This window comes from Arthrobacter sp. 10T44, from assembly GCF_056393885.1.
The window spans coordinates 1-55,418 of record NZ_JBFTGT010000010.1 but is presented as its reverse complement, the minus strand read 5'-3'; the positions used below and the strand labels follow the sequence as shown (position 1 = coordinate 55,418).

At 68.8% G+C, this 55,418-nt stretch carries 48 protein-coding genes, 3 tRNA genes and 2 riboswitches (1 of these 53 running past the window's edge); of the genes, 16 read left to right on the top strand and 35 right to left on the bottom strand.

Features of this window, described 5'->3' with window-relative positions; all coding sequences use genetic code 11:
- Positions 1 to 435: the 3' portion of a murein hydrolase activator EnvC family protein gene (locus AC1DBL_RS15045; protein WP_476926403.1), read on the top strand. It extends 81 nt beyond the left edge of the window; 435 of the gene's 516 nt are visible here — the last part of the coding sequence; its start codon lies beyond the left edge, outside the window; the stop codon is at positions 433 to 435.
- A 54-nt stretch (positions 436 to 489) separates the two neighbouring features.
- Here AC1DBL_RS15045 and AC1DBL_RS15040 read toward each other — a convergent pair whose 3' ends face one another.
- The 6 genes from AC1DBL_RS15040 to AC1DBL_RS15015 form a co-directional block, all read right to left on the bottom strand.
- Positions 490 to 1,680, bottom strand: coding sequence for an acyl-CoA dehydrogenase family protein (locus tag AC1DBL_RS15040; RefSeq protein WP_441419316.1), 1,191 nt, complete (start codon positions 1,678 to 1,680; stop codon positions 490 to 492).
- Between the two features lie 371 nt (positions 1,681 to 2,051).
- Positions 2,052 to 2,125 (bottom strand) — tRNA-Ile (locus AC1DBL_RS15035).
- Positions 2,126 to 2,236: 111 nt separating this feature from the next.
- Positions 2,237 to 3,436: a glycosyltransferase gene (locus AC1DBL_RS15030; RefSeq protein WP_476926418.1), complete on the bottom strand. Its 1,200-nt coding sequence runs from the start codon at positions 3,434 to 3,436 to the stop codon at positions 2,237 to 2,239.
- Positions 3,437 to 3,544: 108 nt separating this feature from the next.
- Positions 3,545 to 4,450, bottom strand: a complete 906-nt coding sequence (locus AC1DBL_RS15025; RefSeq protein ID WP_476926402.1) for a DMT family transporter — start codon at positions 4,448 to 4,450, stop codon at positions 3,545 to 3,547.
- Positions 4,450 to 5,112, bottom strand: a complete 663-nt coding sequence (locus AC1DBL_RS15020) for a CDP-alcohol phosphatidyltransferase family protein (RefSeq protein ID WP_441419314.1) — start codon at positions 5,110 to 5,112, stop codon at positions 4,450 to 4,452. The genes AC1DBL_RS15025 and AC1DBL_RS15020 overlap by 1 nt, the downstream gene beginning before the upstream one ends.
- 55 nt (positions 5,113 to 5,167) lie before the next feature.
- A complete protein-coding gene (locus AC1DBL_RS15015; RefSeq protein WP_441419313.1) occupies positions 5,168 to 6,061 on the bottom strand; it encodes a phage holin family protein in 894 nt (297 codons plus the stop codon).
- Between the two features lie 437 nt (positions 6,062 to 6,498).
- On the opposite strand from AC1DBL_RS15015, the gene AC1DBL_RS15010 reads away from it, so the two are divergent.
- Positions 6,499 to 7,659 (top strand): multidrug effflux MFS transporter, encoded by a 1,161-nt coding sequence (locus AC1DBL_RS15010; protein WP_476917545.1) that lies wholly within the window; start codon positions 6,499 to 6,501, stop codon positions 7,657 to 7,659.
- Between the two features lie 487 nt (positions 7,660 to 8,146).
- The gene (locus AC1DBL_RS15005) at positions 8,147 to 8,554 is read left to right on the top strand and encodes a hypothetical protein (protein WP_441419312.1); all 408 of its coding nucleotides are present in this window, start codon (positions 8,147 to 8,149) and stop codon (positions 8,552 to 8,554) included.
- A 75-nt stretch (positions 8,555 to 8,629) separates the two neighbouring features.
- Here AC1DBL_RS15005 and AC1DBL_RS15000 read toward each other — a convergent pair.
- The 6 genes from AC1DBL_RS15000 to AC1DBL_RS14975 all read right to left on the bottom strand — a co-directional run bounded on the left by AC1DBL_RS15000 (position 8,630) and on the right by AC1DBL_RS14975 (position 14,983).
- Positions 8,630 to 8,702: transfer RNA gene (locus AC1DBL_RS15000), tRNA-Asn, on the bottom strand.
- Positions 8,703 to 8,850: 148 nt separating this feature from the next.
- Positions 8,851 to 8,923 (bottom strand) — tRNA-Asn (locus tag AC1DBL_RS14995).
- Positions 8,924 to 8,988: 65 nt separating this feature from the next.
- Positions 8,989 to 10,932, bottom strand: coding sequence for a DNA primase (dnaG, locus tag AC1DBL_RS14990; RefSeq protein WP_441419311.1), 1,944 nt, complete (start codon positions 10,930 to 10,932; stop codon positions 8,989 to 8,991).
- Between the two features lie 64 nt (positions 10,933 to 10,996).
- Positions 10,997 to 12,295, bottom strand: a complete 1,299-nt coding sequence (locus tag AC1DBL_RS14985) for a deoxyguanosinetriphosphate triphosphohydrolase (protein ID WP_476926401.1) — start codon at positions 12,293 to 12,295, stop codon at positions 10,997 to 10,999.
- The gene (gene dusB, locus AC1DBL_RS14980) at positions 12,279 to 13,457 is read right to left on the bottom strand and encodes a tRNA dihydrouridine synthase DusB (RefSeq protein WP_441419309.1); all 1,179 of its coding nucleotides are present in this window, start codon (positions 13,455 to 13,457) and stop codon (positions 12,279 to 12,281) included. The genes AC1DBL_RS14985 and dusB overlap by 17 nt, the downstream gene beginning before the upstream one ends.
- A 92-nt stretch (positions 13,458 to 13,549) precedes the next feature.
- A complete protein-coding gene (locus tag AC1DBL_RS14975; RefSeq protein WP_476926400.1) occupies positions 13,550 to 14,983 on the bottom strand; it encodes a YibE/F family protein in 1,434 nt (477 codons plus the stop codon).
- A 253-nt stretch (positions 14,984 to 15,236) separates the two neighbouring features.
- Here AC1DBL_RS14975 and AC1DBL_RS14970 point away from each other — a divergent pair, with 253 nt between their 5' ends.
- The 4 genes from AC1DBL_RS14970 to AC1DBL_RS14955 all read left to right on the top strand — a co-directional run bounded on the left by AC1DBL_RS14970 (position 15,237) and on the right by AC1DBL_RS14955 (position 19,154).
- Positions 15,237 to 15,977 carry an alpha/beta hydrolase gene (locus tag AC1DBL_RS14970; protein WP_476926399.1) on the top strand — a complete coding sequence of 247 codons (741 nt, stop codon included), beginning with the start codon at positions 15,237 to 15,239 and terminating at the stop codon, positions 15,975 to 15,977.
- Positions 15,977 to 16,786, top strand: coding sequence for a DUF1295 domain-containing protein (locus tag AC1DBL_RS14965; protein WP_476893522.1), 810 nt, complete (start codon positions 15,977 to 15,979; stop codon positions 16,784 to 16,786). The genes AC1DBL_RS14970 and AC1DBL_RS14965 overlap by 1 nt, the downstream gene beginning before the upstream one ends.
- A gap of 15 nt (positions 16,787 to 16,801) precedes the next feature.
- Positions 16,802 to 17,641, top strand: a complete 840-nt coding sequence (locus AC1DBL_RS14960; RefSeq protein ID WP_476909723.1) for a lysophospholipid acyltransferase family protein — start codon at positions 16,802 to 16,804, stop codon at positions 17,639 to 17,641.
- 73 nt (positions 17,642 to 17,714) lie between these two features.
- On the top strand, positions 17,715 to 19,154 hold the full coding sequence (locus AC1DBL_RS14955; protein ID WP_476926398.1) for a short-chain fatty acid transporter: 1,440 nt from the start codon (positions 17,715 to 17,717) through the stop codon (positions 19,152 to 19,154).
- A gap of 80 nt (positions 19,155 to 19,234) precedes the next feature.
- Here the strand turns inward: AC1DBL_RS14955 and AC1DBL_RS14950 are convergent, their stop codons facing one another.
- From AC1DBL_RS14950 to AC1DBL_RS14940, 3 genes are all read right to left on the bottom strand, one after another.
- Positions 19,235 to 20,242, bottom strand: coding sequence for a GNAT family N-acetyltransferase (locus AC1DBL_RS14950; RefSeq protein ID WP_476893519.1), 1,008 nt, complete (start codon positions 20,240 to 20,242; stop codon positions 19,235 to 19,237).
- A gap of 2 nt (positions 20,243 to 20,244) precedes the next feature.
- Positions 20,245 to 21,630: a glycine--tRNA ligase gene (locus tag AC1DBL_RS14945; RefSeq protein ID WP_476926397.1), complete on the bottom strand. Its 1,386-nt coding sequence runs from the start codon at positions 21,628 to 21,630 to the stop codon at positions 20,245 to 20,247.
- Between the two features lie 122 nt (positions 21,631 to 21,752).
- Positions 21,753 to 22,754, bottom strand: a complete 1,002-nt coding sequence (locus tag AC1DBL_RS14940) for a DMT family transporter (protein WP_476893518.1) — start codon at positions 22,752 to 22,754, stop codon at positions 21,753 to 21,755.
- A 33-nt stretch (positions 22,755 to 22,787) separates the two neighbouring features.
- On the opposite strand from AC1DBL_RS14940, the gene AC1DBL_RS14935 reads away from it, so the two are divergent.
- Positions 22,788 to 23,024, top strand: a complete 237-nt coding sequence (locus AC1DBL_RS14935) for an RNA-binding S4 domain-containing protein (protein ID WP_441419521.1) — start codon at positions 22,788 to 22,790, stop codon at positions 23,022 to 23,024.
- Positions 23,025 to 23,038: 14 nt separating this feature from the next.
- Here AC1DBL_RS14935 and AC1DBL_RS14930 read toward each other — a convergent pair whose 3' ends face one another.
- Positions 23,039 to 23,701 carry an alpha/beta hydrolase gene (locus AC1DBL_RS14930; RefSeq protein ID WP_476893517.1) on the bottom strand — a complete coding sequence of 221 codons (663 nt, stop codon included), beginning with the start codon at positions 23,699 to 23,701 and terminating at the stop codon, positions 23,039 to 23,041.
- A gap of 70 nt (positions 23,702 to 23,771) precedes the next feature.
- On the opposite strand from AC1DBL_RS14930, the gene AC1DBL_RS14925 reads away from it, so the two are divergent.
- Complete coding sequence (locus AC1DBL_RS14925; protein WP_441419519.1) at positions 23,772 to 24,647, top strand: SGNH/GDSL hydrolase family protein; 876 nt, start codon at positions 23,772 to 23,774, stop codon at positions 24,645 to 24,647.
- Between the two features lie 91 nt (positions 24,648 to 24,738).
- Complete coding sequence (locus AC1DBL_RS14920) at positions 24,739 to 25,242, top strand: hypothetical protein (protein ID WP_476893516.1); 504 nt, start codon at positions 24,739 to 24,741, stop codon at positions 25,240 to 25,242.
- A 102-nt stretch (positions 25,243 to 25,344) separates the two neighbouring features.
- On the opposite strand, the gene AC1DBL_RS14915 is transcribed toward AC1DBL_RS14920, so the two are convergent.
- Together AC1DBL_RS14915 and mmsB are read right to left on the bottom strand one after the other, a co-directional pair.
- Complete coding sequence (locus tag AC1DBL_RS14915) at positions 25,345 to 26,829, bottom strand: CoA-acylating methylmalonate-semialdehyde dehydrogenase (protein ID WP_476926396.1); 1,485 nt, start codon at positions 26,827 to 26,829, stop codon at positions 25,345 to 25,347.
- A gap of 32 nt (positions 26,830 to 26,861) precedes the next feature.
- Positions 26,862 to 27,764 carry a 3-hydroxyisobutyrate dehydrogenase gene (mmsB, locus tag AC1DBL_RS14910; protein WP_175323116.1) on the bottom strand — a complete coding sequence of 301 codons (903 nt, stop codon included), beginning with the start codon at positions 27,762 to 27,764 and terminating at the stop codon, positions 26,862 to 26,864.
- 102 nt (positions 27,765 to 27,866) lie between these two features.
- Between mmsB and AC1DBL_RS14905 the strand changes: the two genes are divergently transcribed.
- Entirely contained in the window at positions 27,867 to 28,811 is a 945-nt protein-coding gene (locus tag AC1DBL_RS14905; protein ID WP_476926395.1) for a LysR family transcriptional regulator, read from the top strand.
- Between the two features lie 111 nt (positions 28,812 to 28,922).
- On the opposite strand, the gene AC1DBL_RS14900 is transcribed toward AC1DBL_RS14905, so the two are convergent.
- The 3 genes from AC1DBL_RS14900 to AC1DBL_RS14890 all read right to left on the bottom strand — a co-directional run bounded on the left by AC1DBL_RS14900 (position 28,923) and on the right by AC1DBL_RS14890 (position 33,271).
- Positions 28,923 to 30,305: an MFS transporter gene (locus tag AC1DBL_RS14900; protein WP_441419516.1), complete on the bottom strand. Its 1,383-nt coding sequence runs from the start codon at positions 30,303 to 30,305 to the stop codon at positions 28,923 to 28,925.
- Between the two features lie 171 nt (positions 30,306 to 30,476).
- Positions 30,477 to 31,643, bottom strand: coding sequence for a homoserine O-acetyltransferase MetX (gene metX / locus AC1DBL_RS14895; RefSeq protein WP_476893512.1), 1,167 nt, complete (start codon positions 31,641 to 31,643; stop codon positions 30,477 to 30,479).
- An 11-nt stretch (positions 31,644 to 31,654) separates the two neighbouring features.
- Positions 31,655 to 31,770: riboswitch (SAM riboswitch) on the bottom strand.
- A gap of 184 nt (positions 31,771 to 31,954) precedes the next feature.
- A complete protein-coding gene (locus AC1DBL_RS14890) occupies positions 31,955 to 33,271 on the bottom strand; it encodes a bifunctional o-acetylhomoserine/o-acetylserine sulfhydrylase (RefSeq protein ID WP_175323105.1) in 1,317 nt (438 codons plus the stop codon).
- Positions 33,272 to 33,333: 62 nt separating this feature from the next.
- Positions 33,334 to 33,449, bottom strand: a riboswitch (SAM riboswitch).
- Positions 33,450 to 33,661: 212 nt separating this feature from the next.
- Between AC1DBL_RS14890 and AC1DBL_RS14885 the strand changes: the two genes are divergently transcribed.
- Positions 33,662 to 34,300: a VOC family protein gene (locus AC1DBL_RS14885; RefSeq protein WP_441419514.1), complete on the top strand. Its 639-nt coding sequence runs from the start codon at positions 33,662 to 33,664 to the stop codon at positions 34,298 to 34,300.
- A gap of 127 nt (positions 34,301 to 34,427) precedes the next feature.
- Here AC1DBL_RS14885 and AC1DBL_RS14880 read toward each other — a convergent pair whose 3' ends face one another.
- Complete coding sequence (locus AC1DBL_RS14880; RefSeq protein WP_476926394.1) at positions 34,428 to 35,204, bottom strand: CPBP family intramembrane glutamic endopeptidase; 777 nt, start codon at positions 35,202 to 35,204, stop codon at positions 34,428 to 34,430.
- Between the two features lie 80 nt (positions 35,205 to 35,284).
- Between AC1DBL_RS14880 and AC1DBL_RS14875 the strand changes: the two genes are divergently transcribed.
- Positions 35,285 to 35,941 (top strand): histidine phosphatase family protein, encoded by a 657-nt coding sequence (locus tag AC1DBL_RS14875; RefSeq protein ID WP_441419530.1) that lies wholly within the window; start codon positions 35,285 to 35,287, stop codon positions 35,939 to 35,941.
- On the opposite strand, the gene AC1DBL_RS14870 is transcribed toward AC1DBL_RS14875, so the two are convergent.
- From AC1DBL_RS14870 to tdh, 5 genes are read right to left on the bottom strand one after another with little or no spacing between them, the layout of a single operon-like run.
- A complete protein-coding gene (locus tag AC1DBL_RS14870) occupies positions 35,938 to 37,344 on the bottom strand; it encodes a phenylacetate--CoA ligase family protein (protein WP_476926393.1) in 1,407 nt (468 codons plus the stop codon). The two genes, AC1DBL_RS14875 and AC1DBL_RS14870, sit on opposite strands and share 4 nt — an antisense overlap.
- 32 nt (positions 37,345 to 37,376) lie before the next feature.
- On the bottom strand, positions 37,377 to 38,588 hold the full coding sequence (gene hutI, locus AC1DBL_RS14865) for an imidazolonepropionase (protein WP_476926392.1): 1,212 nt from the start codon (positions 38,586 to 38,588) through the stop codon (positions 37,377 to 37,379).
- A gap of 11 nt (positions 38,589 to 38,599) precedes the next feature.
- Complete coding sequence (locus AC1DBL_RS14860) at positions 38,600 to 39,715, bottom strand: NAD(P)/FAD-dependent oxidoreductase (RefSeq protein WP_476926391.1); 1,116 nt, start codon at positions 39,713 to 39,715, stop codon at positions 38,600 to 38,602.
- Between the two features lie 41 nt (positions 39,716 to 39,756).
- The gene (locus AC1DBL_RS14855) at positions 39,757 to 40,962 is read right to left on the bottom strand and encodes a glycine C-acetyltransferase (RefSeq protein WP_476926390.1); all 1,206 of its coding nucleotides are present in this window, start codon (positions 40,960 to 40,962) and stop codon (positions 39,757 to 39,759) included.
- Positions 40,963 to 41,018: 56 nt separating this feature from the next.
- Complete coding sequence (gene tdh / locus AC1DBL_RS14850; protein ID WP_476893508.1) at positions 41,019 to 42,065, bottom strand: L-threonine 3-dehydrogenase; 1,047 nt, start codon at positions 42,063 to 42,065, stop codon at positions 41,019 to 41,021.
- Between the two features lie 145 nt (positions 42,066 to 42,210).
- Between tdh and AC1DBL_RS14845 the strand changes: the two genes are divergently transcribed.
- Positions 42,211 to 43,119: a LysR family transcriptional regulator gene (locus AC1DBL_RS14845; protein WP_441419507.1), complete on the top strand. Its 909-nt coding sequence runs from the start codon at positions 42,211 to 42,213 to the stop codon at positions 43,117 to 43,119.
- Positions 43,120 to 43,122: 3 nt separating this feature from the next.
- Here AC1DBL_RS14845 and gatB read toward each other — a convergent pair whose 3' ends face one another.
- From gatB to AC1DBL_RS14825, 4 genes are all read right to left on the bottom strand, one after another.
- Positions 43,123 to 44,628 carry an Asp-tRNA(Asn)/Glu-tRNA(Gln) amidotransferase subunit GatB gene (gene gatB, locus AC1DBL_RS14840; protein ID WP_476926389.1) on the bottom strand — a complete coding sequence of 502 codons (1,506 nt, stop codon included), beginning with the start codon at positions 44,626 to 44,628 and terminating at the stop codon, positions 43,123 to 43,125.
- A complete protein-coding gene (gene gatA, locus AC1DBL_RS14835; RefSeq protein WP_476909730.1) occupies positions 44,628 to 46,199 on the bottom strand; it encodes an Asp-tRNA(Asn)/Glu-tRNA(Gln) amidotransferase subunit GatA in 1,572 nt (523 codons plus the stop codon). The genes gatB and gatA overlap by 1 nt, the downstream gene beginning before the upstream one ends.
- Before the next feature lie 4 nt (positions 46,200 to 46,203).
- Positions 46,204 to 46,500: an Asp-tRNA(Asn)/Glu-tRNA(Gln) amidotransferase subunit GatC gene (gatC, locus tag AC1DBL_RS14830; protein ID WP_175323093.1), complete on the bottom strand. Its 297-nt coding sequence runs from the start codon at positions 46,498 to 46,500 to the stop codon at positions 46,204 to 46,206.
- 139 nt (positions 46,501 to 46,639) lie between these two features.
- Positions 46,640 to 48,106 (bottom strand): CitMHS family transporter, encoded by a 1,467-nt coding sequence (locus AC1DBL_RS14825; RefSeq protein ID WP_476926388.1) that lies wholly within the window; start codon positions 48,104 to 48,106, stop codon positions 46,640 to 46,642.
- A 179-nt stretch (positions 48,107 to 48,285) separates the two neighbouring features.
- Here AC1DBL_RS14825 and AC1DBL_RS14820 point away from each other — a divergent pair, with 179 nt between their 5' ends.
- Both AC1DBL_RS14820 and AC1DBL_RS14815 read left to right on the top strand, forming a co-directional pair.
- The gene (locus AC1DBL_RS14820) at positions 48,286 to 50,028 is read left to right on the top strand and encodes a sensor histidine kinase (RefSeq protein WP_476926387.1); all 1,743 of its coding nucleotides are present in this window, start codon (positions 48,286 to 48,288) and stop codon (positions 50,026 to 50,028) included.
- The gene (locus AC1DBL_RS14815; protein WP_441419502.1) at positions 50,021 to 50,692 is read left to right on the top strand and encodes a response regulator; all 672 of its coding nucleotides are present in this window, start codon (positions 50,021 to 50,023) and stop codon (positions 50,690 to 50,692) included. Before AC1DBL_RS14820 ends, AC1DBL_RS14815 begins: the two co-directional genes overlap by 8 nt.
- 20 nt (positions 50,693 to 50,712) lie before the next feature.
- Here AC1DBL_RS14815 and AC1DBL_RS14810 read toward each other — a convergent pair whose 3' ends face one another.
- The 4 genes from AC1DBL_RS14810 to ligA all read right to left on the bottom strand — a co-directional run bounded on the left by AC1DBL_RS14810 (position 50,713) and on the right by ligA (position 55,097).
- A complete protein-coding gene (locus tag AC1DBL_RS14810; RefSeq protein WP_441419501.1) occupies positions 50,713 to 51,234 on the bottom strand; it encodes a hypothetical protein in 522 nt (173 codons plus the stop codon).
- Positions 51,235 to 51,333: 99 nt separating this feature from the next.
- On the bottom strand, positions 51,334 to 51,837 hold the full coding sequence (locus tag AC1DBL_RS14805; protein WP_476926386.1) for a GNAT family N-acetyltransferase: 504 nt from the start codon (positions 51,835 to 51,837) through the stop codon (positions 51,334 to 51,336).
- A gap of 102 nt (positions 51,838 to 51,939) precedes the next feature.
- The gene (locus AC1DBL_RS14800; RefSeq protein ID WP_441419499.1) at positions 51,940 to 52,770 is read right to left on the bottom strand and encodes an inositol monophosphatase family protein; all 831 of its coding nucleotides are present in this window, start codon (positions 52,768 to 52,770) and stop codon (positions 51,940 to 51,942) included.
- On the bottom strand, positions 52,767 to 55,097 hold the full coding sequence (ligA, locus tag AC1DBL_RS14795) for an NAD-dependent DNA ligase LigA (RefSeq protein WP_476926385.1): 2,331 nt from the start codon (positions 55,095 to 55,097) through the stop codon (positions 52,767 to 52,769). The genes AC1DBL_RS14800 and ligA overlap by 4 nt, the downstream gene beginning before the upstream one ends.
- Positions 55,098 to 55,418 lie beyond the last annotated feature (321 nt).

Genomic DNA, 55,418 nt, shown 5'->3' with positions numbered 1-55,418 from the left:
TGGAGCTGGCCGCTCTCCCCCAGGCCCGCGGTGCTGCGCGTCTTCGACCCGCCGGACCGGCCCTGGCTCAGCGGCCACCGCGGCGTGGACCTGCAGACTGCGTACGACGGCGCTCCGGTGACCTCGCCGGCGGCGGGCACGGTCGCCTTTGTGGGCTTTGTGGTGGACCGGCCGGTGGTCACCATCGACCACGGCAACGGCCTGCGGAGCAGTTTCGAACCCGTCGAAAGCACGCTGCGGCCCGGCGACGCCGTCGCGGAGGGGTCGGTGCTGGGACGGGCGCCGCCCGGCCACTGCGGCGGGACGCCCTGCATCCACTGGGGCGTGCGGCGCGGCGACGATTACCTCAATCCGCTGGCCTTCGTGATGGACCTGCGGCCCTCCATCCTGCTGCCGCTCGTGAATCCCGGTTCGGGACAGGGCGGCTCCGGATGAAGGGCCGCGGGTGCTGCGCGGGACGGCCGGCGTGCACGGCCGGCCGCGGACCGATTAGACGATGGCCGAGATCCCCGTGATTGCCCGGCCGGTGACGAGAGTGTTGATCTCGTGGGTGCCCTCGTAGGAGTAGATCGCTTCGGCGTCGGAGAAGATCTTGGCCATCTCGTAGTCCGTGACGATGCCGTTGCCGCCGAGGAGGCTGCGGCCGATGGCGACACTTTCGCGCATCCGCGCCGTGGTGAACGCCTTGGCCAGGGCCGACTGCTCGTCCTTGGCCTCGCCGGCGTCCTCAAGCTGGGACAGGCGGACCATCATGCCCATCGAGCTGACGACGTTGCCGAGAATCTGCACGAGCTGGTGCTGGACCAGCTGGAAGGAGGCGATCGGGCGGCCGAACTGGCTGCGCTCGACGGCGTAGCGGCGGGCGACGTCGAACGCGGCGAGCTGCTGGCCGACGGCCTGCCACGCGACGGACAGGCGGGTAACCTTCAGGACCTTGTTGGTGTCCCGGAAGCTGTTGGCGTTGGCCAGCTTGAAGAAGTCCGGCACCACGACATTCTCGAGGGTGATGTCGGCGTTCTGGACGGTGCGCAGCGAGATCTTGTTCTCGATCTTGGTGGCAGTGTATCCCTCGGTCTTAGTGTCCACGAGGAAGCCCTTGACCTGGTTGTCGGCGAGGTCGCGGGCATAGATGACCACCCAGTCGGAGAAGGTGGCGTTGCCGATCCAGCGCTTGGCTCCGTTGAGGATCCAGCTGTCACCCTCGCGCCGGGCGGTGGTGCGCGTGCCACCGGCGACGTCGGAGCCGCCCAGCGGCTCGGTCAGGCCGAAGGCGCCGATTTTCTTCAGGGAGTAGATGTCCGGCAGCCAGGCGTCCTGCTGCTCCTGCGAGGCGAGCGCCTCGATCGAGCCGGTGAAGAGCCCGTCGTGCACGCCCAAGAAGGTGGCGATCGAGGTGTCCGCACGGGTTGCCTCGGCATGCAGGATCCCGGCGAAGAGGTTCGAGTAGCCCTGGCGCTTGACCGGGCTGACCAGGTCAATCTCGGCCAGCTTCGGGATCAGGTCCATCGGGAACTCGCCGCGGTTCCAGCAGTCCACCGCGATCGGCTTCACCTCACGGGCCAGGAACTCGCGCACCTCCGCCAGCCGGTCCTTCTCCTTGCCGCTGAGCAGCTGTTCGAAAGCGAAGAAGTCGCCATCGGCGTAGGGGAGGTTGTTGATGTCGATTGCAGCTTTGGACATGTTGTTCCTTCACTTGTGATCGGCAGCGATCAAAAGGGCGCGGGCTTCGCGCCGCGGATATGTTACTCGTGAGTAACATATCCCAGCTTTCGGCCGGGTGGCAAGTGACGGGGCACACGGCAGGCCATGGATCTTCCCGGCAGGAGGCGAGGGGTGCGCCCGGATACCGGGTCACAGCGGGATGGCTGCCGGATGGCAGGGGGTCGCCGGGACGGTCGCTGCGCGGGGTCGCCGGGCAGGCCGCTGCGCGGGGCCGCTGGGCGCGGTCGCTGGACCGGCCCCTGGGCCCGGAGACAAAAAGGGCCGCAGCTGACGAAGGACGTCCGCTCCGGCCCCGGGGACACGGCGTGTCCAGGGAACTGTTGATGATGTAGGGCTACTCGGACTTGAACCGAGGACCTTAGGATTATGAGTCCCGCGCTCTAACCAGCTGAGCTATAGCCCCGTGGGCCGGAACGGTCACGCCCTGACGGGCCGGACCATTCCGGGCAAAAACACTCTAGCAATAGTAGTCGCCCCGGCTCGGGCAACGACCGCCTACGGCGATCCGGGCCGCCTAGACGACCAGGTCGTCGTAGCTGGCGCCGCGGTAGATGTCCTCGAAGGTTTGCAGGGTGCGTTCGATGCTGTGGCTTTCCACCATGCTTCGGCTCGCCTTGCCCATGGCCGCACGCTCGTCCGCCGGCAACGACAGCACGCGTTCGATCTTGGCCGCCAGGTCGTTGCTGTCATTCGGCGTGAACAGGTAGCCGTTCTCGCCGTCGTGGACCAGGTGAGGCAGGGCCATGGCGTCGGCCAGCACCACCGGGGTGGACGCGGACATCGCCTCCAGGGTGACGAGGGACTGCAGCTCGGCGGTGCCGGGCATGCAGAACAGGTCCGCGCTCAGGTAGGCCCGGCGCAGTTCCTCGTCGCTGGCCAGGCCAAGGAACTTCACACGGTCCTGCAGGCCCAGCCGTTCGACCTGTGCCTCGAGTGCGGGCCGGACCTCGCCGCCGCCGACGACCTCCAGGTGGACGTCGAGCGCCGCCGGCGTCTTGGCTACGGCGTCGATCAGCACGTCGATGTGCTTTTCTTCGGCGAGGCGGCCGACGAACAGCACGGTGGGGCTGGCGTGCGGCGTTGCTTCCTCGCCCGGCTTCAGTTCGTAGGCTGCGGCATCGATGCCGTTGGACAGCGGCAGGACCTTGCGCAGGAAGGCGTGCTGGTGCATGGCCTTGGCGGCGAGCGGCGTCGGCGTCGTGACGACGTCGGCCTGGCCCATGACCTTGCCCATGTCGCGCCACGACACGCGGCCGACGATGTCCTTGAACCACTGCGGGAAGGGCAGGAACGGGTTGAGGTTTTCGGGCATGAAGTGGTTGGTCGCGACGATCCTGATGCCGCGCTTGACCGCCTCGTAGAGGACGTGTTCGCCGATCATGTAATGGCTTTGGATGTGCACGACGTCCGGCTGGATCCGGTCGAACAGCAGGCCTATTTCCTTCTTGATCTCCCACGGGAAGGTGATCCGGAAGTACTCGTGGGTCGGCACCGAGTGCGAGCGGAGCCGGTGCACGGTGGCCTCGTCGCGGAACTCGCTGAAGCTCTTGCCCTTGCTGGGCCGGCACGCCAGGACATGGACCTCATGCCCGCGGCCGGTCATGCCCTTGGCCAAGCGGTAGCCGAACTGTGCGGCACCGTTGACATCCGGCGGGTAGGTGTCAGCGGCAATCAGGATGGTCAGCTTTTTGTCGGCTTGGTCATTCTCGGGCATGGTCACGGGGATAGCTCCTGGTGGTCACGGTGCGGTCAGCGGGGCTGTGGTGGCCGGCTGGCCATCGGCACAGGCGGCGGGCCTGCGCCAGAAGTCTGTGGCGCCGCCCTAGGACAGCCGTCCCGCGGCTTTCCGCGCGTCCTTCTTGCGCTTGGTGACCTCGGGGTGGTGCCTTGAAAGGGCGATCACTCCCACGATAGCAAGGAGTGCGGCCGCGCCCATGGCAATCGCCGTCACGGCGTGGACGTCGGGCCGCAACTCCCCCAGGATCACGATGCCGATCGCGATGCCGATAATCGGGTCGATGACGGTCAGTCCGGCGATCACGAGGTCGGGCGGACCTCCGGAGTAGGCGCTCTGCACAAACCATGAGCCCAGCCCGCCGGCGGCAAGGATGGCGACCAGCGTGTACCACTGGACGTTGAGCAGGAACTGCCCGTTCGGGTCGACCAGGTGCTTGCCGATAATGCGGGTCAGGACCGCCACGAAGCCGAACAGGACGCCGGCGCCGAGGATGTACACGAAGGCGCTCATCCGGTGCTTGAAGAGCAGCGCCAGTGTTCCAAAGAGGCTTACGGCCAGGGCCAGCAGCAGCACGATGGTCAGCTCATCCGAGCCGCTGACGTGGTGGTTTTCCTGGGTGACGTTCACAGCGAGCACCACGAACAGGGCCGAACCGGTGACGCACGAACCGATGGCCACGACGGTGGCCCGGTTCATGCTCAGCCCTTGGTCTTTGGCATTGATGATGGTGGTGATGACGAGGGCGATCGCTCCGATCGGCTGGACCACGGTCAGTGGCGCGGAGACCAGGGCGACGGCATTCATCGCCGTCCCGACGCAGAGCAGCATGAGCCCCAGGACCCAGCGCGGGTTGCGGATCAGGCGGAGCAGTCCGTGGGAACTGAGCGCCAGCCCTCCGGTGTCTGCCTTGACCGCACTCCCCTGCCGCTGGGCGCCGAAGGCCAGGAAGAAGGCGCCAAGTACCGCCAGCACAACCGCAAGCCAGACCATCAGCGGAGGCCGCCGTCGTCGATGTCGCCCTCGCTGGCGTGCTGACCGCGGGCGTTGCCGGCTTTGAGGTCCCGGCCCTTGCGGATGATGGCCCAGAAGTAGTTGTAGGCCGCGATCCAGTGCCCCACGAGGCCCAGCCCCAGGAAGATCCAGGCAGCCACAAAGTAGGCGTCGGTCCCGGGGACGGGCAGCTTGGAGAGCACCAGCAGGGGGGTGCCGACCAGCAGCAGGGCGGTGCGGATCTTGCCGGTCCGGCTCACGGGCAGGTCCGGGTGGCTGTGGAAGTAGAACAGCGAGATGGAGAGCAGCACAAGGTCCGGGACGAGCAGCGCGGTCAGGTACCACCACTCGACGACGCCGGCGATCACGAGGGTGACGGCCACCGCGATGAGCGAGAGCCGGTCCGCGATGGGATCCATGATGCGGCCCAGCTTGGACATCTGGTTGAAACGGCGGGCAATGTAGCCGTCCACCCAGTCGGTGCTGCCCATGACCGCCAGCACCAGGGCGGCGGCGCCGTATTCCTGCTTGGCCAGGACCAGCCAGATGAAGAGCGGGACGCCGAGGAACCGGACCACGGTCAGCAGGTTGGGAACGGTGAAGACCAGGTCGTGATGGATCTGGGGCTGCCCGGGGCGTGTGCCAGCGCCGATGAACTTCATCCGTTCCCCCTTTCCACAGCCGGCAACGATTTAGTGTCGGAGTTCAGGGCGAAGCCTAGCCCTTGAGGAGTCGGCGCAGCAGGAACACGAGCGCCGTTGTGGAAGCTGCAAGGGCGGCCAGCGGTTTCCAGCGCTTGCCGAGTTCGGCCGCGGTTCCAGACCTGTTGGCCGTGGCACCGGGGGTAGCGGCCCTTTCGCCCGAGGCCTTGGCCTGGCTGCGGAACCCGGCGATCTTGTCGTCCACGAGCTCCCTGCCCTCCTCCAGCTTGTGCTGGGTGGCGGTGAGGAGGGCCTGGGCCTGGGTCTTGACGTCGAGTTCCTGGCCGAGCTCGTCGCGCACGCCGGTGAGGTGCCGGCGGCGCGTCTCGAGCCGGCGGCGCAGCTCGTCCTCGGTCGGGGCGGGGCCCAGATCGGGCTGTTCTGCGGCCTTCTTGGCTTCCTTTTCGGCCTTAGCCTTTGCGGCAGCCTCTTCCTTGGCGGCTTTGGCTGCCTTGGCCTGCGGGGAGTTGGGGTCAAGGACGGCGGGGTCGAAGGAAGAGCCTTCCTTCGCAATGCCGAGGTCGTATTTGAGGCCGCGGATGGTCTCCTCGGGGAGCAGCGGCATGGCCTTCTTGAACCGGCCGTAGCCGATCAGGCCCACGATCAGGGCAATTACCAGGAAGGCGGCGCAGACCAGCAGGGCCGCGAGCCAGGCCGGCATGACGGTGGCCAGGCCCATGATGGCCGCCACGATGAGCCCGATCACGAGGAAGGCGACAAAGACGAGGGCGACGCCGAAGAAAGCTGCAGCGACCCCGAGCTGGATGCCCTTGCGCTTGAGTTCGGCCTTCGCGAAGGCAATCTCGTCATTGAGTTGCCGGGGTGCCAGCTTGAAGATCAGTTTCAGGGTCTTGGGCAGCGCGGAAAGGCGCAGCCCCCCGTTTGTCCTGCCGGTGTGCCGTCCGCTCATCGGTTCCGCCTAACTGGTTCCATCTGTGATTCCGCTTCCGCTGGATTGCCGGGTCTGCGCGGCTTCGCGCACTCCCAGGTGTCAAAACTACCATTCAGGGTCCGGCCGGCGTCCCGCGCGCGCCCGTCGGGACGGGCGTGGCGGGCTGGGCCGCCGTGCGGCGGCTTACGACGGCGCCCGGCGAGCACCGCGTCGGCGTCGTCGGGCTGCCTGGTGCGGACGACGTCGGGCTGGGCCGTCCCGGGCAGCGGGCTGCGCCGGGCAGGCGCGACGGGCTGCGCCGGGCGGGCGCCGCGGTCGACGTCGGGCGGGAGCCGCGGTCGACGCCGGGCGGGAGCCGCGGTCGACGTCGGGCGGGCCTAGGATTGACCTCTGTGCATACACACAGCAATCCCGGGGACTCCCTGACCCGCCGTCGGAAGCTCCTCTACATCCTGATGCTCGGCGCCTTGACGGCCCTTGGGCCGTTCACGGTGGACCTCTACCTGCCGGCATTTCCGGCCCTGGAGGCGAGCCTCGGTGTCAGCGAGGCCGCAGTGCAGCTGACCCTGACCGGCACGACGGTAGGTTTCGCCCTGGGCCAGCTGGTGGTGGGGCCGCTGAGCGACAAGTTCGGACGACGTCTTCCCCTGATCCTGGCCACCGCGGTGCACATCGGAGCCTCGCTCGGGGCCGCCCTTTCCACCGACATCGGCACGCTGGGCCTCTTCCGCGTGCTCATGGGCATCGGTGCCGCCGGCGGCGGCGTGGTGGCGATGGCGATGGTGCGGGACCTCTTCAGCGGCTACGCGATGGTCCGGATGTTCTCCCGAATGGCGCTCGTCAACGGCCTGGCCCCGATCCTGGCACCGGTCATCGGATCGCAACTGCTGCTGCTGATGCCGTGGCCGGGCATCTTCTTCTTCCTTGCCGGCTACGGCAGCTGCGTGATCATCGCGGCCGTGTTCGTGGTGCGCGAGACCTTGCCGCGCGAGCTGCGCGGCACCACAGGCCTGACGGTCCGCCAGCGCTACGGCGTCCTTTTCGCCGACCGGATCTTCGTTGGCCTGCTGCTGCTGGGCGGCATGAACTTTGGCGGTCTCTTCACATATCTCTCGGCCTCGCCGTTCCTGTTCCAGGACGTGTACGGCTTCTCCCCGCAGCAGTATGGCCTGCTGTTCGGCATCAACTCGCTGGGGATCGTCGCTGGGGTCCAGACCAGCTCCCGGCTCATCAAGCGCGTCCCGCCGCAGTGGATCCTCGCCTGCTCGACGGCGTGGATGTTCCTCATGGCGGTGCTGATCGTGGTCTTCGACCAGCTGGGCTTCGGCTTGTGGGGCGTCATGGTGCCGCTCTGGTTCTACATCCTGGGCGCCGGATTCACCTTCCCCTGCGTCCAGGTGCTGGCCCTGGCCAAGCACGGCGCCCAGGCCGGAACCGCAGCCTCCCTGCTCGGTGCTGCGACCTTCCTGATGGCCGGCATCATCTCCCCCGTGGTCGGCTGGCTGGGCCTCGGCTCGGCGACGCCGATGGGTGCCGTCCAGGCCGGCTGCATCCTCCTGGCGGCCGCGTCACTCTGGCTCGTGGTCCGGCCGCGGACCGTGCCTTCCATCCACTAGCACCGGCCGCCCTTTGGGGGACATGCCCCACGCACGGCACGCGCAGTGGGCATGCCCCCGGCGGAGACGACAGGGTGGACATGCCCGGTCCCCGCGACCAAGAGTGGACATAACAGGCATATGTCCATGCTTCGAGGCGCAGAAGGGGCATGTCCGGTGGCAGGCACGGGCACCGCACATGCTCCCAGGGTGGACATGCCCAGTCCCCGGGACCAAGAGTGGACATAACAGGCATATGTACATGCTTCGACGCACCGTAGGGGCATGTCCGATGGCAGGCACGGGCACCGCATATGCTCCCAGGGTGGACATGCCCAGTCCCCGGGACCAAGAGTGGACATAACAGGCATATGTCCATGCTTCGAGGCGCACAAGGGGCATGTCCGGCGCCGGACGGCACCTAGGGGCATGTCCAGCAGCGGAGGCTGGGCTGGGCTGGGGCCATGCTGCCCTGTTCGCGGCCTGCGGCTGGCGATAAAGTTGTTGTGTGCCTGACTGGCAGGACCCTCCTCCCCTACCGGCCACGTGGCAGCGGTGCGACGACGGTATTCTGCCTCTGTGGTGGGAGCGGCTGTGCTCGCAGACCAGCCCCCAGTCGGCGGCCCTCTATGCGGCCGGGCTGTTCACTGAGGACCGGCGCCGGCCGATCGCGCAGTGGTACAACCCAGCCTACGACTCAGCCCTGCTGGTGGCCCCCGAGACCTCGCCCGAATGGCCGGTGCAGCGCTTCGGCATCTTCTACGCGCCCCCGCGTGGCGGCTTCACCCGCGTCCATTCGTCGGCCCACGAGTGGCACCCGCGGGAGCCGCGGCAGTCTCCCACGGAGGAGGAAGCCTTCCAGGCCGCCGTGGCCGAGGCGGAGCGCTTCCTGCAGGTAGAGATGTTCTTCGTCTAGGGAGCACCGGAGAGGGTATCGAGCCAAGAAAAAAGGCCCCGCAGCCGGTTATTCACCGGCCGCGGGACCTGTCTGCTCCTCCTGCTGGACTTGAACCAGCAACCCTTCGATTAACAGTCGAATGCTCTGCCAATTGAGCTAAGGAGGAAGGAAGCAGGTATGACATTAGCAAAGGTTTTACCGCTAGGGAAATCGGCGGCGCAGGAGACGGAACCCGCGCACTCCGCCACAATCGAATACCCCCACCGGGTATACAAAAAGTCCCCGTCCCGGTGACCCGGAACGGGGACTGTGCGCTCCTCCTGCTGGACTTGAACCAGCAACCCTTCGATTAACAGTCGAATGCTCTGCCAATTGAGCTAAGGAGGAATGAAGCGGATATAAGCCTAGCAAACACCGTGCCGGGAAGCGAAATTGGCCGCCCAGCGGGGCAATCAGGAGTCCATGCGGAGCGAGCGCCGCTGCATCTCAAGTTCCATGAGTTCCCGGTTCAGCCGCTGGAATGCTTCCGGGTCCGCCGTGGCGTCGAGACGCTGCAGCTGGCCCATCTTGTCGGCCTTGACCCGGGTGATCTGCAGCTCGAACAGCCGCGCCAGAATGTCGCGGCAGTAGCGTTGGACGGCTTCGGCGGTGCTGGCTGGCAGCGGCACGACGGCGAGTTCGGACACGAGCGGCCGGAGCGGTTCAGGGACCTCCTGCAGCAGCTGCTCGACCCACCGCGCAGGGTCACCGATGGAACCCGGACCGGAGGCACGGATCGCTTCGTGGATCGCGAGGTAGGCCGGCGTGGAGAACCGCGCCTCGGAGAAACGCTGCCATGTCGCCCCCTCAAGGGTCGAAGGATGCTGGAGTACCACCTCGAGCGCCTGGCGCTCCATCGCGGCCACCGGATCGCGCGGGTCGGGCCGGTTGAAGGCCGGCAGCGTGGCCGACGGCGGCAGGGGCGCCACGCCCGGGGCGGCACCGGGGGCCGTTCCGGCCGGGCGCGTCGGGTTCTGGCCATGGCCCTGGCCATATCCCTGTCCGGCGCCTCCGGACGTTCCCTGGGCGTTACGTTTGATCGCGGCGCCAACGGCACGGCTGACTTCCTCGACCGGCATGCCCAGCCACCCCGCCAGTTCGCGGGCGTAGGCGGGCCGGATGCCGGCATCACGGATTTGGGCGACCACTGGAGCCGATTCTCGCAGGGCCGCGATCCGTCCCTCGACGGTGTCCAGGTTGTGCCGCCTCAGGCTGGCGCGGATCGCGAATTCGAACAGCGGCCGGCGGGTGCCGATCAGGTCCCGGACGGCGGAGTCGCCCTTGGCCTGTCGCAGCTCGCAGGGGTCGGATCCGCCGGGTTCCACTGCGACGTAGGTCTGCGCCACGAAGCGCTGGTCCTCTTCGAAGGCGCGCAGCGCCGCCTTTTGGCCGGCGGCGTCGCCGTCGAAGGTGAAGATGACTTCTCCCCCGCTGCCGTCGTCGGAGAGCAGCCGGCGGGCAATCTTGATGTGCTCGGTGCCGAACGCCGTGCCGCAGGTGGCCACCGCCGTCGTGATCCCGGCCAGGTGGCAGGCCATCACGTCGGTGTAACCCTCCACCACCACCAGTTGGCGGTCCTTGGCGATGTTCCGTTTGGCGAGGTCGATCCCGTAGAGGACCTGCGACTTCTTGTAGAGCGCGGTCTCGGGGGTGTTGAGGTACTTGGGGCCCTGGTCGTCCTCGTAAAGCTTGCGGGCGCCGAAGCCGATGGTGTCGCCGGCGATGTCGCGGATCGGCCAGATCAGCCTGCCGCGGAAACGGTCGTAGATCCCCCGGCCGCCCTCGGAAAACATGCCGGTGAGTTTGAGTTCCGCGTCGGTGTAGCCGCGGCCGCGGAGGTGCTTGAGCAGCGAGTCCCAGCCCTGCGGGGCGTAGCCGACGCCGAACTGTTCCGCCGCGGCGCGGTCGAAGCCGCGGCCGTAGAGGAAGTTCCGGCCCTCGGTGGCGCCCGGGGTCAGCAGCTGCGCACGGAAGAATTCGTCGGCGATCTTGTGCGCATCGAGGAGACGCTGGCGGCGGCCGATTTCCTCGCGGTTGGGGCCGGACCCGCCGTCCTCGTAGCGCAGTTCATAGCCGATCCGGGCAGCGAGCTTCTCCACGGCCTCATGAAAGGTGGTGTGGTCAAGTTTCTGCACGAAGGAGATGACGTCGCCGTCCTCGCCGCAGCCGAAGCAGTGATAGCGGCCCACCTGGGGGCGCACGGTGAACGAGGGCGAGCGCTCATCATGGAAGGGACACAGGCCCTTGAAGGACCCCAGCCCGGCACCCTTGAGGGTCACATAGCCGTCGACAACTTCCTTGATGTCGGTGCGCTGGCGTACCTCGTCGATGTCTTCACGTTTTATCAGGCCGGCCACGGTGCCATCCTAGTACCCGGGTACGACGCCGGTCGGCGGCGTATGGCGCCCGTCACCCGCGCCGTCACCACAGCGACGGCAGGCTGCCGACGAGCCGTTCGTACATGGCCAGCGCGGAGCCGTCGGTCAGTGAGGCGACCTGGTCGATGACGACGCGCAGCCGGGCGCCGTCGTCCTCCGCGGCGCGCCAGTCGGCGGCGTACATCGGCTCCAGGTGTCGGTCGCCGCTGGCGCTAAGCGCGGTCACGAGCGCGTGCAGGACCTCGCGCTGGCGTTCGTAGATGGGCTGCCGGTGTTCGGTGGTCATCACGAACGTGGTGGCCAGGCCCTTCATCACGGCGATCTCCATCACGGTCTCGTCCGGGACGATGAGTTCGGCGTTGTAGCGGGTGAGATTTTCCGGGCCGTAGACGGTGCGGGTGGTCTCGAGCGCGCTTTGGCAGAACCGGCCGATCAGCTGGCTGGTCATGTCTTTAAGCGCAGCCATGGACTTGCGGCTGCCGTCGGCCTCGCGGACCCAGACACTCGTGGCCTCCAGCCGGGCCAGGGCGGCGTCGATGGCGGCCGGATCGTTGTGCGGCAGGTACCACTGCTTGGCGTAGCCCACCACCCGGGCGCGGTGGTCGGGATTGTCCATCCAGCGAAGCTGGAAGTGCCCGGCGACGATCGCGTCCTCGACGTCGTGCACCGAGTAGGAGATGTCGTCCGCGAGGTCCATGACCTGGGCCTCCAAGCAGGAGCGCCGCTCGGGTGCCCCCTCGCGGATCCAGTCGAAGATCGGCAGGTCGTCCTCGTAGGCGCCGAACTTGCTGGTCCGCTGGCCGTGGATCACCGGCGCGTTCTCGGCCGACCACGGGTATTTCGCGGCGGCGTCGAGGCTGGCGCGGGTCAGGTTAAGGCCGGCGGGGCGGCCGTCCGGGGCCAGCACCTTGGGCTCCAGCCGGGTCAGCAGGCGCAGCGTCTGGGCGTTGCCTTCGAAGCCGCCGATCGCGTGCGCGACCTCGTTCAGGGCCGACTCGCCGTTGTGGCCGAACGGCGGGTGGCCGAGGTCGTGGCTGAGGCAGGCGGTGTCGACGACGTCGGGGTCGCAGCCCAGGGCGCGGCCGAGTTCACGGCCCACCTGCGCCACCTCGAGGCTGTGGGTCAGCCGGGTGCGGACGAAGTCGTCCGTGTCCGGCGCGACCACCTGGGTCTTGGCCCCGAGCCGGCGCAGCGCCGAGGAGTGCAGGACGCGGGCGCGGTCGCGTTCAAAGTCGGAGCGGTAGGTGCTCTTGGGCGGCTCCTCGACCCAGCGGGCGCAGTCGCGGTCCACGTAGCCGTCCAGCACGGGCGCGCTCGTCCTGGTTTCAGCCACCGGAGACATCCAGTTCGGCGAAGGAGATGTCGCGGGTCTGTTCGGAGTCCAGGCTGCGGTTGAGCAGCCAGTCCTTGGGCAGGGCGGGCTTCTTGGGTGAACCGGCGCGGCCGCGCGGGCCCTCGGCGTCGGCGCCCGGGTAGGGCGAATCAAGGTCCAGTTCGTCCAGGGTGCCGCGGAGCACCTCGAGGCTTGTCACGAGCGCCAGCCGGTTCCGCAGCTCGCTGCCCACCACGTACCCCTTGAGGTACCAGGCCATGTGTTTGCGGATCTCGCGCAGCGCCTTGCCCTCGTCGCCGAAGGTCTCAACCATGAGTTCGGCGTGCCGGTAGATGCTTTCCGCCACCTGGCGGAGTGCCGGGGTGTGGCGGACGTCGCTGCCCTCAAAGGCAGCCATGAGGTCGCCGAACAACCACGGCCGGCCCTGGCAGCCGCGGCCGACCACGACGCCGTCCACGCCGGTCTCGCGGACCATCCGCACCGCGTCTTCGGCGGACCAGATGTCGCCGTTGCCGAGGACCGGGATGTCCGGGAGCGCCTCGCGCAGCCGTGCGATGGCGGACCAGTCGGCCTTGCCGGAGTAGAACTGCGCGGCGGTGCGGCCGTGCAGGGCGACGGCGGCGACGCCGGAGTCGCGGGCAATGCGGCCGGCGTCAAGGTACGTGAGGTGGTCATCGTCGATGCCCTTGCGCATCTTGATGGTCAGCGGGATGTTGCCCCTGGACGCTTCCTTCACCGCGGTCTGGACGATCGAGGTGAAGAGGTCCGTCTTCCAGGGCAGCGCCGAGCCGCCGCCGCGCCGGGTCACCTTGGGCACCGGGCAACCGAAGTTGAGGTCGATGTGGTCCGCGCGGTTCTCCTCGACCAGCATCCGGACGGCCTGGCCGACGGTCACAGGGTCCACGCCGTAAAGCTGGACGGAGCGGACTTTCTCGTCCTCGTCGTGCGAAATGATGCGCAGCGATTCGGGCGTGCGCTCCACCAGGGCACGGGAAGTCACCATCTCCGCCACGTACAGGCCGCCGCCGTATTCACGGCAGAGCCTGCGGAAGGCGGAGTTGGTGATGCCCGCCATCGGAGCCAGGATCACGGGAGTGTCCACCGTGAGGGGGCCCAGCTTCAGGGGCGGCAGTTCCAGCTTGGGGGCGGGAGGCGTTGCTACAACAGTCACCCGTCCATTGTCTCAAAGCCGGGCAAATCGACGGGATCCAGGCCGGCTATGTGGAAATCGCGGCGTGTACCGGTGGGCGCGCAGCGGCCCGGTCAGCCGGGCACGGCGGCGCGTCGGCCGCGGCGGCCCGCCGGCGCCGGTTCCGAGCCCCCGTCGTCGGGCGATCCCCCGTCGGACGAGCCCCCATCAGCAGAGCCCCCACCGGACGGGCCGGCCTCGACCGGGCCCCCGGCGGGAGCGGTGGCGGGCCGGCCGCCGTCGTCCGCCGCGCTCCCGCCCTTCAGCCCGGTAGCCTTCACGACGAGCACCGCGATCAGCGTGGTCACGGGGATGGCCAGGACCAGGCCGATGGAGCCGACGAGCGTGCGGATCACTTCCTCGGAGAGTTCGGCGCTGGTGAGGGCGTCGCCCAGCGGGCGCTCGTAAAGCATCACAATGATCAGGATCGGCAGGGCCGCCCCGGCGTAGGCGAAGGCGATGGTGTAGACGGTGGAGGCGATGTGGTCCCGGCCGATCCGCATGGCCGCGGCGAACAGCTTCCGCGCGGACGTCCCGGGAGCGAGTTCCCAGAGCTCCCAGACCGCGGAGGACTGGGTGATTGTCACGTCGTTGAGCACACCGAGTCCGGAAATGATGAGCCCGCACAGGATGATCCCCGAGATCGAGATGTGGTCCGAAACGTTGGCGAGTGTGGCGGCGTCATGGTTGCCCACCCCTGCAAGGTTCGCCGCGTCGGTGGCCCAGGCCGCGAGCGCGGCGGTGATGCCCAGGCCGAACATCGTCCCCAGCAGCGCCGTCGAGGTCCGGGCGGTAAAGCCGTGTGCGAAGTAGAGCACGCCGATCATGATCACCGTGGATCCGACCAGGGCCAGCAGCAGCGGCGGTTTGCCTTCCACCAGGCCGGGAAGCATAAACGAGACCAGCACGGCGTAGGCGCCAACAAGGCCGATGAGGGCGCGCAGCCCGCGCCAGCGCGCCACTGCGATCACGACCACGGCGTAGAGCACGGCGAGCAGGATGATGGGCAGCGTCCGGACAAAGTCGACGAACACGTAGGCGGGCGCGCCTCCCGCGGCGGCGCCCTGGGCCTTGGAGAGGTTGAGGTAGCGGATGTTGTCGCCGACCTTGACGCCGTGGGACTTGGCGACGTCGGGGTTGATCACCACCTTGACCGGGTTGCCGCCCTTGTCCGGGTCCGTGTAGGCGAAGGTGCACTGCGAGCCCTGTCCGGGCCCGGCAGCGGCCGGGGCGCCCGGCTGGGCGGGGCCGTCCATGCAGCCTGCGACGACGACGCGCTGGATTTTTCCGGTGTCGAAGCTGACGCCCGGCGCGGCCGCATAGGGACTTGAAAGCTTAAGGCCTTCCTTGCTGCCCGAGGGCCACAGCAACACCATGGCCACGATGGTCAGCAGGGTCAGCGGAACCAGGACGGCGGCCAGGATCCAGTTGGCTTTCTTCCGCGCGGCGAGCGCCCGGGGAGTCGGGTCGAGGTGCCCCGGGGTCGTGTGTGAATGTCCGGCGCCCATCAGCAGTTCAACCTCATGCCGAAAACTTTACGGGGTCGGAACCGCCGGCCGGTGCCAGTGCCCTGCCGCCGGGCAGGATCCAAAGTGCCCTGCCCCCGCGCAACGCCCATCCCCCGGCAACCCGGCCGCGAATGACCTATGGGAATGAGCGTGCAAACCGGCGCGGAAACGCTCACGGGAACGCCGGCGCGCAACTTATTGTTGGTAATTGCAGGGACCAAACGAGGTGGAGGACACTAGCGTGGCCAGACGCATGACAGACGACCGGGAGCACCAGGCAGCCGGGGCAGGCCCGGCGGCCCGCGCCGAGCTCAGCATCGCGGACGCCGCCGGGCAGACGCGCGGCGTCGCCCTGGTGCTGCACGGCGGCCGCGCGGACAGCTTCGAGGCGGTCCGCGCCCGGCACCTCAGCCCGGCCAGGATGCTGCCCTTCGCCCAGGCGCTCCGGAACGAGGGCGCCCCGCACGGCCTGGCCGTCTGGACGCTCCGGAACCGGTACCGGGGCTGGAACGGGCCGGACATGTCCCCGGTCCAGGATGCCCGCTGGGCCCTTGCCCAGATCAGCCGCGAACATCCCGGCGTGCCCGTATACCTGCTGGGCCACTCGATGGGCGGCCTCACCGCGCTCTGCGTCGCGGACCACCCGCAGGTGGAAGCCGTCGTCGCGCTGGCCCCGTGGCTGGACCGGTCCACGCCGGTGGAACCCGTCGCCGGGCGCCTTGTCCTGATCGTGCACGGCAGCGAGGACCGCTGGACGAGTCCCAAGAACTCGCTGGCCTATGCCCGGCGCGCCGAGGGTGTGGCGGCGTCGATCGACTACGTCTCGCTCAAGGGCGCCGGCCACTTCATGTTCCGCCGGGTCCGGCTCTGGAACTCACTTGCCAACGGCTTCATCCTTGACGCCTTCGGCAACAGCGCCGGCACAGAACTCCCTGGCACGGACGCGCTCCGCCAGGTCCTCCCCGCCGCGGCCAGCCTCCCGGTGGTGCTGTGATGCCGGCCTTCCCGCTGGAAGCGTTCCTGGCCAGTCTGCCCTGGGTGGCGCTGGGACTGTTGGCGCTGCTGGCCGTGACATTTGCCGTCGCCGTGCGCCAGAGCCGCCACTCGGTCATCGACACTGTCTGGGGCCTCGGCTTTGTGGTGGCAGCCGCGGTCTCCTGGGCGCTGTCCGCAGGCCACGGCGACGACGGCCGCCGCCTCTTGCTGCTGGCCCTCGTTGCGGTCTGGGGCATCCGGCTGGCCGTCCACATCGGCATCCGGGCCCGCGGCGGCCATGAGGATCCGCGCTACGTGGACATGCTCTCCTCCGCCCCCGGCTCCCGCAACACCTACGCCCTGCGCCGCGTGTACCTGCCGCAGGGCATCGTGATGTTCTTCGTCTCGCTCACCATCCAGGTGGGCATGTTCAGCACCGGCACCCTGGGTTGGCTGGCGCTGCTGGGCGTCCTTTTGTGGATTGTCGGTTTCGTCTTCGAGACTGTCGGGGACTGGCAGCTGGCTCAGTTCAAGGCGGATCCGGCCAAGCGCGGCACCGTCCTGGACACCGGTCTCTGGCGCTATACCCGGCACCCGAACTACTTCGGCGACGCCGCCGTCTGGGCCGGCCTATTCCTCGTCGCCGCGGACTCCTGGCCCGGCGTGCTGACCATCCTCTCCCCCGCGCTGATGATCTGGACGCTGGCCGGCAAGACCGGGAAGCCCCTGACCGAGAAGGCCATGTCCGCCCGGCCCGGCTACAAGGAATACGTCGAATCGACCTCCGGCTTCCTGCCCTGGCCGCCGCGCCGGCCGGCGGAGCGCTGAGATGCGCGGTTCGACGTGAGCTGGCGGCCGGCGCCCAGCGACCGCTTCTACCGCGTCATCGTCCGGACCGGCCAGGCGCTGCGCTGGCTGTTCCGGATCCGGGTCCTCGTCACCGGACGGGAAAACCTGCCTCCGGTGCTCCCGGACAACGCACGCGACAGCGCCCCGCAAGGCGGCTCGCGGCACCCCACCCCGGGGACGGGCGCGGTCGTCGCGATCACCCATTTCGGCTACCTCGATTTTGCCTTCGCCGAGCTGCTGCTGTGGGGGCACAACAGGGCCCAGATGCGCTTCCTGATCACCCAGGGCGCGGCCGACCACTGGTTCGCCGGGCCGGCCGTCAGCGCCGCCGGGCACGTCGTCGTCGGCTATGACACCGGAGCGCACGCCTACGACGCCGCCGTGCAGAAGCTCCGCGAGGGCGAATACATCGCGATCCTGCCCGAGGCCGGGGTGAGCCGCAGCTTCCAGGTCCGCGAGTGCAAGACCGGCGCGGTGCGGATGGCCGCCGAGGCCGGGGTGCCCATCATCCCGGTCTCAGTCTGGGGCGCGCACCGGATCATGACCCGGCACCACGGCTTCTCCCCTCTCCGCGCCTGGCGGGCACCCGTGCGTGTGCACGTGGGCGAACCCCTCACCCCGGCCCCGGGGCTGGACGTCCCGGCGGCCACCGAGGCGCTGCGCGAAGTCCTCCAGCGCGGGATCGACGCCGGCATCGCGGACTTCCCCCTGAAGCCGGCACCCGGCGCCTGGTGGATGCCGGCCGCGCTCGGCGGCGGGGCCCCCACCGAGGAGGAGCGCCAGCGGCTGGACGAGGCTGAGGGGCCGCGGCGCGCGCGCAGCCGGCGCCGATAAGCCCGGTTCACCCCAGCGACTTGACTAAACTCCATCGGGTACAAAAACGCACTCAATGGAGAGGTACCCCTCTGTGGCAAACACAGTCCTGACGAAAAGCCGAATCGGCGAAGAACGCGGTCTCGCCCGAATAGCCCAACGGATGGCCGCGTGGACCGAGAAGTGGTTCCCGGACGCCTACATCTTCGCCCTGGCCGGCGTGATCATCATTGCCCTGGCCGCACTGGCCATTGGCGCCTCACCCCAGTCCATCGCGGAGTCCTTCGGCAACGGTTTCTGGGACCTGACCGCCTTCACCCTGCAGATGGCCATGGTGGTCCTCACCGGCTACGTCGTGGCGACCTCCCCGCCGGTGGCGAAGCTGATCAACCGACTGGCCCTCGTCCCGGCCACTGCCCGCACCGCCGTGAGCTTCGTTGCCCTGATGTCGATGTCCGTCTCCTTCCTCAACTGGGGCCTGAGCCTGATATTCGGCGGTCTGCTGGCCCGGGCCATTGCCCGCCGCAAGGACCTCACCGTGGATTACCGGGCCCTGGGCGCGGCCGCTTTCATGGGCCTCGGCGCCGTCTGGGCGCTCGGCCTGTCTTCGTCCGCCGCGCAGCTGCAGGCCACGGCGGCCTCCTTGCCGCCGGCCCTGCTGAAGATCACCGGCATCCTGGACTTCGGCACCACGATCTTCACCTGGCAGTCGCTGCTGACCCTGGCCATCCTGATGGCGCTCACCACGGTGATCGCGCACTTCTCGGCTCCGCAGGGCGGCGCGATCCGCACCGCCGAAGACCTCGGCGTCGACCTCGACGACGAACCGAGCGAGCCGGCGCCGCGGTCCCGTCCGGGCGAGTGGCTCGAATACAGCAAGACCCTGCCCGTCCTGGCCGGCATCCTGACCCTCGGCTGGCTGGTCTCGCAGTTCCTGACCAAGCCGTTCCTGAGCGTGGTCAGCAGCCTCAACGGCTACCTGCTGGTCTTCCTGATCCTGGGCCTGGTGTTGCACGGCACGCCGCGCAACTTCCTGCAGGCCGTCACCAAGGCCGTCCCGGCGACCGCCGGCATCCTCGTGCAATTCCCGCTCTACGCGGCGATGGCGGCGATCCTGACCAAGGCCACCGGCCACGGCGGGATGTCCATCTCGGCGCACCTCGCCGGGTTCTTCTCGGAGATCGGCAGCGGCGGCGGGTTCGCCGTCGTCATTGCGCTGTACACGGCCGTGCTGGGCCTGCTGGTCCCCTCCGGCGGCGGCAAGTGGCTGGTCGAGGCGCCCTACGTGATGCAGTCCGCCACCGATGTGCAGATGAACCTCGGCTGGACCGTGCAGATCTACAACATCGCCGAGGCGCTGCCAAACCTGGTCAACCCGTTCTTCATGCTGCCTTTGCTCGCGGTGCTGAGGCTGCGCGCCCGGGACCTGGTCGGCTTCACCTTCCTGCAGTTCGTCTTCCACCTGCCGGTGGTGTTGCTGCTGGTCTGGCTGCTCGGGATGACCTTCCAGTTTGTTCCCCCGGTCCTCCCCTAGCCGCCCCCTAAACCGAACTGACCCGCAGTTGTTGTCGCATCAAAACGACAACAACTGCGGGTCAGTTGCGTGTTGAAGGCCTAGGCGGGGTCGGAGACGATCAGGGTGTCCGCGCCGGCCTGCCGGGCCTTGCCGCTGTCCAGCAGCGGCTCGACGACGGCGCGCAGGGCCGTCATCGAATCGTCCAGTTCCAGCAGCACCGGGTACTGGTACGCGATCAGCGCCAGCAGGTCCCGCACCGCGGCGCGGGCATCGTCGTCGGACAGCTCCGGATCATGGCCCAGGAACACGTCGGAGGGTTCGCCGGCCTTCGCCGCGTGACCCTCTTCGGGACCGCCCATTTCCGGGCCGCCCTGTGCGTAGCTGACCGCGAATGCCTGCAGCCGGCCCTTCTTGCTGGCCGGCACGCCCGCGCCGAAGGCACTTGCTTTGGGCGCGCGCAACACAATTGCGCCGTGCGCCCCGCTGAGGTCGTCCAGGAAGAGCCGCTGCACGGTGGCGATGCTGAGCTCGCCGGGGCTGTCCCAGTGGTGCACGGCGGTGTAGTACCGGCCCACGACGTCGCTCAGCTCCACCGAGCCGGTGGCCAGGTCCTCCACCTGCTCGGAGGCCGCGGCCTCCGAGCCGTCGCCGAAGACCGGGAGCTTCAGGGAGCCGGGCTCCACGACCACCAGGCGCGAACGCTGGATCGGGGCGAGACCGGCTGCCTCGGCGAAGGCGGCGCCGGGCGTGCCCGGCTCCACCTTGGTCCGCAGCCGGGAGATGCCCGACGGCGACCGTTCGGCCTCGTGCCGGAGCATGCCCAGCAGCGTGGACCCGATACCGCTCCGGCGGTGGTCCCGGGCTACCTCGACGTACACCCAGAGGCGTTCCGGGTGCAGCGAGGCCTCGTGCACCACGCCGGCCGCGACGGGGATGGCGACGCCGTCGACGACGTCCTCGGCCACAATGCAGCGGCGCCACGGCGCGTTGCCCGAGGGCGCCAGGGTGCCGCGGAACTGCCGGGCCTGGTCCGTCTCGGGCCCGCCCCACACTTCCAGCAGCGCGAGGTCGTCGCCCTCACGCCATTCACGGTATTGGATCGCCATGCTCAGGCGCCGATCAGCCGTGCGGACAGGTAGCCCTCCACCTTGTCCAGGGAGACTCGTTCCTGGCTCATGGTGTCGCGTTCACGGATGGTGACGGCCTGGTCCTCGAGCGTGTCGAAGTCCACCGTGATGCAGAACGGCGTGCCGATCTCATCCTGCCGGCGGTAGCGGCGGCCGATCGCGCCGGCGTCGTCGAACTCGATGTTCCAGTTCTTGCGCAGCTGCGCGGCGAGGTCCTTGGCCTTCGGGGACAGGTCCTCGTTGCGGCTCAGCGGGAGCACCGCCGCCTTCACCGGGGCCAGTCGCGGATCGAGCTTGAGCACGGTCCGGACGTCGACGCCGCCCTTGGCGTTGGGTGCCTCGTCCTCGGTGTACGCGTCGATCATGAACGCCATGAAGGAGCGCGTGAGGCCCGCGGCGGGTTCGATCACGTACGGGGTGTAGCGCTCGTTCGTGGCCTGGTTGAAGTAGCTCAGGTCCTGGCCGGAGGCCTTCGAGTGCGTGGAGAGATCGAAGTCGGTGCGGTTGGCGATGCCCTCGAGCTCGCCCCATTCGGAGCCGTGGAAGCCGAAGCGGTATTCGATGTCCGTGGTGCCCTTGGAGTAGTGGCTGAGCTTCTCCAGGGGGTGCTCGAAGAAGCGCAGGTTCTCCTCGCGGATGCCCAGGCCGGTGTACCAGTCCATGCGCTCCTTCATCCAGTACTGGTGCCACTGCTCGTCGGTGCCGGGCTCGACGAAGAATTCCATCTCCATCTGCTCGAACTCGCGGGTGCGGAAGATGAAGTTGCCCGGCGTGATCTCGTTACGGAAGGACTTGCCGATCTGGCCGATGCCGAACGGCGGCTTCTTGCGCGAGGTGGTGAGCACGTTGTTGAAGTTCACGAAGATGCCCTGCGCGGTCTCGGGGCGCAGGTAGTGCAGGCCCTCTTCGCTGGCCACCGGGCCGAGGTAGGTCTTGAGCAGGCCGGAGAATTCCTGGGGCTCGGTCCATTCGCCGCGGGTGCCGCAGTTGGCGCAGGCGATGTCCTTGAGGCCGTTCTCGGCGGGGCGGCCCTTCTTTTCCTCGTACTCTTCCTCGAGGTGGTCCGCGCGGTAGCGCTTGTGGCAGGAGAGGCACTCCACCAGCGGGTCGGAAAAGACCTCGACGTGGCCGGAGGCTTCCCAGACCTGGCGGGGCAGGATCACCGAGGAGTCCAGGCCGACGACGTCCTCGCGGCCGCGGACCACGGACTGCCACCACTGGCGCTTGATGTTTTCCTTCAGCTCGGCACCGAGGGGACCGTAATCCCAGGCAGAACGGGAGCCACCGTAGATTTCACCGGCCTGGAAGACGAAACCCCGTCGCTTGGCGAGGGAAATGATCTGGTCGAGTACGGATTTTGCTGCCATGGGAACTCCAATTTCTACAGGGCCGCTGGGTGCGGTCCGTGCTGTCAGCCCCGGGTCACCGGCTGGTTGCCGGGCGGGGTGTTGCGAACGGTGTGATGCAAACTCCTAGCCTACCCGCGCTGCTACCTCTTGAGGGCGCCGCGGGACCAGGGCAGGCTGGCCAGGATAATGGCGGCCAGCGTCAGCAGCGTGCCGAGCACGGTGGGCAGCGCGACGACGGTGCCGGGCGCGGGCAGCACCAGGTCGAGGCCGAGCGAGCCCAGCAACTGTCCCGCGATCATGCCCAGCCCGGTGACCAGGACGCCAAGGCCGCGGACCAGGAAGGCGGCGACGCCAATGAAAATGCAGCCCATCGGCCCGCCGAGGTAGTACCACCATTCGCCGGGGAGGGCGTTGCCGGGCCCGGCGACCGCCAGTTTGATCAGCCAGGCAAGCCACAGCACGATGCTGCCGGCGACGAAGTTCACCAGGGTGGCGGTGATGGGCGTGCGGTAGTGCACGGTGGCCGTGCCGTTCATGGCCTGCTGGAAACTCATCAGGAACCCGGCCAGCACCGGCAGCAGCACCGGAACCAGCAGCTGCAGCGGGCCGGCCTCCGTCCCCGAGGGAGCGCCTGCGCCGCCCGCCGCGCTGCCGTCGAAGCGCGGCGAGACGGCCCAGGCGACAGCGGCGACGGTGAGTATGCTGCCGAGCACGCGGATGCCGGTGACGGGTTTCTTGCCCGCCGGGCCGATCCCTATCCGGTCCACCAGCAGGCCGCTCAGGGTCTGCCCGGTGACGGCGGCGACCGTAAACAGGGCGACGCCGAGCAGCCCGACCGTGAAGGACTGGGCGAAGACGAAAAACGCGCCGATGCCGCCGGCGAGCGCGTAGTAGCGCGGAAAACGGCGTTCCCGCAGCGCCGGCAGGACGTTGGCCAATCCGGCGCGTCCCTTCGGCAGGGCCAGGGAGACGACGATCATCAGCGCCAGGCCGACACTGAAACTGACCACCGCGGCGGCGAGTCCGTCGGCCAGGACGGTGCCCAGGGCGCCGTTGATCCGGCCCTGGACGGGGACGAAAAGGCCGGCCGAAACGGCGAGGAGCAATCCGACGGGCAGTGGAAGCCGCGGTGCGTGGGTCATTGGTGCCACCTTTGGTCAGGCATTATTGCTTGTATGAGCAACCCGGAAATTGAAGACATTCCCATCCGCGACGACATGATCCGGCTGGGCCAGCTGCTGAAGCTGGCCAACCTGGTCGAGGACGGGGTGGAGGCTGCCGAGCTGATCAAGAACGGCCTGGTCAAGGTCAACGGCGAGATCGACGACCGCCGCGGACGCCAGCTCCACCACGGCGACACCGTCACCGTGAACGGGCAGACCGTCCGGATCGTCACACCTAACGGAGTTTAACCCGCCGTCGGGGACTACTTGTTGAGGACCTCGTGGGTGAGGAACTCGCCGACGTGGCCGATCTCCTGCTGGTTGATGCCGTGCCACATGCCGGTGTAGAGCACCTTGGTGAGCTTCACGTGCTTGCGCACCCAGCCCATGGTGAACTCAATCTTGTCCGGGGTGATCACGGGGTCCTGCTGGTCGCGGCCCCAGAACATCGGCAAGGTTCCGTCCAGTTCCGCGTCGCGGAAGCTGGGGTCCCCGGCGGCGTCGACGGCAAAGCCGGAGAGCCCGACGACGGCGGCATAGCCGTCCGGGCGCTGCCGCAGCAGGGTCGTGGCCATGGCCATGCCCATCGAGAACCCGAGCAGGGTCACCGAAGGGTGGCTGTCCCTCACCGAGTCGATCCAGTCCTGCGCGTAGGCGGCGGCGTGCTTGACGGCGTCGAGCGAATAGTCGATGGACGCCGTGAGCGGGAACCAGGTGAAGCCGGGACCGGAGACCAGCGGGGCGCGGAGCGAGGCCACCACGAATTCCTCCGGCAGCAGGTCCGCCAGGCTGAGCAGGTCCTGCTCGTTGGCGCCGTAGCCGTGCAACAGCACCAGCAGGGGCCTGCCGGCGCGGTCCTCCTCGGGCCGGGACCACAGAACAACGGGGGCAGGAAAGGCAGCGGGATAGGCAGCGGCTTCAGTCATGGCTCCATTCTTACAGTTACCTATGAGTAACAAGCTACGCTGGCGCCGCTTTGTGGGAAGGGGGCAGGATATGAAGGTGAGTGAAACAGAAGCAACGGAGAACTTCCCGGACCGGACCGTCAACCACCCTTGGACCCGCTACGTGGCGATGGGCGACTCCTTCACCGAAGGGATCGGAGATCCCGAACCGGCGAGCCCGGGCGGGCACCGCGGCTGGGCGGACCGGGTGGCCGAGGAATTGAGCCGCGGCCACGAGGATTTTGCCTATGCCAACCTCGCCGTGCGGGGCCGGCTCCTGCAGCAGATCGTGGACCAGCAGCTGGCCCATTGCCTGTCGCTGAAGCCGGACCTGGTGACCCTGTCCGCGGGCGGGAACGACCTGATCCGGCCCGGCGGGGACCCGGATGTCCTCGCCGAACGGCTTGACTCCGTGGTGCAGATCCTGAGCTTGGGCGGCGCCACCGTGGTCCTGTTCAACGGCCCGGACACGGGCTCGTCGGTGCTGGGCCGGATCCGCAGCAAGGTGGCGATCTACAACGAGAACCTGCGCACCGTGGCGGCCCGGCACGACGCCGTCATTGCCGACATGTGGTCGCTGCGTCAGCTCAACGACCCGCAGATGTGGGACGCGGACCGGCTGCACTTCTCGCCGCTGGGCCACCACACGATCGCGGCCATGGTGCTGGATTCGCTGAACGTCCAGCACACGCTGGAGCCGCTTTCCCCGAAGCCGCTGCCGCAACGCAGCTGGCGAGAGGCCCGCACCGGGGACCTGATCTGGGCCCGCGAGCACTTCGTCCCGTGGGTGGTCCGCCGGCTCCGGCACCGCTCCTCCGGCGACGGCATCACGGCCAAGCGCCCGCTGGCCGGACCGGTGTTCGGCCCCGGGGTCCCGCTCGGCTCGGGCGAGGGGCCGCCCGGCGCCGAGGATGCCCTGCGGTCCTGAACTCCGGGTGCCCGGGGTGCCGGGCGGCCCGGCACCCCGGGCACGGGGTGCGCGTTAAGCTGGAAAGACACCTTTTGAGAGGCGCGGTACCGTGAGTATTTTCTTTTGGATCATCATCTTGACCTTCGTGGTCCCGGCGGCCATTCGTATGTACCGCAAATCGGTCCGCGGACGCGGCCAGGACCAGGGCATGCCCGGCGGCTTCCCGGGCCAGTTCCCAGGTCAGTTCCCTGGCCAATATCCGGGCCAGCAGAGCAACCAGCCGCGGGACGGCTTCACCCAGCGCGACTACTACGGCGGATTCGGCCAGCTGGGTGCGCCGCAGCCCCCGGCCAACCAGCCGCCGGCGAACCAGCAGTACCCGGTCCCCTACGAGGACAGCCCGGAGTACCTGAACAACCCGCCGCAGCCCGCGTCGCCGCAGCAGTGGCAGCCCCAGGCGCCGGCGCCTGGCGCCCCGGAGGTGCCGCCGGTGCCGTCGGGGCCGCAGGGCTACCGCGCGCGCAAGCTCGCCGAGCTGGACCAGAAATACAGCAACGGCGAGCTCGCCATGGAGGACTACATGGCCCAGCGCGCGGAGATCATGAAAGGCTGACCCCCGGAACCTACAAGCAACGCGGGGTCACTTACGGCCCATAATCCACTCGTGGATAGGCCGTAAGTGACCCCGCGTTGCTGTTGTCCGGGAGGGCTGCGCCTAGTCGACCTGCGGGAAACCGAGGTCGATCACCGAGGTGGACGGATCCGGCCAGCGCGTCGTGACGACCTTGCCTCGGGTGTAGAAGCGGATGCTCTCCGGGCCGTACATGTGCGTGTCGCCGAAGAGCGAGTTCTTCCAGCCGCCGAAGGAGAAGGTCCCTACCGGCACCGGGATCGGCACGTTGACGCCCACCATGCCGGCCTCGACGTCGAACTCAAACTGCCGGGCGGCGCCGCCGTCGCGGGTGAAGATCGCCACGCCGTTGCCGAATTCATTGTCATTGACGAGTTTGACGGCGTCGGCGTAGCTCTCGACGCGCACCACCGAGAGGACGGGGCCGAAGATCTCGTCGTCGTAGACCTTCATGCCGGGCTTGACGTGGTCGATCAGGCTCACGCCGATGAAGAAGCCGTTCGAGTCGAATTCCTGCTCCCGGCCGTCGACCACCACGGCGGCGCCCTCGTCTGCGGCGCCGGCCACGTAGGAGGCCACCTTGTCGCGGTGCTCGGCGGTGATCAGCGGACCCATCTGGGAGGCCGGATCCGTGCCGGGGCCGATCTTGAGCGTTGCCATCCGGGTCTTGATCGCGTCCACGAGTTCGTCCGCGATGTTCCCGACGGCGACCAGGACGCTGACGGCCATGCAGCGCTCCCCCGCGGAGCCATAGGCTGCGGAGACGGCGGCGTCGGCGGCCATGTCCAGGTCCGCATCCGGAAGCACCACCATGTGGTTCTTGGCCCCGCCGAGGGCCTGGACGCGCTTGCCGTGGTCCGCGGCGCGCTTGTAGATGGACTGGGCGATCGGCGTCGAACCCACAAAACTGACAGCCTTGACGTCCGGGTGCTCGAGCAGCACGTCGACGGCTTCCTTGTCACCCTGCACGACGTTCAGGACGCCCGCCGGCAGGCCGGCCTCGGCGAAGACCTGGGCGATGAAGAGGGCGGAGGACGGGTCCTTTTCGCTCGGCTTGAGCAGCACGGTGTTGCCGCAGGCCAGGGCGCTGCCGATCATCCAGAGCGGCACCATGGCCGGGAAGTTGAACGGCGTAATGCAGGCGACGACGCCGACCGGCTGCCGGACGGAGTGGACGTCGACGCCGCCGGACACCTGCTCGGAGCGTTCGCCCTTGAGCGCGTGGGACAGGCCGGTGGCGAACTCGATGTTCTCCAGGCCGCGGGTGATCTCGCCCTCCGCGTCGGAGAGGACCTTGCCGTGTTCGCTGGTCAGCAGGGCGGCCAGTTCGGGGCGGCGCTGCATAAGCAGCTCGCGGACCTTGAAGAAGATGGTGGTGCGCTTGGCCAGGCTCGTGGCCCGCCAGCCGGGCAGGGCGGCACGGGCGGCGGCGATGGCTTCCTCGACCCGCGCGGCGGAGGCGAGCGCCACTTCCTTTTCCTGTTCGCCGGTGGCGGGGTTGAAGACGGGGCCGTAGCGCTCGGCGTCGGACACCAGGGCGCCGTTGATGAAGTGCGGAATGCGTTCCATGGGGAGGATCTCTTTCTAAAAGGTTTGGGGGGCTACTTGGCGGACTCGAACGAGCCGTCGACCAGTTTGACGATGGCGGAGCAGTCCGTGCCGGACTGGCCGCCGTCGATGAGCCGCTGGAAGAGCTGCTGGACGTGCTCGCCGATCTCCAGCGGCGTGCCGGTGTCGCGGGCGGCGCTGATGGCCAGGCCGATGTCCTTGTTGGCGAGCTCGGCAGTGAACGTCGGCGCGAAGTCGTTGTTCGAGGCGGCGGTGGGCACGACGCCGGCCACCGGGTACCAGGTGCGCAGCGCCCAGCTGTCGCCGGAGGAAACGGAGGCGATGTCCCAGAAGACCTGCTTGTCCAGGCCCAGGCGGTCCGCAAGCACCGCACCTTCTGCCGTGGAGGCGAGGTTGATGAAGAGCATCAGGTTGTTGCAGATTTTGGCGGCCTGGCCGGTGGTGGCGCCGCCGGTGGGGATGATGTTGGCGGCCATCGGGCGGATGTATTCGGTGGCGTCGGCGACGGCGCCGGCTTCGCCGCCGATCATGAAGGTCAGCGTGGCGGCCTTGGCGCCGCTCATCCCGCCGGAAACGGGCGCGTCGACGAAGCGGAAGCCTGCCTCCGCGGCGGCGTCGTGCAGGGCCTGGGCCGAGGCGATGTCAATCGTGGAGGAGTCCACCAGCAGGGTCCTGGTGTCGGCGTGGGCCAGGACGCCGTCCTCGCCCAGGTAGACGGCCCGGGCGTGCTCGCCCTTGGGGAGCATCGTGAAGACGACGTCGGCGCCTTCCACGGCCTCGGCGATGCTGCCGGCAGGCTTGACTCCCCCGGCCTCGGCAGCCGCGAGGGCCTCCGGGTTGAGGTCGAATCCGCGGACCTCGTTTCCGGCCTTGGCCAGGTTCACCGACATGAACCCGCCCATGTTTCCCAGTCCGATCCAGGCGACAACTGCCATGGCATAAGCTCCTTTGCTTTGCATTGTGTCCGGCGCATTTGCCGGTTGTTCCGTGTCCACCATCACACCCTGCTACAGTGCAATCAAGGGGAAAAAGTGAAGATGCCATGTGCATCAATGCACATCGACGAAAGGCCAATGGTGGACTTGAAGCGGCTCCCCAGCCCGGACGACCTGCTGATCCTGCTGACCGTGGCCCGGCTGGGCCGGTTCAACGCCGTCGCGGAGACCCTGGGCACCACGCACACCACCATCTCGCGCCGGATCCTCGCCCTGGACAAACAGCTCGGCGGCCGGACACTCGAGCGCAGCCCGCACGGCTGGGAACTCACCGAACTTGGATCACTGGCCGTGGCAGCGGCGGAAGCCATTGAGGGAACACTCGGAGCACTGTCCGGCCGGATCGCCCGGACAGAGGACGTGCTCTCCGGCCTGGTCCGGATCAGCACCCCGGACGGATTCGGCGCGGAATTCGTCGCCCCGGCCCTGGTCCGTTTGCAGCAGGAACATCCGTTGCTGAACGTGGAGATGCTCAGCGCCACCCGCAAGGTAAGCCAGAACCGCTCCGGGGTGGACCTGGAAGTGGTGGTCGGCAACCTGGAGGTCAGCAACGCGCAGACCATCTTCCTGTCCAACTACTTCCTGCGGCTGTACGCCAGCCCGGAGTACGCCCGCGAGCACGGGCTCCCGGTGACGCTCGACGACGTCCGGCAGCACGGATTCGTCTCCTACGTCGAGTCGGCCCTGCAGGTCGCCGAGCTCGGCCACCGCTCCACCCAGCTGCCGATGCCGCGCTCCAGCTTCCAGGCCACCAGCATCTTCGCCCAGCTGGAGGCCGTCCGCCGCGCCGCCGGGATCGGGCTGCTGCCGAATTTCCTCGTCGTCGGCAAACCGGGGCTCGTACCGGTCCTGCCGGACGACTTCCAGCGGCAGCTGCCGATCTGGGCAGTTGCGAGATCGGAATCGCTGCGTTCGGCGCCGGTGCAGGCCGTCGTGGCGGCCGTCCGGGCCGAGATCGCCGAACGCCAGGATGTGCTTGCCGGCTGAGCCCGGCGCGCTGCGGAGGCCGCCACAAGATCCCCGGATGACAGCAGCCCCCGTCCCCGCAGCGCGGGAACGGGGGCTGCCTGTTCGTTGGGTTGTGCAGCTGCGTGCTGGTTACCGCTTACCGGCGGCCAGCAGATCGGCGGTGCCCTGGGCGTCGGCGGCGTCGACGTCGTGCAGGGAGATGCCACGGGTTTCCTTGAGGAAGAACACAGCGACGGCCGTGACGGCGCAGGCGATGAGCAGGTAGATGGCCACCGGGACGGAGGACTTGTACTGGCTCAGCAGCGCGACGGCGATGATCGGGGCGAGCGAACCGGCCACGATCGAGGTCACCTGGTAGCCGAGCGAGACGCCGGAGTAGCGCATCCGGGTCGGGAACATCTCGGCCATGATGGCCGGCTGGCCGGCGTACATCAGGGCGTGGAACAGCAGTCCGATGATGACAGCGGCAAGGATCATGAAATCGTTGCCGGTATCCATCATCGGGAAGGCGAAGAAGCCCCAGGTGGCGCCCAGGACGGCACCGGCCATGTAGACGGGCTTGCGGCCGAAGCGGTCCGAGAGACGGCCGACCACCGGCACCGCGGAGAAGTGGATGAAGTGCGCCACGAGCAGGAGCAGCAGGATCCGGGCGGTGTCGGCGTGGACAACGGTCTTGAGGTAGGTGATCGAGAAGGTGACCACCAGGTAGTAGAGGATGTTCTCCGCGAAGCGCAGGCCCATGGCGGTGAAGACGCCGCGGGGGTAGCGGCGGAAGACCTCGGCGACGCCGTAGCCCTTGTTCTCCGTGACAACTTCCTTTTGTGCCTCGAGGAAGATCGGGGCGTCGCTGACCTTGGTGCGGATGTAGTAGCCGACGACGACGATCACGGCGGAGAGCCAGAACGCGACGCGCCAGCCCCAGCCAAGGAAGTCCGCGGAAGACAGCACGGAGGACAGGATGAACAGCACGGCAGTGGCGAGCAGGTTGCCCAGCGGGACGGCGGACTGCGGCCAGCTGGCCCAGAAGCCGCGGGACTTGCTGGGGCTGTGCTCGGCGACGAGGAGGACGGCGCCGCCCCATTCACCGCCGACGGCGAAGCCCTGGGCGAAGCGCAGGAAGACCAGCAGGGCCGGGGCCCAGTAGCCGATCTGCGCGAAGCCCGGGAGGCAGCCCATCAGGAAGGTCGATACGCCGACCAGGATGATGCTCAGCTGCAGCAGCTTCTTGCGGCCGAACTTGTCGCCGAAGTGGCCAAAGACGATGCCGCCGATCGGGCGGGCCACGAAGCCAACCGCATAGGTCAGGAACGCGGCGAGGATGCCGTCCAGTTCCGTTCCGGAATTGGGGAAAAACATCTTGCCAAAAACCAGGGTGGCGGCGGAGGCGTAGAGGAAGAACTCGTACCACTCCACTACCGTGCCGGCCATGGAGGCCGTTACTACCTTCTTCAGGCCGGACGTCTTGACGTCGGGCTCCTCTGCGCGCCTTGCGGCGGCGTTTTCCGTGCTCATGCGAACTCCTTCGGTGTCGTCGTCGACACCCTGTGGACCATTAGGTTGACTACGTGTGTGTGAGTTGGAACACACGGCGTCATTCTCCACGAGTATGGACTTCGATCGAGGCAAGCTCAACGACTAATCGCGCAGAGTGCGTCTGCAAAAATGCACACACGGCGGTGCCGGCTAGGCGAAGAAGTTGCCCCGGAGCTGCTCGCTGAGCTGGCCGATTTCGGTCAGGAAGCCGTCGTGGCCGATCGGGGCCTCGATGACGTGCACGGGGACCTCCCCCGGCAGGGCGTCGGCGAGCTCTCGGGATTGGGCGGGAAAGTACAGCCGGTCCGAGTCCACGGCCGCCACGAAGAACTCCGCGGTGGCCAGGGAGACGGCCTGCTCCAGGCTTCCCCGGCCGCGGCTCACGTCGTGGCTCATGAGCGCCTCGGTGATGGCGATGTAGCTGTTGGCGTCGAAGCGTCGCACCAGCTTGTTGCCCTGGTGGTCCAGGTAGCTCTCCACCTGGTAGCGCCCACGGCCGGCCAGCGACCCGGCCTCCAGCGGGGCCTCGGCCGCCTGGGCGTTGCGTCCGAAGCGCCCGTCCAGCTCGGCTGCGGAACGGTAGGTGATGTGCGCGATCCGGCGCGCGAGGGCCAGTCCGGCGTGCGGTTCCGGGCCGCCGTAGTAGTCGCCGCCGTTGAAGTTGGGGTCCTGGCGGATTGCCAGGGTCTGGGCCTGGGCGAAGGCGATCTGTTCGGCGGTGCTGCTGGCGCCGACCGAAATCACGGCGCAGCGCTGCACCCGCGCCGGGTAGGTCACCGCCCACTCCAGCGCGCGCGCTCCCCCGAGCGAGCCGCCGAGCACGGCATACCAGCTGCTGATCCCCAGCGCGTCGGCGAGCCGGGCTTCCGCCGCGGTGCTGTCCCGGAGGGTGACCAGCGGGAAGCGCGAGCCCCAGGGCCGGCCGTCCGGGGCCGGCGTGGAGGGCCCGGTGGAGCCGTAGCAGCCGCCGAGGATGTTGATGGAGACCACGAAGTACTTGTCCGTGTCCACCGGGGCGCCGGGGCCTGCCAGTTCCTCCCACCAGCCCGGTTCCTCGCCGGCGCCGCGGGTCACGTGGGTGTCGCCGGTCAGGGCGTGCTCGATCAGCACCGCATTGGAGGCATCGGCGTTCAGCGTCCCCCAGGTCTCGTAGGCGAGGGTGACCTCAGGCAGGGTGGCACCGGATTCAAGGGCCAGGGAACCGATCGGGAGGTACTGCACCGTCCCGTCGGAACCAGCGCCGTCGGAACCAGCGCCGTCGGGAACAGTGGAGGGTTTGCTTTCGGGTACACCCGTGCGGGTGACGGCAATCGTCATGTGAGGACCTAACTTCGCGCTTGCCCGCCGTCAGCTGACCGGCAGGCCAGGTCTTCACCCGGGGCACCCCGCCGCAAATGGAGGGTTGCCGGCCAGCAAGCCGGGGCTGTCACTGGCACTCATGACCTGCGTCGATTCTACGAAACACGGCCGCGCAAGCGCGAAGATTGTGACGGCTGTGTGACAGCCGGACCCGTCAACACCGCAGTTTCCCCACCTTTGACAGACGCGCCCGGCGGGTCGCCCCGAAGTGTCGGCGATTCCCGGGGCCATCCCCGCAAAGGTGGGGAAAGTCGGCGTGCTGCGTGACCTCAGGCGTTCTTGGCCGCCCGGAAGCCGGCATCGAGGTCCGCGATGATGTCGTCGATGTGCTCGAGGCCCACCGAGAGCCGGACCAGGCCGGGATTGACGCCGGCGACCGCCTGCTGCTCCGGCGAGAGCTGGCTGTGCGTGGTCGACGCCGGGTGGATGACCAGCGAGCGCACGTCACCGATGTTCGCCACATGGGAGTGCAGTTCGAGGGCGTCGACGAAGCGTTTGCCGGCCTCCGCTCCCCCTGCGAGGTTGAACGCGACGACGGCGCCGGTCCCCTTCGGGCCGTACTTCCGGCCGCGCTCGTACCAGGGGCTGGACGGCAGCCCGGCGTAGGCGACGGATTCGACGTCGTCCCTGGCTTCCAGCCATTCGGCCACCCGCAGGGCGTTGGCGACGTGCCGTTCCACCCGCAGGCTCAGCGTCTCGATCCCCTGGGCGATGAGGAAGGCGTTGAACGGCGAGACGGCCGAACCGAGGTCGCGCAGCAGCTGGACCCGGGCCTTGAGGATGAAGGACAGGTTCGCTCCCAGCGCCCCGTCCGCCCCGAGGTCGCGGGCATAGACCAGGCCGTTGTACGTGGGATCCGGGGTGTTGAAGCCGGGGAAGCGCTCCGGGTCCTTGCCGAAGTCAAAGTTGCCGGAGTCGACGATCACGCCGGCAATCGCGGCACCGTGTCCGCCGAGATACTTGGTGGCCGAATGCACCACGATGTCGGCGCCCCACTCGATCGGGCGGATCAGGTAGGGGGTGGAGAGGGTGTTGTCCACGATCAGCGGCACCCCGGCCCGGTGGGCGACGTCCGCGACGCCTTCGATGTCCAGCACGTCCTGGCGGGGGTTGGAGACCACCTCGCCGAAGAACAGCTTGGTGTTCGGCTGCACGGCATCGCGCCACTGCTCAAGGTTGTCCGGGTCCTCCACGAACGTCACGGAGATACCGAACTTCTTCAGCGTGTGGGCCAGCAGGTTGTAGGTCCCGCCATAGAGGCTGGGGCTGGCGACGACGTGGTCTCCTGCCTCGGCGATGTTGAGGATCGCGAAGGTTTCGGCGGCCTGGCCGGAACTGAGCAGGAGCGCCCCAAGGCCGCCCTCCAGGCTCGCGACCCGCTGTTCCACCGCGTCCTGGGTGGGGTTGCCGATCCGGGTGTAGATGGGGGCGAGCTCGGCGAGCGCGAACCGGTTGGCGGCGCTCTCTGCACTGGGGAAGACGAACGACGTCGTCTGGTAGATCGGCAGCGACCGCGCGCCGGTGGCGGAGTCCGGCTCCTGGCCGGCGTGGATCTGGCGGGTTTCAAAGGACCAGGCGTTGGACATCGGAGAGCTCCCTAATGACTGGGCACAGGCCGCCCCTGGCCTCTGGGGCCGGAACGGCTCTGGCGCCGCGCTTGCCTGCCGGCGGACGCCGGCGGGCCAGGTCTTCACCCGGGGCACCCCACCGCGCAAGGAGGGTTGCCGGCCAGCAAGCCGGGGCTCGATGCTGGCGCTCATGACCTGGCTTCAGTCTACGAACGCGCCATTACGCCTGGATAGCTTTGTGACGAAAATGAAGAACGGCCCCACCGCCGCCCGGCGCACGCCCGGGAGCCGGAAAGTGCCGTGGTTCTGGCCGGGCAAATCCGCGCGGTGAGCTCCGGAAAATGACATCCCATCACGGTAAGGGCATCCTAAGCTGAGAGCTCCATCACAAAGTGCCAAGATGAGGGCATGCGCATGGATCACGTCTCTTACGCCTGTGAACAAGATGGCCTGGCTGCCACCACCGAACGTATTGCGACCGCCCTCGGGGTCGAAGCCGTCAAGGGCGGAATACACCCCCGGTTCGGGACCCGCAACATGATTATCCCGCTTGCCGGGCACAAGTACCTCGAGGTCGTGGAGGTCCTGGACCACCCGGCCTCCGACAAGGCGCCGTTCGGGCAGGCAGTCCGCGCCCGCTCGGCCGCCGGCGGTGGCTGGATGGGCTGGTGCGTCGAGGTTGACGACCTGGCACCGTTCGAGGAGCGGCTGGGCCGCTCCGCCGTCAACGGCAACCGCAAGTTCCCCGACGGCCGCGAACTGGTCTGGAAGCAGATCGGCATCCTGGGCCTGATCGCGGATCCGCAGGTCCCCTACATGCTCAAGTGGGAAGGCGACCCCGCCCTGCACCCGTCCAACGCCTATGAGAGCAACGTGAAGATGTCTGCCCTCACGATCGCGGGCTCGGCCGAGCGGGTCACCGAGTGGCTGGGTGAACCGGTCGAGAAGCCGCTGGAGGACGTGGACGTGAACTGGCTGGCCCCGCACGGGACGCCGGGAATCCTGTCCGTCACCTTCGAAACCGATTCCGGAGCCGTCACGATCTGACGCTTCCTGCCCGAAAAACTTCGGCCGCCAGCAGCGGGTGCCAATGATGCCACCCACCGCTGGCGGCCGAAACACTTTAACCCGTCGCCGGCGGCGGGCCACTGGGGGCAACGCGGGTTATGCCTGCTCAGCCCAGGCCGATCGCCTTGCCGAAGAGGCTGAATCCGACGAAGGCCACGATGTCCAGCAGCGCATGCGCAATCACCAGCGGCATCACCCGGCGCGTCTTCGTGTAGATCAGCGCGAAGATGACGCCCATGACGGCGTTGCCGATGAACGGCCCGAAGCCCTGGTAGAGGTGGTAGCTGCCGCGCAGCATCGAACTGGCGAAGATCGCCAGCGGCATGCCCCAGCCGAACTTGCCGAGCCGGTCCAGCAGGTAGCCCACCACGATCACCTCCTCCACGATCCCGTGCCGGATCGCGGAGAGGATCAGGACCGGCACCGTCCACCAGTAGGAGTCCAGTGCGCTGGGGATGATCGCCGTCGTGATCCCCAGCGCCCGCCCGGCCGCGTAGAGCCCGAGCGACGGTATGCCGATCAGGGCAGCGAGGCCGAGGCCCTGGAGCAGGTCCTTGCCGGGCCGGGCGAAGTTGAAGCCCAGCTTCCGGAACGCCGAGCTGCCCGTGCCGGCGGCCATGCCGGCGGGCCGGAGTTCGGTCAGGAAATGGATCACCAGCACCACCGGGACCAGGGCGAAGATGATGTCCAGCAACTGGTACGTGAGGTCGAAATACTCCCGGCTGCTTTGCGAGCGGTTCAGCGTCGAGGTGCCCTGCGCCAGCGGCGCCCTGGTCATCTTGTCCAGCAGCTGCACTACCGAGTACACCGCCGACTGCCCCAGGGACAGGCCCAGGACAATCCAGACTTCTAGCCGCAGCCGACGGCGGGAGGGAACCAACATGGTTCTATCTTGCCTGCCGTTGCCGGGAGTTGACTGCAAGTGCCTATGCTTGGGCTGTGAGTGCGCCCGGGAAAATCATCATGATCCGGCATGGCCAGTCCGCCGCCAACGCCGACACCTCGATCTACAACCGGGTGCCCGATTACCGGATCCCGCTGACCCCGCTCGGCGTCGAGCAGGCCACGGCCGCGGGCGAGCAGCTGCGGCGGGAGCTGGACGGGCAAAGGGTGTGCGTCTACGTCTCTCCCTACCTGCGGGCCTACCAGACCCTCGAGGCGCTCCAGCTGGGCTCCCTGATCGAACGCGTGATCGAAGAGCCGCGGCTGCGCGAACAGGACTGGGCGAATTTCCAGATCGCCGGGGACATCGAGGACCAGAAGGAGCTCCGCAACGCCTACGGCCACTTCTTCTACCGGTTCCGGGAAGGCGAATCGGGCTCCGACGTCTACGACCGGATCTCCTCGTTCATGGAGACCCTCTACCGGCACTGGTCCAAGCCGAACTATGCGCCGAACGCCTTGTTCGTGACGCACGGGCTGACCATGCGGCTGTTCTGCATGCGCTGGTTCCACTGGTCGGTGGAGTACTTCGAGTCGCTGAACAACCCGGACAATGCCGAAATCCGGACCCTGCTGCGCACCCGGCAGGGCAAGTACGAGCTGGACAAGCCGTTCAGCCAGTGGGAGGACCGGCGGGTGGACGAGACCGTGCTGGACGCCCCGCCTATGTTCTTCTAAGGGATGTTCTTCCAGACGCTGTCCGGGGCGGGCCTCAGGGCGATGACCTGGTGGAACTTCCCGCTCGCGCCGGTCTGATCCGGTGCTTCCTCCGCCCGGACCAGTTCCACGTTCGCCAGGCCCTGGGCGGCCAGGAACCCGGACAGCTTCGCCGCCACGTCCTGCCACACCGCGTCCGCCGCGGCGCCCGGCTCCAGCTGGAGCCGCACCCGCAGCGCCGCCGGACCGGACTGGACCAGCTGGCAGCGGTGGACGCCCGGCGCGTCGTCGATGGGGGCTGTGATAGCGAGGGGCAGGACACTCACCGTGCCGCCGCGGCCGTTGTCCAGGTGCAGGACGTCATCGTGCCGGCCGGCCACCCGGATGGCGGGCAGCGGGTTGCCGCACTCACAAGGGCCGGGCTTGGCGACGACGGAGTCACCGAGGTCGTAGCGGATCAGCGGCTGGACCCGGTTGGCGAGATTGGTCAGCAGCACCGTGTGGGACGGCTCCCCCGCGGGCGTGGGACCGTAGTCCTCCTCGACCGGCTCGAGGATGACCCAGTCACTGTTGACGTGCAGCCAGCCGCGGGGGCAGTCCAGGGCGATCGGGGTGAACTCGGAGGCAGCGTAGACATTGTGCACCGCGCCGCCCAGCGCCGCGGCCAGGCGCTCCCGGTCCCCGACGGATTCGCCGCTGGACTCCACAATCACGGGCCGGATGTGCAGCCGGCCCGCGTCCTGTTCCTCGGCCAGCAGTTCGAGGGCGCTGGGGTAGGCCACCAGCAGGGCCGGGTCGAAAGCGTTAAGCGCCTGCACCAGCGTCTCCAGCGGTTGCTGCACGGAGAACATGCGGTAGGCCCGTCGGCGGCCCCGGCTGCGGCGCCGTTCGGACTCGAGCCAGACGGCCCCGGCGAAGTGGCCGCCGGTGCCCAGCACCGCGGCGGCGCGGATTCCCCGCCGCAGCATCGCGATCAGCCGGCGGGCGTCGAGGGCGGTCCCGACGATCCGAACGCCCTGGGCCCGGTAGCAGGCGACGGCGGCCTGGTCGTGCACGAATAATCCGGGGTGGCCCGTGGTTCCGGAGCTGGTGCAGGCGAAATAGCGGCCGCGGTAGCGAGTGCCGACCAGGGACGGGTCGGCGACGAAGCCCTCGAGGTCCGCCCGGGTGATGGCCGGATCGGTCACCCAGTCGTCGAAGCGTGCCATCAGCTGCGGCTTCGTGACCGGCGGCAGGTCCCGGAGCGGGATGTCCTCGGCCGGGAGTCCGCGGTAGAGCTCCCGGTAGAACGGGGAGCTCGTGCGGGCATGGGCCACGAGGGCGGCCAGCCGGGCGTCCCGGCGCCGGGCCAGGGCCGGCACTCCGCCGCGCTTGGCCCGCACCAGGTCGATCATGGTGGCGAGTTCCCTGGCGAAGCCGGTCATGGCGTTCCTCCTTGGCCTCCGGTGCGCGCCGGTCAGCGGGCGCGGACCCCGGCGCGCCAGACGGCGTGGGTGAGCGGCATGCCTGGCCGGTATGCCAGATGGGTGGCGGACGGGGCGTTGAGCAGGTGCAGATCCGCCCGGTTGCCCACGGCGATGGAGCCGACCGCCCGCTCGCCGTCGACGTCGTTCCCGGACTCCCGGCCCAGCGCCAGCGCACCGCCGTACGTCGCCGCCCGGACGGCCTCGTGCACGCTGAGCCGCATCTGCAGCACGGCGGTGGTGACGCAGAACGCCATCGAGCTCGTATAGGAGGTGCCGGGGTTGCAGTTGGAGGCGAGCGCCAGCTGGACGCCGGCGTCAAGCAGTTCCCGGGCCGGAGCCAGCGGCTGCCGGGTGGACAGGTCGCAGGCCGGCAGGCAGGTCGCGACGGTGCCGCGCTCGCCCGCGCCGGCCGCTGCCTCCCAGCCGGACCAGCTGTCGGCGAGGGCGTGGACGTCCTCGCGGGAGAGGTAGTTGACGTGGTCCACGCTCGCGGCGCCGAACTCCACCGCCAGCCGCACCCCGGGACCCTCGCCCAGCTGGTTGCCGTGCACGCGCAGGCCCAGTCCGGCGTCCCGGCAGGCCTGGAGCACCCGGCGGGACTGGTCCTCGGTAAACGCGCCGCGTTCGCAAAACACGTCGGCCCAGCGGACGTAGGGCCGGACCGCGGCGAGCATTGGTCCGCAGACCAGCTTCGTGTACTCCTCCGCGTCCAGGCCTTCGGGTACCAGGTGCGCGCCGAGGTAGGTGACCTCGTCCGCGACGGTGGAGGCGATCCTCGCGCTGCGGGCCTCGTTCTCCACGTCCAGGCCGTAGCCGGTCTTGGTCTCCAGGTAGGTGGTCCCCTGGGCGACGGCTTCCGCCACCCGGCCCAGCGCGAGCCGGGTGAGGTCGAAGTCGCCCGTGGCCCGGGTGGCTCCGGTGGTGACGGCGATGCCTCCGGCGCTGTAGCTCTCCCCCGCCATCCGTGCCTCGAATTCCGCGGTCCGGTCGCCGGCGAAGATCAGGTGCGTGTGTGAATCCACCCAGCCCGGCAGGAGCGCGCGGCCGGCGGCGTCAACGGCGTCGTCCGCCGCCGGGGCGTCCGCGGCGGCACCCAGCCAGGCGATGCGTTCGCCCTCGATCACGATGGCCGCATCCTTCAGGACCCGGTGGTCCGCGTCCTGGGTCATCAGTTCGGCGATGTTGGTGATGAGGGTGCTCATGGGTCCATTCTTCAGCCCCGGATAGACATCCGGGTCGCTGCCAGTGCCGCGGCTGTCCGGGATGCCGGACTGTCGGCTGGGAGCGGCTGTGCCGACCCCTGGCCGGCGAGGATCAGCTCCGCGGCCAGCTCCGCGATGCCGGAGGAGGTCTGGAAGCCGTAGCCGCCCTGCCCGGCGAGCCAGAAGAAGCCGGTGGCCTCGGCGTCGAATCCCACCACGGGGATACCGTCGGAGGCCTCGGTCCGCAGCCCGGTCCACGCCCGGCTGACGCTACCGATCCCCATCGTGGTCACCGTGTTGAGCCGCGCGATCAGCGCCTCGATGTCGCCCGGATACGGCTGGGCGTCCTCGGGGCCGCTGGGCACAGTTTCCGACGGCGAGATCAGCACCTGCCGCCGTCCGTCCGGGCGGAAGTAGAAACTGCCGGCCGACGCCACCATCGGGCAGCCCTGCGGGAGGGGGTGCTCGACGTCGACAATCGCCGCGGTGCGGCGGTAGGGCTGGAGTCCGAGCTTTTCGACGCCGCTGAGCACCGCGAATTCGTCCGCCCAGGCGCCGGCGGCGTTGACCACGACCGCGGCTTCGAAACCTTCCTGCCCGGCGCCGAGCTCCCAGCCGGAACCGAGGCGCTGCGCCGAGTGGACCCGCGCGCCGGTGATGATGTCCACGCCGCCCTCGACGGCCCGCTCGCGGTGGTCCTCCAGCAGCAGGGACGCGTTGCAGGCAAACGAACCGGAGTCCAGGCCGGCGGCCGCGAAGGAGTCCGGTTTGAGCGCGGGGCAGATTTCCAGGGCCTCGGCGTGGCTGATCCGGTGCATAAAGCCGCTTGCCTGCTGCCGGACGGCGTCCTCGTCACCGATCAGCATGAAGCGGCGCGGTGAGAGCACGGGTTCGGGCCGGGTACCCTCCTTGGTGCCGATGAGCTCCAGCGTGCGCATGGTGAGCTCTTGGACCACGGACGGCCCGTAGCTGGGGATCAGCTGCCGGGCCGAGCGCGCGGAGGTGTGGTAGCCCAGCGATTGCTCGGCTTCGACCAGGGCCACGCTGCATTTGCCGGCGAGGGCGGAGGCCAGGGACAGGCCGGCAATGCCGCCGCCCACGATCACGACATCGTATTTAGCTGACATGCCTCCATCCTTGCACCCGGCGGGAGGTCGCGTCAGTACTTTCAGGCCACCGTCTCGCGGCTGCGGACGAACGCCTGGACGCAGCTCTCGACGTCGTCCGCGCTGTGCGCGGCGGAGAGCTGGACCCTGATGCGGGCGGCGCCCTTCGGCACGACCGGGTAGCTGAAGGCGGTGACGAAGACGCCGTTGGCGAGCATTGCGTCCGCGACCTTCGCCGCCATCACTGCGTCGCCGAACATGACCGGGACGATCGCGTGTTCGCCGTCGAGCAGCTCGAAGCCTTCCTCGCCCATCCGGCGGCGGAAGAGTTCCGCGTTGGCGAAGAGCTTGCTGCGCAGTTCGCCGGAGTTCTCCACCAGGTCCAGGGCCTTCAGCGTGGCGGCGACGATGGCCGGTGCCAGCGAGTTGGAGAACAGGTAGGGGCGCGCCTTCTGGCGGAGCATGGCGATGACTTCGCGCCGGCCCGAGACGTAGCCGCCGGAGGCTCCGCCAAGGGCCTTGCCGAAGGTGCCGGTGTAGATGTCCACCCGGTCCGAGACCCCGGCGTGCTCCGGGGTGCCGGCGCCGGTGGCGCCCATGAAGCCGACGGCGTGCGAGTCGTCCACCATGACCATGGCGTCATACTTTTCGGCGAGGTCGCAGATCGCCTCGAGCGGGGCGAGGAAGCCGTCCATCGAGAAGACGCCGTCGGTGACGATGATCTTGCGGCGGGCCGGGTTCTCCTGAGTGGTGGCCTCGATCAGCCGGGACTCGAGGTCCGCCATGTCCTGGTTGGCGTAGCGGAAGCGCTGGGCCTTGCACAGCCGGATCCCGTCGATGATCGAGGCGTGGTTCAGCGCGTCGGAGATGACGGCGTCTTCCGGGCCGAAGAGCGACTCGAAGACGCCGCCGTTGGCGTCGAAGCAGCTGGAGAACAGGATGGTGTCCTCGGTGCCGAGGAACTTCGACACCCGTGCCTCGAGGGCCAGGTGCAGGTCCTGGGTGCCGCAGATGAAGCGCACGCTGGCCATGCCGAAGCCGCGTTCGTCCATGGCCTCCTTGGCGGTTGCGATGATCTCGGGGTGGTCCGCGAGGCCGAGGTAGTTGTTGGCGCAGAAGTTCAGCACCTCCGAGCTGCCCTGGCCGAGCTGGCCCGCCTTGATGTGGCCGGCCTGCGGGGAATCGATGTGCCGTTCGGTCTTGAACAGGCCGGCACCGCGGATCTCGTCGAGTTCGTGCTGCAGCTGGTCCTTGATGGCTGAATACATGGGGTGCGCTCCTGTGCAGGGGTGAATTTTTGTACGGTACCGGAAACGGGCGGGGGCTAGAAGACGGTCCAGTCGAGGACGACTTTGCCGCCGACGCCGGCGCGGGCGATCTCGAAGCCCTTCTCCCAGTCCGAGGCGGGCAGCGTATCGGTGACCACGGCGGAAATGTTCGCGTGCAGCACCGGGTTGGAGGACAGCATGGCGCTCATGGCATACCAGGTCTCGAACATCTCTCGGCCGTAGATGCCTTTCATGGTCAGCATGTGCGTGACCACTTTGCCCCAGTCGATGTCGATGGACTGGCTGGGCAGCCCCAGCATCGCGATCCGGCCGCCGTGGTTCATGTTGTCGATCATCTCAGGCAGCGCCGTGGGGTGCCCGGACATTTCCATGCCGATGTCGAAGCCTTCCCGCATGCCCAGTTCGCGCTGGCCGTCCTTGACCCGCATCCGGGAGACGTCGATCGCGAGGTCGACGCCGAGCCGGCGGGCCAGTTCCAGGCGCGGGGCGGAGACGTCGGTGATGGCGATCTTGCGTGCCCCGGCGTGGCGGGCGACGGCGATCGCCATCAGGCCGATGGGTCCGGCGCCGGTGATGAGCACGTCCTCGCCCACCAGCGGGAAGCTGAGCGCGGTGTGCACGGCGTTGCCGAACGGGTCGAAGATGGCGCCGAGCTCCGGGGTCACGGACGGATCGTGGTGGACCCAGACGTTGGTTTCCGGGATGACGACGTACTCTGCGAACGCTCCGTCGCGCTGGACGCCGACGCTGACGGTGTTGATGCACATCTGCTTGCGGCCGGCGCGGCAGTTGCGGCAGATGCCGCAGACGATGTGGCCCTCGCCGGAAACCCGGTCGCCGACCTTGACGTCCATGACGTCCTCGCCGATCTCCACGACTTCACCGTAGAACTCGTGGCCGGCGATCAGGGGCGCGTTGATGATGCCCTGCGCCCAGGCGTCCCACGACTGGATGTGCAGGTCGGTGCCGCAGATTCCGGTGGTCATGACGCGGATCTTGACGTCCCCGGCCCCGGTCTCCGGCTCCGGGCGGTCGACCAGTTCGAATCCCGCGTGGGCGCCGGACTTGTAGAGAGCCTTCATGGGCCTGCCTAACTGTGCTGGCCGCTCCGGGACGGGAGCGGTGGTGTGGGACAACTCACCTCATTAGACCCGGCGGAAAGCATTAGCACAACCGGATTTTTCTCAATCGACGATTTAGCACTGGCTTAGCTCTAGGATGGTGGCCATGGAAATCCACCAGCTCGAAATGCTCCGCGAACTCGGCGCCCTGGGCAGCGTCAAGGCCGTCGCGGAAACGCTTCTGGTCACGCCCTCGGCGGTGTCCCAGCAGTTGGCCGCCCTGCAGAAGTCCGTGGACGTGCCGCTGACCCGGAAGGAGGGCCGGAACCTGGTCCTCACCGAGGCCGGCCAGGTGCTCGCAGACGCCGGGGCCGCCGTCGTGAGCGCGATGGCGGACGCCAGGACGGCGATCGGCGCGTACCACGGCTCGCCGGTGGCGCCGGTGTCCCTGAGCGGGTTCCACAGCGCCGGCCAGGCCTTGTTCGCGCCGCTGGCCCGGCTGCTGGCCGGACCCGGGCAGCCGAGGATCCAGCTCTCCGACGAGGACGTGGCCCAGCAGGACTTCCCGGCGCTGACCGCCCGGTATGACCTGGTCCTCGCGCACCGGATGGACCACAGCCCTCGGTGGCCCCAGGAGCGGGTGGCGGTGATCCCGCTCGCGCACGAGCCGCTGGACGTGGCGCTGCCGGCCGGGCACCGGCTCGCCGGGCAGCGGGCGGTGACGGCCGACGACGTCGTTGGCGAACCCTGGGTGACGAGCCACACCGGCTACTCCCCCGCCGACGTGCTCTCCGCCGTCGCGGCCGTATCCAGCCGCGAGCTGAACATCGTGCACCGGATCAATGACTACTCCACGGTGGCGGCGCTGGTGGCGACCGGGAGCGTGATCGGGCTGCTGCCCCGGCACACCGCGCGCCCTGTGCTCAACCCGGAGATCGTGCTCAGGCCGCTGGAGGGGATCAGCACCCGGCGCCGGATCGACATCCTGGCCCGGCCGGAGAACCTTAAACGCAAATCGGTCATGATGGTCTGCGAAGCGCTGCAGACCATCATGACCGATCTAGTGGGCGGCTAGGGCCTAGCCTTCGACGCCGAGGCGCTGCAGGATCAGCTCCTTGACGCGGCCGGCGTCGGCCTGCCCGCGGGTGGCTTTCATGACGCCGCCGACGATCGCGCCGATCGCCTGGAGCTTGCCGGCGCGGATCTTGTCCGCGACTCCGGGCTGCGCGGCGAGGACCGCGTCGATGGCTTCGAGCAGCGGGCCGTCGTCGGAGACCACGGCGAGGCCGCGCTTCTCGACGATTTCCGCCGGGGTGCCCTCGCCGGCGAGGACGCCGTCCAGGACCTCGGAGGCCATCTTGTTGTTGATCTTGCCGTCCTCGACCATCTGGTTCAGTTCCACGATGGTGGCCGGGGCGACGCCGAGCTGGCCGGGGTCGACGTCGGCGTTCTTGGCGCGTCCGACGATCTCGCCCATCCACCACTTGCGGGCCACGGTGGCGGAGGCGCCGGCGGCGATGGTTTCCTCGATCTCGTCCATCACGCCGGCGTTGACGACGTCGCGGAACTCCAGGTCGGAGTAGCCCCAGTCGGCCTGCAGGCGCTTGCGGCGGGCGGCCGGCGGCTCCGGCAGCGTGGCCCGGAGCTCCTCGACCCACTCGCGCGACGCGACGATCGGCACCAGGTCCGGTTCCGGGAAATAGCGGTAGTCGTCGGCGTCGGACTTGGGCCGGCCCGAGGTGGTGGAGCGGGTGTCCTCGTGCCAGTGCCGGGTCTCCTGGATGACCGGCTGGCCGGACTCCAGCACGGCGGCGTGCCGCTGGATCTCGTACCGGACGGCGTGTTCGACGGCGCGCAGGGAGTTGACGTTCTTGGTCTCGGAACGGATGCCGAAGCGTTCGCGGCCGTGCGGGCGGAGTGAGACGTTCGCGTCGCAGCGGACGTTGCCGCGTTCCATCTTGGCGTCCGAGACGCCGAGGTTCTTGACGATTTCGCGGACCGCGGCGACGTAGGCCTTGGCCAGCTCGGGCGCGCGGCTGCCGGCGCCCTCGATCGGCTTGGTGACGATCTCGACCAGCGGCACGCCGGAGCGGTTGTAGTCCACGAGCGAGTAGTCCGCGCCCTGGATGCGGCCGGCGGCGCCGCCCATGTGGGTGAGCTTGCCGGCGTCCTCCTCCATGTGGGCGCGTTCGATCTCGACCCGGAACACGGTGCCGTCGGAGAGTTCGATGTCCAGGTAGCCGTCGTACGCGATCGGCTCGTCGTACTGGGAGGTCTGGAAGTTCTTCGGGGTGTCCGGGTAGAAGTAGTTTTTCCGGGCGAAGCGGCAGGTCTCGGCGATCTTGCAGTTCAGCGCCAGGCCGATCTTGATCGAGGATTCGATCGCGGTCTTGTTCACCACGGGCAGCACGCCGGGCATGCCAAGGTCCACCTCGTTGACGTTGGTGTTCGGTTCGTCGCCGAAGACGTTCGGGGCGGAGGAGAACATCTTGGTCTTGGTGTTGAGCTCGACGTGGACCTCGAAGCCCAGGACGGGGTCGTACTTCTCCATCGCCTCTTCGAAGCTGAGGGTTGCGTCAGTCATTAGTGTGAACCTCCGTGGCTCGAAGCGGCAGCGTCAGAAAGGGCGGAGCCCGTCAGGGAAGGGGCCTTGTCCAGCAGCGGTCCGCCCCACTGCGCCTCAAGCAGCGACTCGAGCACGGCGCCGACGCGGTAGAGCCGGGCATCCTGGCGCGCCGGGGCGAGCAGCTGGACGCCCACCGGCAGTCCGTCCTCGTCGGCGAGGCCGCCGGGCAGGGAAAGCCCTGGGACGCCGGCCATGTTGGCCGGGATCGTGGCGACGTCGTTGAGGTACATCGCGAGCGGGTCGTTGAGCTTCTCGCCGAGCTTGAAGGCCGTGGTCGGCGCCGTCGGGGAGATCAGCACGTCGGCCTGGGCAAACGCGGCGTCGAAGTCGCGCTGGATCAGGGTGCGCACCTTCTGGGCCGAGCCGTAGTAGGCGTCGTAGTAGCCGGCGCTGAGGGCGTAGGTGCCCAGGATGATGCGGCGCTTGACCTCGTCGCCGAAGCCGGCAGCGCGGGTGGCTCCCATGACGCGTTCGATCGTCAGCGGGCCCTCTGCGGGCAGCGCCCGCAGGCCGAACCGGACGCCGTCGAACTTGGCCAGGTTGGAGGAGGCCTCGGAGGGCATGATCAGGTAGTAGGCGCCCAGCGCGTACTTGAAGTTGGGGCAGGAGACCTCGACGATCTCGGCGCCGGCGCCCTTGAGCAGCTCCAGCGCCTCGTTGAAGCGGTTTTCGACGCCGGCCTGGTAACCCTCGCCGTGGAGTTCCTTGATGATGCCGATCTTCATGCCCTCGACGTTGCCGGTCCGGGCCGCGGCCACGAGGTCCTCGAGCGGGTCCGGCAGTGAGGTGGAGTCGCGCGGGTCGTGGCCGCCGATCACCTGGTGCAGCAGGGCCGAGTCCAGCACGGTGCGGGAGACCGGGCCGATCTGGTCCAGCGAGGAGGCCATCGCGATGGCGCCGTAGCGGGAGACGCCGCCGTAGGTGGGCTTCACGCCGACGGTGCCGGTGACGGCGCCGGGCTGGCGGATGGACCCGCCGGTGTCCGTGCCGAGCGCGAGCGGGGCTTCGAAGGCCGCGACGGCGGCAGCGGAACCGCCGCCGGAGCCGCCCGGGATGCGCTCCAGGTCCCAGGGGTTGTGGGTGGGGCCGAACGCGGAGTGCTCGGTGGAGGAGCCCATGGCGAACTCGTCCAGGTTGGTCTTGCCCAGGATCGGCATCTTGGCGGCGCGAAGGCGCTCCACCACGGTGGCGTCGTAGGGACTGTGCCAGCCTTCGAGGATCCTGGAGCCGGCGGTGGTGGGCTGGCCGATGGTGACGATCAGGTCCTTGACCGCGATCGGGACGCCGGCGAGCACGTGCAGCTCTTCGGCAGCGGCGCCGCCGGCGGCGCGGATCGCGTCCACCTCCGCGGCGACGGCGAGGGCTTCCTCGGCGTTGACGTGCAGGAAGGCGTGGACCTGGCCGTCGACGGCGGCGATCCGGTCCAGGTGCGCCTGGGTGACCTCGACGGCGGTGACCTCGCGCGCAGCGAGCTTCTCGGCGAGCGCGGCCGCGGAGAGGCGGAACAGCTCGGGGGTGGTTTCAGTCATGGTCTTAGTCCTCATCCAGGATTGCCGGGACCTTGAAGCGGCCCTCATACGCGTCGGGGGCTCCGGAAAGTGCCTGCTCGGCCGTGAAGGTGTGGCCCACAACGTCCTCGCGGAACACGTTGGTCAGCGGGATCGGGTGGGATGTGGCCGGGACGTCATCACCGGCGGCTTCACTGACGGACTTAACCGAATCGACGATGACGGCGAGTTCGCCGGCCATCCTGTCCAGCTCTTCAGCACTCATCTCGATGTGCGCGAGACGCGCGAGATGCGCGACGTCGTCGCGGTTGATCGCAGCCATGGATCTCCCCTGCAAGTTCGGATTATTTTCCGTCCCAGTCTACGTGGGTTGAACTGCTGTTACCGTCGGACGCCGAGATGACAGTTCACGGCAATGTTTTGTGCAAACACTGCCGCGAACTGTCATCTCGTGCGGTTTGTCAGCCGATGCCGATGGCTCCGGTGAGTACCCCTACTCCCAGCATGACCAGGGAGATCACGGCGGTGCGCCAGAGGACCTTCTTGTGGTGGTCGCCCAGGTCCACCTTGGCCAGGGAGACCAGGAGCAGGATGGCCGGCACCAGCGGGCTCTGCAGGTGGAAGGGCTGGCCGGTGATCGAGGCGCGGGCCATGTCCGCGGCGCCGACGCCGTAGTGGGCGGCCGTTTCGCTCAAGACCGGCAGGACGCCGAAGTAGAAGGCGTCGTTGCTCATGAAGAACGTCATCGGGATGCTCAGGACGCCGGTGATGACGGCCATGAACGGGCCCATGTCGGCCGGGATGATCGCGACGAGCCATTCGGACATGGCTTTGACCATGCCGGTGCCGTTGAGGACACCGGTGAGGACCGCGGCGGCCATGACCATGCTGACGACGGCGACGATCGAGGGTGCGTGCGCGATCAGCTGGGCGCTCTGGTCCTTGACCTTGGGGAAGTTGACCAGCAGGGCGACGGCGGCGCCCACCATGAAGACGAACGGCAGCGGAATGATGTTGGCGACGAGTGTCACCATCACGGCGACCGTCAGACCCAGGTTGAACCAGAAGAGCTGGGGACGCAGGGTCTTGCGGTTGGGATCCAGCGCGGTGTCCGCCATGGCGGTGTCGCGCTCGTCGACGAGGTCTTCGGTGCGCTCCAGCACGGCGACGGCGGACCCGCCGCCGGCGGCGGGGGCTCCCCCGGCGGGGCCGGTGACCTTGCGTCCGGAGCCGAAGCGGCCGGTGCCGCCGGCTGCACCGGCGCCGGCTCCGCCGTCGAACTGACCGCCCTCGGCCCAGATCTCCGGGGCCACGGTACGCAGCCGGTTGCGTTCCTGCAGGCCCAGCAGCCAGGCGAAGACAAACACGATGACGAGGCCCGCGACCAGCGAGGGGATCATCGGGACGAAGACGTCGGAGACGCTGATCTTCAGCGCGGAGGCGGCGCGGGCGGTCGGTCCGCCCCAGGGCAGGATGTTCATGGTGCCGTTGGCCAGGCCGGCCACGCAGGTGAGGACCACGGGGCTCATCTTCAGCCGCAGGTAGACCGGGAGCATGGCGGCGGTGGTGAGGATGAAGGTGGTGGAGCCGTCGCCGTCGAGCGAGACCGCCGCGGCGAGGATCGCGGTGCCCAGGACCACCTTGGCCGGGTCGTTGCCGAGCTTGCGCAGGATGAACCGGACCAGCGGGTCAAAGAGCCCGACGTCGATCATCAGGCCGAAGTAGATGATGGCGAACATCAGCAGCGCGGCCGTGGACGTCATCGACTTCATTGAGTCGAGCACCATGGGGCCGATGCCCAGGCCGGCGCCGGCGAACAGTCCAAAAACGGTGGGGACGATGATGAGCGCCAGTACCGGCGTCAGCTTCTTCGTCATGATCAGCACCATGAAGACCGCAATCATGGCGAATCCAAGTAATACCAGCACGGCCGGCTCCTTCTTCTGTGTTCCGCACCACTCCGCTGTGATGCGCACTACAGACGTTAGGGTGGCGTGCGTCACGGGAGTGCCTTTGCCTCAATTGATTGGCATACTGCTTGTTGGACGCATTTTGCGCATTTTGCTCACAGCTGTTGAAGTCACCGGATCATCGAAGGAGGGCCGCCGTGGGAGCCCTCAAAGGCCGCACTCCCTTGCGGTTCACGACCCAGACCCTGCTGCTCCAGCTCGGGGTGGTGGCCCTCGTGGTGCTGCTCAGCAGCGCCGTGCACGCCTGGCTGACGTACGAGCGGCTGGGCCGCGAGGCGGAGAACCAGGCACTGACCCTGGCCCGCACGGTGGCGTCGGACCCGGCGGTCCGGGCCGAGGTGCAGCAGATCAGCGCACGGCCCGGCACTCCCCCGCCCGCGGAGCTCCTCGCCGGCCCGCTGATGGCCGCCGCGGAGGGCGCCCGGGCGCGCACCGGCGCGCTGTTCGTCGTCGTCACCGACGAGACCGGACTGCGGCTGGCGCATCCCGACGCCGACCGGCTGGGCCAACGGGTCAGTACCGATCCCTCCGAGGCGCTCTCCGGCAAGGAGGTCACCACCCGGAACACCGGCACCCTGGGCCCCTCGGCCGGCGCCAAGGTCCCGGTCTTCGCGCCGGGCTCGTCCGCCGTGGTGGGCGAGGTCAGCGTGGGCTACTCCACCGAGACCATCGGCCAGAGCCTCGCCCGCGACATCGTCCCGATCGCACTGACGGCGGCCGGCGCGCTGCTGGCCGGCATCCTCGTCTCGTTCCTGCTGCGGCACCGGCTCCGCCGGCTGACCCTGGGGCTGGAACCGGAGGAAATCAGCACCCTGGTCCACGACCAGGTGGCGGTCCTGCAGGGCGTGGACGACGGCGTGATCGGCGTGTCCGCCGACGGCCGGATCAGCGTCTTCAACGCCGCGGCCCGGCGGATGCTGGCCCAGCCGGACCTGGCCGGAACCAGCTGGGCGGCGGCGCCGGTGCCCGTACCGCTCAAGGCCCTGACCAGGCCGGACGCCGCCGAGGGCGACGCCGTGGAGTTCCTGGCCGGCGGCCGCGTGCTGGTGGCGAGCGCCCGCAAGGCCCTGCACGGCCGGGAGGACCTGGGCTGGGTGGTCATGCTCCGGGACCGGACCGAGCTCCAGCAGCTCACCCGCCAGCTCGATGCCGTTGGGACCATGTCCACCGCCCTGCGCGCCCAACGCCACGAGTTCGCCAACCAGCTGCACACGATCGCCGGCTTCATGAGCATCGGGCAGCACCAGCAAGCGCGCGACTACCTGGCCCGGCTGGCGGCCACCGGGCCGTTGAAGTTCCCGGTGGAACAGGCCGAGCTGCTGCAGGACCCCTACCTGCAGGCGTTCCTGGGCGCCAAGGGTGTGGAAGCCGACGAGCGCGGCGTCAGCCTGCGGCTCGGCCCCGAAACCCTGGTCCGCGGCCACGTCATCGAGCCGCAGGAGGTCACCACCGTGCTGGGCAACCTGATCGACAACGCCGTGAACGCCGCGGTCGCCGGCGCCGCGGCCGACCGCTGGGTGGAAGTCGAGGTGCTGGACGCACCCGGCGACGGCGGGGCCGCCGGCACCCTGCACATCATCGTGGGCGACTCCGGCGACGGCCTGCCCGGCGGCGGCGACGGTTTCACGGCTGCCGGCGGCGGCGGTGCCGACGGCGGTGCGGAAGACGTTTTTGCCGAGGGTTTCACCACCTCGGGGCAACCCGCCCGGGCCGGTGCCGGGCAGGGCCTGGGGCTGGCCCTGGCCCGGCAGCTGGCCCGGCGCCGCGGCGGTGACGTGACGGTGCTGGAGCGGGGTGCGCCCGGCGGCCCGGGAGCCGTGTTCATGGCGACCCTCCCCGGGACCATCGCCGACTCGACCGAAGGAGACAACGATGTCTGAAGATTTCCGGGTGCTGATTGTGGACGACGACTTCCACGTCGCCAAGCTCCACGCGGCCTATGTGGATTCCGTGGCGGGCTTCCTGGCGCTGGCGCCCGCCGGGTCGGCGTCGCAGGCCCTGCAGTCCATCCACAGCCTCCGCCCGGACCTGGTGCTGCTGGACGTGTACCTGCCGGACGCCTCCGGGCTGGACCTGCTGCACCAGCTGGATGTGGACACCATGATCCTCAGCGCCGCCTCGGATGCGGCGTCAATCCGGGTCGCCTTCCGGCGCGGTGCCCTGGGCTACCTGCTCAAGCCGTTCACGGCCGAGTCGCTCTCCCAGCAATTGCGCTCCTACGCGCGCTACCGCCGCATCCTGGCCCAGCCGGGGAACCTCACGCAGGAGACGGTGGAACGGGCCAAGCGCGCCCTCATCCCGGGCGACGTCACGGCCTCCGCGCGGCCGCGGTCCGCCACGGAGGCGGCGGTGCTGGAATCGCTGGAACCCGGGGAACAGTATTCGGCGGCGGAAGTGGCCGCCCGCGTGGGCGTCTCCCGGGCCACCGCGCAGCGTTACCTCTCCTCGCTGGCGGACGACGGAGCCGTCGACATCCAGCTGCGCTACGGCACGACGGGCCGCCCGGAGCACCGCTACGGGGTGCCCGCGCTCCCCGGCCGCTAGGAACTCCCTCGACCGGCCGCTCAGCCGGTGATGCTGCGTCCCCTGCGGAAGGCGTTGCGGCGGGCGTGTTCGTGCACGCGGCCCAGGGCTTCGATCTGCGCCTGCCCCTCGGCGGTGAGATCGGCAAATCTGGACGGATCGAGACCCAGTTCCGGCGCCAGTTCCTCCAGCGTCTGCCAGCCGCCGATCTTGGCCAGGACGGCGGCGCGCATCAGTTCGGATTCCAGCACCAGGGTCATGGGCGAACGGCTCAGCAGCCGGCCGTTGAGCTTGAGCCGGCCCGCATGTTCCGCGAGCCATGCCGCAGCCTGGCGGTGCGGGCGGGTGCGGACGCTCAGCTCGCGGAGCAGGCTGCGGAGCAGCTCGCGCTCGCGGCGGATCTCCGCGGCCACGGTGGCGAGCTCGGTGTGGACCGGGGTATCCGTGAAGTCCTTGACCATCCGTTCGATCCGGCCCAGTCCGGCGGTGGCGCCGGTCAGGTGGTCGGACAGATAGAGGCCGAGCAACTTCTCGTCGATGGTGTCGGGGATGTGCGGTGCCATGGATCCTCCAGCCGTACTCGTGCTGTTTTTCCAGCGTGGGTTTGGGGTGGTGTGCTGGCTGCAACCCTACCCTGAGCGGTCCGAAGCTAGGGGCTGGTTCTAGAGGTCGAGGCGGTAGACGAGCAGTTTGATGTCCGTGCCCGGGACGAACCAGTCGCGCTCGGGGACACGCTGGAAGCCGGTCTTCAGGTACAGGCCGTGGGCGCTTTCCCAGGTCAGGCCGGTGGTGAGGGCGACGCCGGTGATGCCCGGCAGGGACCTGGCGTGCTCGATGATGGCCTGCACCATGGCTTTGCCGGCGCCGCTGCGCTGCACCGCGGGGTCCACCACGAGCATCCGGAACTCCAGCTCGTCCGTCCGGGCGATGTCTGCGTAGGGCTCCCCCGCGACGGCGAGGGTCACCGAACCGACAATCCGGCCGGCGCGCTCCGCCACCCAGATGGTCGCGTTCCCGTGCCGCTGGGCAACCCGCTGGATTTCCTGCATGTACGGGTGGTCCGCGTCCTCAAAGTGGCCCGCGGCCAGGTAGGCGTCCCGGGTGATGCGGGCGACGGCGTCGTAATCGGCCGGGACGGCGGGGCGAATGAGGATCTGCGAATGCACCTGTCTATGGTACGGGCGCCCGCGCCGGGCCAGGGACCAACGGGCGGTTTCCGTGACTGAACTATCAGGCGCCGGGCCGGCTGCGCCAGCCCGGACGTGCCGTCAGAGCGGGAACTTGCCGGAGAGCTCGAGGGGCCCCGCGCAGGTCCATGCCGCGAGCCGCTCGTCGTCGGAGGGCCCGCCGTCGAGCACGCTGGTCAGCCGGGGACGGCGCACCCAGCAGCCGGCCTCCTCGGCGATCAGGGCGCCGGCGGCGAAGTCGTGTTCGTTGAGTCCGCGTTCGCCGTAGGCATCGTGCGTGCCGTCCGCCACCAGGCAGAGATCCAGCGCCGCGGATCCCAGCCGGCGGACGTCCGCGAAGCCGTCCATAAGGCCGCCCAGCGCGGAAGCCTGTTCGGCCCGGACGCCCCTGTCGTAGCTGAAGCCCGTCGCCAGGATCTGGCCGGTCCGGCCCGGCACCGGTCCGTAGAGCTGCGAGCGCTGCCCGCTCTCCTCGAGCCAGGCGCCGTGGCCGCGGGAGGCATAGTAGACGCGCCCCAGCGCGGGCGCGTGGACGACGCCGGCCAGCCAGGCGCCGTCCGGGCCGGCCACTGCCACCGAGGTTCCGTAGTAGACGATGTTGCGGATGAAGTTGGTGGTGCCGTCGAGCGGGTCGATCGACCAGCGGAAACCGCTGGAGTTCGCGGGCAGCACGGTGCCGCCCTCCTCGCCGGTGATCGCGTCCTCCGGCCGGGCCCGGGTGATGACCTCGCGGACGGCGGCCTCGGACGCGAGGTCGAAGGAGGTCACCCAGTCCCCCGAATCACCCTTGTTGCTCACGCCCAGCGCGGCGGCACTCCGGCCGGCCAGCACCGCGGCGCCCGCGGCAGCCGCCTCCAGCGCCAGTTCCAGGAACGCGGCCGGCGCGGGAAATTCTTCCGGGCCGGAGCTCACTCGCCCGCCTCCTGGTGGTCTTCGCCGTCACTCCCGGCGCCGCCGTCGCCGTCGTCGCCCGAGCCGGCGTCGCCGTCGTCGCCCGAGCCGGCGTCGCCGCCCGAGCCGGCGTCGTCGCCGAGCCCGGCCGGGCCGTTGGCGAGCAGCGCGCGGAAGCCGTCCTCATCCAGGACCGGCAGGCCCAGCTGTTCCGCCTTGTCCAGCTTGGTGCCCGCGTTCTCACCGGCCACCACGTAGCTGGTGTTCTTGGAGACCGATCCGGCCGCCTTGCCGCCGCGGACCAAAATCGCTTCCTTGGCCTCGTCCCGGCTGAAGCCCTCCAGGCTGCCGGTGACCACAACGGTCAGGCCCTCCAGGGTGCGCGGGGTCGACTCGTCGCGCTCGTCCTCCATCCGGACTCCGTCGGCGGCCCAGGTGTCCACGATTTCACGGTGCCAGTCTTCGGCGAACCATTCCTTGAGCGCGACGGCGATCACCGGCCCCACGCCGTCGACATTGGCCAGTTCCTCCTCGGAGGCCTGGCGGATGGCATCCATGGTTCCGAAGGCGGTGGCCAGTGCACGCGACGCCCGCGGTCCCACGTGGCGGATGGACAGCGCCACCAGGACGCGCCAGAGCGGCTGGGTCTTGGCCTTTTCGAGTTCGTTGAAGAGCTTCTCGGTGGTGGCGGTCGGCTTGGACGGTACCTTGGCCGTGCCCTTGGTGTAGAAGTACGGCACCAGCTCGAACTCGCCGGTCGCCACGCCCTTGGAGCGCTTTTCGCGGCGGATCCGGACCCCGGCAAGGTCCTCGGGCGTGAGCCGGAACAGGTTCGCCTCCGTGGTGAGCGGTGCGACGTCGGGCTCGGCCGGCTGGGTCAGGGCGATCGCCGCTTCCCAACCGAGGGCCTCGATGTCGAAGGCGCCGCGGCCGGCCAGGTGGAAGACGCGTTCGCGCAGCTGCGCCGGGCAGGACCGGGCATTGGGGCAGCGGATGTCGACGTCGCCTTCCTTGGCCGGTGCGAGCGGTGTGCCGCAGGCGGGGCATTCGGTGGGCATGACGAAGTCGCGCACCGGCGGGTCCTGGGCGTCGCGGAGGGCCAGCACGGGCCCGACGATTTCCGGGATGACGTCCCCGGCCTTGCGCAGCACCACGATGTCGCCGATCTTGACGCCCTTGGCCTTGACGACCTCTTGGTTGTGCAGGGTGGCCATTTCCACCGTGGAGCCGGCCACCTTGACCGGCACCATCACGCCGTAGGGGGTGACGCGGCCGGTGCGGCCCACGTTGACGGCGATATCGAGCAGCTTGGTGTTGACCTCTTCCGGCGGGTACTTGTAGGCCACGGCCCAGCGCGGGACCCGGGAGGTGTAGCCGAGGGCGCGCTGGGTGGCGAAGTCGTCCACCTTGACCACGATGCCGTCGATCTCATGGCTGAGGCTGTGCCGTTTGTCTCCGTAGCGCCGGATGAAGTCCAGCACTTCCGTCAGGCCGGGCAGCACCTCGAAGTACGGGCTGGTGGGCAGCCCCCAGTCGGCGAGTTGGCGGTAGGTGTCCGACTGGCTGACGGTTTCCAGGCCCTCGCGGGCGCCGATGCCGTGCACGTACATCTTGAGCGGCCGCTTGGCGGTCTCCGCCGGGTCCTTCTGCCGCAGCGAGCCGGCGGCGGCGTTGCGCGGGTTGGCCAGCGGCGCCTTGCCGGCCTCGATCAGCGCCTCGTTGAATTCCGCGAACGCCTTGGACGGGATGAAGACCTCGCCGCGGATCTCCATCTCGACCGGGAAGTTCCCGCCCTTGAGCTGCTGCGGGATTTCCTTGATGGTCAGGACGTTGTGGGTGATGTCTTCCCCGGTGAAGCCGTCGCCGCGGGTGGCCGCGCGGACGAGCACGCCGTCGCGGTAGAGCAGGTTCACGGCCAGGCCGTCGATCTTGAGTTCGGTGAGCCACGACGGCGGGTTGCCGCCGTTACCGAGCTTGGCGACGCTGGCCTCGGCCTTGGCGATCCAGGCCTCCAGCTCGTCGAGCGAGAACACGTCCTCGAGGCTGTACATCCGGGTCAGGTGTTCGACGGCGGCGAAGGCGGCGGAGACTTCGCCGCCCACCTCCTGGGTGGGCGAATCGTTGGCGACCAGTTCGGGGTGCATGGCCTCGATGGTCTCCAGCCGCCGGAAGAGCTCGTCGAACTCGGCGTCGGAGATGATCGGGGCGTCCTCCTGGTAGTACGCAAAGCGGTGCTTGCGGACCTCCTCGACCAGTTCTTCATACTCGGCGCGGATGGCCTCCGAGGGGACCAGTTCCCCGGCCGGGCTGAGGGTTTCGGTATCTGCTGCTGTCTTCCCTGTGCTCACAGACCTATCCTGCCCTAGATCCCGGACATTGTCCGGTCAGGAGCGGGTCCGGGCGGCGCAGCCTGCCGGTGCCCGGCCGCTTTGGGCGGGCCGCTTTAAACGATCAGCCCGGACGCGGTTGCGTCCGGGCTGATCTGGAGAGGGTTCCGGCTAGCGCGAGGAGGCGCTTTCCTGCTCGGTGGCGTTGCGGTTGGCCTGCTGGCTGGCCTGCTGCAGCGCCTGGGACACCCGGGTGAGGGCCGCAACGTGCTCGCCGTTCCACTCGTTGCGGAACTTCTCCGCGTCCGGTCCCAGCCACTGGGTACCGGCCAGGACCTTGGT

What these genes read in the sequence shown, in the direction of transcription:
- mmsB (WP_175323116.1), bottom strand. Translation starts at nt 27,764, where the DNA reads ATGGCAGTTGTCGCCTGGATCGGACTGGGAAACATGGGCGGGTTCATG.
- gatA (WP_476909730.1), bottom strand. Translation starts at nt 46,199, where the DNA reads ATGACTGAAACCACCCCCGAGCTGTTCCGCCTCTCCGCGGCCGCGCTC.
- AC1DBL_RS15040 (WP_441419316.1), bottom strand. Translation starts at nt 1,680, where the DNA reads ATGTCCAAAGCTGCAATCGACATCAACAACCTCCCCTACGCCGATGGC.
- AC1DBL_RS14815 (WP_441419502.1), top strand. Translation starts at nt 50,021, where the DNA reads ATGTCTGAAGATTTCCGGGTGCTGATTGTGGACGACGACTTCCACGTC.
- AC1DBL_RS15025 (WP_476926402.1), bottom strand. Translation starts at nt 4,450, where the DNA reads ATGGTCTGGCTTGCGGTTGTGCTGGCGGTACTTGGCGCCTTCTTCCTG.
- AC1DBL_RS15030 (WP_476926418.1), bottom strand. Translation starts at nt 3,436, where the DNA reads ATGCCCGAGAATGACCAAGCCGACAAAAAGCTGACCATCCTGATTGCC.
- AC1DBL_RS14945 (WP_476926397.1), bottom strand. Translation starts at nt 21,630, where the DNA reads ATGGCAGCAAAATCCGTACTCGACCAGATCATTTCCCTCGCCAAGCGA.
- AC1DBL_RS14935 (WP_441419521.1), top strand. Translation starts at nt 22,788, where the DNA reads ATGAGCAACCCGGAAATTGAAGACATTCCCATCCGCGACGACATGATC.
- AC1DBL_RS15015 (WP_441419313.1), bottom strand. Translation starts at nt 6,061, where the DNA reads ATGAGCGGACGGCACACCGGCAGGACAAACGGGGGGCTGCGCCTTTCC.
- AC1DBL_RS14855 (WP_476926390.1), bottom strand. Translation starts at nt 40,962, where the DNA reads ATGTATTCAGCCATCAAGGACCAGCTGCAGCACGAACTCGACGAGATC.
- AC1DBL_RS15010 (WP_476917545.1), top strand. Translation starts at nt 6,499, where the DNA reads ATGCTCGGCGCCTTGACGGCCCTTGGGCCGTTCACGGTGGACCTCTAC.
- AC1DBL_RS14915 (WP_476926396.1), bottom strand. Translation starts at nt 26,829, where the DNA reads ATGGAACGCATTCCGCACTTCATCAACGGCGCCCTGGTGTCCGACGCC.
- AC1DBL_RS14985 (WP_476926401.1), bottom strand. Translation starts at nt 12,295, where the DNA reads ATGTCTCCGGTGGCTGAAACCAGGACGAGCGCGCCCGTGCTGGACGGC.
- gatB (WP_476926389.1), bottom strand. Translation starts at nt 44,628, where the DNA reads ATGACTGACGCAACCCTCAGCTTCGAAGAGGCGATGGAGAAGTACGAC.
- AC1DBL_RS14965 (WP_476893522.1), top strand. Translation starts at nt 15,977, where the DNA reads ATGCCGGCCTTCCCGCTGGAAGCGTTCCTGGCCAGTCTGCCCTGGGTG.
- AC1DBL_RS14860 (WP_476926391.1), bottom strand. Translation starts at nt 39,715, where the DNA reads ATGTCAGCTAAATACGATGTCGTGATCGTGGGCGGCGGCATTGCCGGC.
- tdh (WP_476893508.1), bottom strand. Translation starts at nt 42,065, where the DNA reads ATGAAGGCTCTCTACAAGTCCGGCGCCCACGCGGGATTCGAACTGGTC.
- AC1DBL_RS14870 (WP_476926393.1), bottom strand. Translation starts at nt 37,344, where the DNA reads ATGACCGGCTTCGCCAGGGAACTCGCCACCATGATCGACCTGGTGCGG.
- AC1DBL_RS14810 (WP_441419501.1), bottom strand. Translation starts at nt 51,234, where the DNA reads ATGGCACCGCACATCCCCGACACCATCGACGAGAAGTTGCTCGGCCTC.
- AC1DBL_RS14950 (WP_476893519.1), bottom strand. Translation starts at nt 20,242, where the DNA reads ATGGCGATCCAATACCGTGAATGGCGTGAGGGCGACGACCTCGCGCTG.
- AC1DBL_RS14975 (WP_476926400.1), bottom strand. Translation starts at nt 14,983, where the DNA reads ATGGGCGCCGGACATTCACACACGACCCCGGGGCACCTCGACCCGACT.
- AC1DBL_RS14930 (WP_476893517.1), bottom strand. Translation starts at nt 23,701, where the DNA reads ATGACTGAAGCCGCTGCCTATCCCGCTGCCTTTCCTGCCCCCGTTGTT.
- AC1DBL_RS14905 (WP_476926395.1), top strand. Translation starts at nt 27,867, where the DNA reads ATGCCATGTGCATCAATGCACATCGACGAAAGGCCAATGGTGGACTTG.
- AC1DBL_RS14875 (WP_441419530.1), top strand. Translation starts at nt 35,285, where the DNA reads ATGATCCGGCATGGCCAGTCCGCCGCCAACGCCGACACCTCGATCTAC.
- AC1DBL_RS14890 (WP_175323105.1), bottom strand. Translation starts at nt 33,271, where the DNA reads ATGTCCAACGCCTGGTCCTTTGAAACCCGCCAGATCCACGCCGGCCAG.
- AC1DBL_RS14925 (WP_441419519.1), top strand. Translation starts at nt 23,772, where the DNA reads ATGAAGGTGAGTGAAACAGAAGCAACGGAGAACTTCCCGGACCGGACC.
- gatC (WP_175323093.1), bottom strand. Translation starts at nt 46,500, where the DNA reads ATGGCTGCGATCAACCGCGACGACGTCGCGCATCTCGCGCGTCTCGCG.
- AC1DBL_RS14845 (WP_441419507.1), top strand. Translation starts at nt 42,211, where the DNA reads ATGGAAATCCACCAGCTCGAAATGCTCCGCGAACTCGGCGCCCTGGGC.
- AC1DBL_RS14885 (WP_441419514.1), top strand. Translation starts at nt 33,662, where the DNA reads ATGCGCATGGATCACGTCTCTTACGCCTGTGAACAAGATGGCCTGGCT.
- AC1DBL_RS14880 (WP_476926394.1), bottom strand. Translation starts at nt 35,204, where the DNA reads ATGTTGGTTCCCTCCCGCCGTCGGCTGCGGCTAGAAGTCTGGATTGTC.
- hutI (WP_476926392.1), bottom strand. Translation starts at nt 38,588, where the DNA reads ATGAGCACCCTCATCACCAACATCGCCGAACTGATGACCCAGGACGCG.
- AC1DBL_RS14900 (WP_441419516.1), bottom strand. Translation starts at nt 30,305, where the DNA reads ATGAGCACGGAAAACGCCGCCGCAAGGCGCGCAGAGGAGCCCGACGTC.
- metX (WP_476893512.1), bottom strand. Translation starts at nt 31,643, where the DNA reads ATGACGATTGCCGTCACCCGCACGGGTGTACCCGAAAGCAAACCCTCC.
- AC1DBL_RS14940 (WP_476893518.1), bottom strand. Translation starts at nt 22,754, where the DNA reads ATGACCCACGCACCGCGGCTTCCACTGCCCGTCGGATTGCTCCTCGCC.
- AC1DBL_RS15020 (WP_441419314.1), bottom strand. Translation starts at nt 5,112, where the DNA reads ATGAAGTTCATCGGCGCTGGCACACGCCCCGGGCAGCCCCAGATCCAT.
- AC1DBL_RS14970 (WP_476926399.1), top strand. Translation starts at nt 15,237, where the DNA reads ATGACAGACGACCGGGAGCACCAGGCAGCCGGGGCAGGCCCGGCGGCC.